At 56.3% G+C, this 57,671-nt stretch carries 38 protein-coding genes and 1 tRNA gene (1 of these 39 cut by a window edge); 21 read left to right on the top strand and 18 right to left on the bottom strand.

Annotated elements, in window-relative coordinates:
* Nucleotides 1-2,450, bottom strand: a 2,450-nt coding sequence (locus GSQ80_RS00130) for a hypothetical protein (RefSeq protein ID WP_158785489.1), incomplete at its 3' end; no start/stop codon positions are given.
* A 300-nt stretch (nucleotides 2,451-2,750) separates the two neighbouring features.
* Between GSQ80_RS00130 and GSQ80_RS00135 the strand changes: the two genes are divergently transcribed.
* Entirely contained in the window at nucleotides 2,751-5,489 is a 2,739-nt protein-coding gene (locus GSQ80_RS00135; RefSeq protein WP_158785490.1) for a GH116 family glycosyl-hydrolase, read from the top strand.
* A 118-nt stretch (nucleotides 5,490-5,607) separates the two neighbouring features.
* Here the strand turns inward: GSQ80_RS00135 and GSQ80_RS00140 are convergent, their stop codons facing one another.
* Nucleotides 5,608-5,973: a hypothetical protein gene (locus GSQ80_RS00140; RefSeq protein ID WP_158785491.1), complete on the bottom strand. Its 366-nt coding sequence runs from the start codon at nucleotides 5,971-5,973 to the stop codon at nucleotides 5,608-5,610.
* Between the two features lie 805 nt (nucleotides 5,974-6,778).
* Between GSQ80_RS00140 and GSQ80_RS00145 the strand changes: the two genes are divergently transcribed.
* A complete protein-coding gene (locus GSQ80_RS00145) occupies nucleotides 6,779-7,192 on the top strand; it encodes a hypothetical protein (RefSeq protein WP_158785492.1) in 414 nt (137 codons plus the stop codon).
* A gap of 122 nt (nucleotides 7,193-7,314) precedes the next feature.
* Here the strand turns inward: GSQ80_RS00145 and GSQ80_RS00150 are convergent, their stop codons facing one another.
* On the bottom strand, nucleotides 7,315-7,635 hold the full coding sequence (locus GSQ80_RS00150) for a hypothetical protein (RefSeq protein WP_158785493.1): 321 nt from the start codon (nucleotides 7,633-7,635) through the stop codon (nucleotides 7,315-7,317).
* Nucleotides 7,636-7,759: 124 nt separating this feature from the next.
* On the opposite strand from GSQ80_RS00150, the gene GSQ80_RS00155 reads away from it, so the two are divergent.
* Complete coding sequence (locus tag GSQ80_RS00155) at nucleotides 7,760-8,590, top strand: hypothetical protein (protein WP_158785494.1); 831 nt, start codon at nucleotides 7,760-7,762, stop codon at nucleotides 8,588-8,590.
* A gap of 344 nt (nucleotides 8,591-8,934) precedes the next feature.
* Here the strand turns inward: GSQ80_RS00155 and GSQ80_RS00160 are convergent, their stop codons facing one another.
* Nucleotides 8,935-11,586 (bottom strand): DNA methyltransferase, encoded by a 2,652-nt coding sequence (locus GSQ80_RS00160; RefSeq protein WP_158785495.1) that lies wholly within the window; start codon nucleotides 11,584-11,586, stop codon nucleotides 8,935-8,937.
* A gap of 500 nt (nucleotides 11,587-12,086) precedes the next feature.
* Nucleotides 12,087-13,196 (bottom strand): hypothetical protein, encoded by a 1,110-nt coding sequence (locus tag GSQ80_RS00165; protein WP_158785496.1) that lies wholly within the window; start codon nucleotides 13,194-13,196, stop codon nucleotides 12,087-12,089.
* Between the two features lie 216 nt (nucleotides 13,197-13,412).
* Here GSQ80_RS00165 and GSQ80_RS00170 point away from each other — a divergent pair, with 216 nt between their 5' ends.
* Nucleotides 13,413-13,643 (top strand): amidohydrolase family protein, encoded by a 231-nt coding sequence (locus GSQ80_RS00170; RefSeq protein WP_158785497.1) that lies wholly within the window; start codon nucleotides 13,413-13,415, stop codon nucleotides 13,641-13,643.
* Here the strand turns inward: GSQ80_RS00170 and GSQ80_RS00175 are convergent.
* Nucleotides 13,635-15,716 (bottom strand): tetratricopeptide repeat protein, encoded by a 2,082-nt coding sequence (locus GSQ80_RS00175; RefSeq protein WP_158785498.1) that lies wholly within the window; start codon nucleotides 15,714-15,716, stop codon nucleotides 13,635-13,637. The genes GSQ80_RS00170 and GSQ80_RS00175 overlap by 9 nt on opposite strands.
* A 226-nt stretch (nucleotides 15,717-15,942) precedes the next feature.
* On the opposite strand from GSQ80_RS00175, the gene GSQ80_RS00180 reads away from it, so the two are divergent.
* Nucleotides 15,943-17,592, top strand: coding sequence for a CRTAC1 family protein (locus GSQ80_RS00180; protein ID WP_158785499.1), 1,650 nt, complete (start codon nucleotides 15,943-15,945; stop codon nucleotides 17,590-17,592).
* 19 nt (nucleotides 17,593-17,611) lie between these two features.
* Here GSQ80_RS00180 and GSQ80_RS00185 read toward each other — a convergent pair whose 3' ends face one another.
* The gene (locus GSQ80_RS00185; RefSeq protein WP_254059363.1) at nucleotides 17,612-18,799 is read right to left on the bottom strand and encodes a multiheme c-type cytochrome; all 1,188 of its coding nucleotides are present in this window, start codon (nucleotides 18,797-18,799) and stop codon (nucleotides 17,612-17,614) included.
* A 186-nt stretch (nucleotides 18,800-18,985) separates the two neighbouring features.
* On the opposite strand from GSQ80_RS00185, the gene GSQ80_RS00190 reads away from it, so the two are divergent.
* The 3 genes from GSQ80_RS00190 (at nucleotide 18,986) to GSQ80_RS00200 (ending at nucleotide 24,376) form a co-directional block, all read left to right on the top strand.
* A complete protein-coding gene (locus GSQ80_RS00190; RefSeq protein ID WP_158785500.1) occupies nucleotides 18,986-21,391 on the top strand; it encodes a tetratricopeptide repeat protein in 2,406 nt (801 codons plus the stop codon).
* A complete protein-coding gene (locus tag GSQ80_RS00195) occupies nucleotides 21,388-23,211 on the top strand; it encodes a CRTAC1 family protein (RefSeq protein WP_158785501.1) in 1,824 nt (607 codons plus the stop codon). The genes GSQ80_RS00190 and GSQ80_RS00195 overlap by 4 nt, the downstream gene beginning before the upstream one ends.
* 106 nt (nucleotides 23,212-23,317) lie before the next feature.
* Complete coding sequence (locus GSQ80_RS00200; RefSeq protein ID WP_158785502.1) at nucleotides 23,318-24,376, top strand: hypothetical protein; 1,059 nt, start codon at nucleotides 23,318-23,320, stop codon at nucleotides 24,374-24,376.
* Nucleotides 24,377-24,473: 97 nt separating this feature from the next.
* Here GSQ80_RS00200 and GSQ80_RS00205 read toward each other — a convergent pair whose 3' ends face one another.
* Nucleotides 24,474-25,607, bottom strand: a complete 1,134-nt coding sequence (locus tag GSQ80_RS00205; RefSeq protein WP_158785503.1) for a multiheme c-type cytochrome — start codon at nucleotides 25,605-25,607, stop codon at nucleotides 24,474-24,476.
* A gap of 59 nt (nucleotides 25,608-25,666) precedes the next feature.
* The gene (locus GSQ80_RS00210) at nucleotides 25,667-26,749 is read right to left on the bottom strand and encodes a LacI family DNA-binding transcriptional regulator (RefSeq protein ID WP_158785504.1); all 1,083 of its coding nucleotides are present in this window, start codon (nucleotides 26,747-26,749) and stop codon (nucleotides 25,667-25,669) included.
* Nucleotides 26,750-27,288: 539 nt separating this feature from the next.
* Here GSQ80_RS00210 and GSQ80_RS23185 point away from each other — a divergent pair.
* The 4 genes from GSQ80_RS23185 to GSQ80_RS00225 all read left to right on the top strand — a co-directional run bounded on the left by GSQ80_RS23185 (nucleotide 27,289) and on the right by GSQ80_RS00225 (nucleotide 34,773).
* Nucleotides 27,289-28,251: a carboxypeptidase regulatory-like domain-containing protein gene (locus GSQ80_RS23185; RefSeq protein ID WP_254059364.1), complete on the top strand. Its 963-nt coding sequence runs from the start codon at nucleotides 27,289-27,291 to the stop codon at nucleotides 28,249-28,251.
* A gap of 294 nt (nucleotides 28,252-28,545) precedes the next feature.
* Entirely contained in the window at nucleotides 28,546-30,972 is a 2,427-nt protein-coding gene (locus tag GSQ80_RS00215; RefSeq protein WP_254059365.1) for a hypothetical protein, read from the top strand.
* A gap of 248 nt (nucleotides 30,973-31,220) precedes the next feature.
* Nucleotides 31,221-32,231, top strand: coding sequence for a Gfo/Idh/MocA family protein (locus tag GSQ80_RS00220; protein WP_254059366.1), 1,011 nt, complete (start codon nucleotides 31,221-31,223; stop codon nucleotides 32,229-32,231).
* Nucleotides 32,232-32,289: 58 nt separating this feature from the next.
* Nucleotides 32,290-34,773: a glycoside hydrolase gene (locus GSQ80_RS00225; protein ID WP_158785506.1), complete on the top strand. Its 2,484-nt coding sequence runs from the start codon at nucleotides 32,290-32,292 to the stop codon at nucleotides 34,771-34,773.
* A 72-nt stretch (nucleotides 34,774-34,845) separates the two neighbouring features.
* On the opposite strand, the gene fucP is transcribed toward GSQ80_RS00225, so the two are convergent.
* The 7 genes from fucP to GSQ80_RS00260 all read right to left on the bottom strand — a co-directional run bounded on the left by fucP (nucleotide 34,846) and on the right by GSQ80_RS00260 (nucleotide 41,804).
* A complete protein-coding gene (gene fucP, locus GSQ80_RS00230; protein ID WP_158785507.1) occupies nucleotides 34,846-36,144 on the bottom strand; it encodes an L-fucose:H+ symporter permease in 1,299 nt (432 codons plus the stop codon).
* Nucleotides 36,145-36,288: 144 nt separating this feature from the next.
* Nucleotides 36,289-37,509, bottom strand: coding sequence for a UxaA family hydrolase (locus GSQ80_RS00235; protein WP_158785508.1), 1,221 nt, complete (start codon nucleotides 37,507-37,509; stop codon nucleotides 36,289-36,291).
* Nucleotides 37,502-37,828, bottom strand: a complete 327-nt coding sequence (locus GSQ80_RS00240; protein WP_158785509.1) for a UxaA family hydrolase — start codon at nucleotides 37,826-37,828, stop codon at nucleotides 37,502-37,504. The genes GSQ80_RS00235 and GSQ80_RS00240 overlap by 8 nt, the downstream gene beginning before the upstream one ends.
* A 26-nt stretch (nucleotides 37,829-37,854) precedes the next feature.
* Complete coding sequence (locus tag GSQ80_RS00245) at nucleotides 37,855-38,481, bottom strand: RraA family protein (protein WP_216850064.1); 627 nt, start codon at nucleotides 38,479-38,481, stop codon at nucleotides 37,855-37,857.
* Between the two features lie 191 nt (nucleotides 38,482-38,672).
* The gene (locus tag GSQ80_RS00250) at nucleotides 38,673-39,701 is read right to left on the bottom strand and encodes a zinc-binding alcohol dehydrogenase family protein (protein ID WP_158785511.1); all 1,029 of its coding nucleotides are present in this window, start codon (nucleotides 39,699-39,701) and stop codon (nucleotides 38,673-38,675) included.
* A 50-nt stretch (nucleotides 39,702-39,751) separates the two neighbouring features.
* Nucleotides 39,752-40,528 (bottom strand): SDR family NAD(P)-dependent oxidoreductase, encoded by a 777-nt coding sequence (locus GSQ80_RS00255; RefSeq protein WP_158785512.1) that lies wholly within the window; start codon nucleotides 40,526-40,528, stop codon nucleotides 39,752-39,754.
* Nucleotides 40,529-40,859: 331 nt separating this feature from the next.
* Nucleotides 40,860-41,804 (bottom strand): AraC family transcriptional regulator, encoded by a 945-nt coding sequence (locus GSQ80_RS00260; RefSeq protein WP_254059367.1) that lies wholly within the window; start codon nucleotides 41,802-41,804, stop codon nucleotides 40,860-40,862.
* 93 nt (nucleotides 41,805-41,897) lie between these two features.
* Here GSQ80_RS00260 and GSQ80_RS00265 point away from each other — a divergent pair, with 93 nt between their 5' ends.
* From GSQ80_RS00265 to nrfD, 6 genes are all read left to right on the top strand, one after another.
* Nucleotides 41,898-42,674, top strand: coding sequence for a zinc-binding dehydrogenase (locus GSQ80_RS00265; protein WP_158785514.1), 777 nt, complete (start codon nucleotides 41,898-41,900; stop codon nucleotides 42,672-42,674).
* The gene (gene fucU, locus GSQ80_RS00270) at nucleotides 42,675-43,100 is read left to right on the top strand and encodes an L-fucose mutarotase (protein ID WP_158785515.1); all 426 of its coding nucleotides are present in this window, start codon (nucleotides 42,675-42,677) and stop codon (nucleotides 43,098-43,100) included.
* A 95-nt stretch (nucleotides 43,101-43,195) separates the two neighbouring features.
* Nucleotides 43,196-45,037: an alpha-L-fucosidase gene (locus GSQ80_RS00275; protein ID WP_158785516.1), complete on the top strand. Its 1,842-nt coding sequence runs from the start codon at nucleotides 43,196-43,198 to the stop codon at nucleotides 45,035-45,037.
* 1,042 nt (nucleotides 45,038-46,079) lie between these two features.
* On the top strand, nucleotides 46,080-49,385 hold the full coding sequence (gene fdh / locus GSQ80_RS00285; RefSeq protein WP_305794636.1) for a formate dehydrogenase: 3,306 nt from the start codon (nucleotides 46,080-46,082) through the stop codon (nucleotides 49,383-49,385).
* A complete protein-coding gene (locus tag GSQ80_RS00290; protein WP_158785519.1) occupies nucleotides 49,375-50,364 on the top strand; it encodes a 4Fe-4S dicluster domain-containing protein in 990 nt (329 codons plus the stop codon). Before fdh ends, GSQ80_RS00290 begins: the two co-directional genes overlap by 11 nt.
* Before the next feature lie 87 nt (nucleotides 50,365-50,451).
* The gene (gene nrfD, locus GSQ80_RS00295) at nucleotides 50,452-51,297 is read left to right on the top strand and encodes an NrfD/PsrC family molybdoenzyme membrane anchor subunit (protein ID WP_158785520.1); all 846 of its coding nucleotides are present in this window, start codon (nucleotides 50,452-50,454) and stop codon (nucleotides 51,295-51,297) included.
* Between the two features lie 59 nt (nucleotides 51,298-51,356).
* On the opposite strand, the gene GSQ80_RS00300 is transcribed toward nrfD, so the two are convergent.
* Nucleotides 51,357-51,451 (bottom strand) — tRNA-Sec (locus tag GSQ80_RS00300).
* 42 nt (nucleotides 51,452-51,493) lie between these two features.
* Between GSQ80_RS00300 and selD the strand changes: the two genes are divergently transcribed.
* The 3 genes from selD to selB are packed head-to-tail and all read left to right on the top strand — an operon-like array spanning nucleotide 51,494 to nucleotide 55,930.
* Nucleotides 51,494-52,567 (top strand): selenide, water dikinase SelD, encoded by a 1,074-nt coding sequence (gene selD / locus GSQ80_RS00305; RefSeq protein WP_158785521.1) that lies wholly within the window; start codon nucleotides 51,494-51,496, stop codon nucleotides 52,565-52,567.
* A 31-nt stretch (nucleotides 52,568-52,598) separates the two neighbouring features.
* Entirely contained in the window at nucleotides 52,599-54,038 is a 1,440-nt protein-coding gene (selA, locus tag GSQ80_RS00310; RefSeq protein ID WP_158785522.1) for an L-seryl-tRNA(Sec) selenium transferase, read from the top strand.
* Nucleotides 54,035-55,930: a selenocysteine-specific translation elongation factor gene (gene selB, locus GSQ80_RS00315; protein ID WP_158785523.1), complete on the top strand. Its 1,896-nt coding sequence runs from the start codon at nucleotides 54,035-54,037 to the stop codon at nucleotides 55,928-55,930. The genes selA and selB overlap by 4 nt, the downstream gene beginning before the upstream one ends.
* A 191-nt stretch (nucleotides 55,931-56,121) precedes the next feature.
* Here the strand turns inward: selB and GSQ80_RS00320 are convergent, their stop codons facing one another.
* Nucleotides 56,122-57,671, bottom strand: partial view of an FUSC family protein gene (locus tag GSQ80_RS00320; protein ID WP_158785524.1) — the 3' portion only. 661 nt of this gene lie beyond the right edge of the window; only the last 1,550 of its 2,211 coding nucleotides appear in the window; its start codon lies off the right edge, out of view; it ends in the stop codon at nucleotides 56,122-56,124.

Genomic DNA, 57,671 nt, shown 5'->3' on the forward strand with positions numbered 1-57,671 from the left:
TCGCTGTAAGCGTTGTCCACGTCTTGCAAGATGGACGTTCCGTCTGATGTGCTTCCGTTTGTGTCCAGCACATAGCTATGCCCACTGGGCACGCTGACAATCTTGTAGAGTGTGCCAGCGGTGGACGCAAACATCGCCGCGCTGACCTCGGATGATGCTGCGGACTCTGTACCGGATAAACCCACGGCTGTGACCTTGTAGTAGTAGGTAGTACCGGCGGTAACCGACGTATCGATGAAGGTGCTCGATGCAATGCCGGAAACATAAGGAATCGATCCTTCCCCATTGCTGGCCGCGCCCCGATAAACATTGAAGCTTGTTACAGGGCCGGTCGATTGCCAGCTTAAGGAGACTTGACTATTGGCAATCGTTGCGTTGAGGCCTGAGACAGTTGCCGAGTTCAGGAGATATTGATAGGAAGAGGTGAGACCGGCGGCATTCATGATGCTGACTGCGCTCGAGTTTGAGGTAAGTGGCGAAGCAAAAGTTGTGCCGGTGACGATATCGTTATTGGCCGTGCCTCCGGCGTTTAGAAAATTAGAATTATCGGTATAGGAGTCGCTGACGGTTATATCCGGCATCGCTGTAGCGCTCCAGATATACAGCCAGTCTCCAGTCGTGCCCTGAAGGACGTTATCCGTAAAGGTGATGTGGGACGAGCCTTGATCTGGATAGATCCCGTCTAGGCTATTGTCGATATAGTTTGATGAGACTGCTGTGTTCGGCATCTGGCCGAGGGTGTAGAGGGCACCACCGTCTCCGTTCAATACTTGGTTCATATTGACAAGATGGTTGTAGCTGACTGTGTTGTTCTGTGAGGTGGTCGAGTCTGGCGTGTTTACCCATCCCCAGCCCAGTGAGATTCCCGTGTAGCCCATCTGCGAAGCATCGTTATGAAGCAACTGCAGCCCGTTCACATACGCCGCCGATAAGCCTTCGAACTGGTAGTACTCGCGGTTTGGAAGACGGATCAAATTGTCCTGGATGGTGTCGTCGGTACATACGCCCCAGACGCCCGAAGGGAAGAGTCTGCTGGACACTGAGTAATTGTTGGTCGCATTCGCATAGGCGTTTTGCGCATTGCCGACGTTAACGGCGTTGCCAGACAGATCCATAAATGCGTTACCGGTGGCGCTGGAATTGACCACATCATCGGTGAGACTAAGGGCTATGCCGCTGGAAAGGTGCTCGAACTGGTCGCCCTGGAAGACGACGCCGCTGGCATTACGGACATCGACACTGGCCTGCGCAGTCTGCGTATCGTTGTACACGTCGTTATGCCAGCCCCAACCCGTATAGTTAGTGTTTTGCACGCCGCCGGAGATTCCATACGTTCCTGAGAACAGTACCTGACCGGCAACGCTCTGCAACGCTGCCATGCCATTCGACCCGGCGACGTTGTACATCTGCCAATGATCGTACGCAAACGTGATTCCAATAAACTCGAGATTAGTGACACGGCCGCTAGTGGATGTGCCATAAACCTGTAGAAGGCCTTCGCTGAGTGGAGCTATGACGGTAGCAGTCGACATGTTTTCGCCACGAGCATAGTAGTAGAGCGTCTGCGTCGAACGGTTAAAGTAGAACTGCCCGGGAGTATTCAAGAGCTCATAAGCGTTGCGGATATAGAACTGACCTGTCGTGAGCATGTTGGTTCCATATCGCAAAGATGTCGCGAGCGCGCCGTAGGGCTGCTGGAACTGGAAGTCGGTGTAACTACCAGTTTCGTTGCAGCCTGTCTGTCCGTGCGTGCAGATACCCCGAACCGAGACGATGATCGAGTTGAAGCCGAGATTCTGCATCAGCTCGACATCACTCGGATTGTTATAGATTCCTACAGCAGATGAATCAAACTGTACGTCGTCAGGCGTAGATCCACTGACGCCCGTTTGTCCTGGAGGGGTGGGCGCAACCCATGATTCTGTTCCAGCCACGGTGAAGGTTCCGGCGAAGCCCTGGCCCGTAATCGGAGCGGGACTCTGCGTTATCGAAGCGCGCACACCATTAACGAACAGATTGCGCAGCTTGGTGCTGCGGCTCAGAGAGGCTTTGTATACATTGCCATGATCCAACGTCCATCCACTTACCTGGACGCCGCCGCTAATCACTGGGAGTTCGTTATTGTAGGCCTCGTAGATCACATGAAATCCGTTGGTGCCGGAGTCCGCTGCCGTGAAGACAATCGGCGACGAAATCGTATAGGTACCTCCAAGTAAATAAACTACAATGTCGCCGGTCATGCTCGAGTTGATTGCGCGCACCCTGGCCTGCGCGCCTGTGATCGTCAGTAGAGGAGACGCCAGAGTCCCCGCGTTAGAGTCATCACCCGATGGCGACACATAGAAAGTAGCTTGCACCGCTGCGAAAGCAGGTTTCCCAACAAAGACCAAGAGTGTCGCAAAGACGCTGAAGAGACATAGGAAGTTGGGGGGCTTCGAGATATTGTTCATAAAATTCTCATTTCGCTTGTGAAATATACGCCCAAACGTATAACCTCCTTTATCGAATGTTGTCAAGCGGAAGCGCGTGAGTCTACAAACTATCCACGCAGCAAGCCACCGCAACCATGAAGTTGAGAGAGCGCTGCGTCAAGTAACGGAAGCCGTACTTCACGTCATCTTGCCTAACTGACCAGATGGTATGGATCCGGCAGGTGGTTTTGCCGTCGTAGAGCGATGCGTGATCGTCGTCCCCTTAGATCGGGAAGATGAGTTTGTTGCCTAGATGCTGCGCAGAATGATGGGAGGAATATGAGTGCAAATAGCAAATTAGCACGGCGAGATTTTCTAAAGCAGGCTGCTATTGTCGTCGGCACAGCTGCCCAGGGAGTCTCCTGGTCTGGAAATGCTGAGATCCAGGAAGGGGCGAAGACCAAATCCGAGCACGAAGGGGCATCCCACTACCGCCCAGAGATCTCATATCCGAGGATATTCCGCGGACAGCATTTGAAGATGATCGCCTTTCCGCTCGGCGGCGTAGGCGCCGGCAGCTTAAGATTAGGCGGGCGAGGGCAGCTTCGCGATTGGGAGATATTCAATCGGCCGGATAAGGGAGCCTCTCCTGACTATGCCTTTCCAGCCATCTGGGTACAGTCAGGCAACGCGAAACCCATAACTCGCATACTCGAAGGGCGCATCCTTCCTCCGTACGAAGGTTCCTCCGGACTAGGCTCCAATAATTCACCTGGATACAGTCGACTACAAACCACAGAGTTTACTGGCGAGTACCCTTTCGCGAAAGTTAAGTTCGAGGATCCAACATTTCCAGTACAGGTTGAACTCGAAGCCTTTTCTCCCTTCATACCGCATGATCCGGAGAACTCAGGTTTGCCTGTCGCTATCCTGCGTTATCGCGTAACCAATCCAGGTCCCTCCTCTGCAAAGGTAAGCATCGCATTTTCTATTGATAATCCCATCATTGATGATGGGCCGAGCAACGCAACACCTGCTGAGGACAAGCGGCGCAACGAATATAAGCAGAAGGGGAAATTGACGGGGCTGATCATGAGCAACCCGGGTCTATCTGCCCACGATCCCATGCACGGCACGTTCGCCCTCGCTGCAATGCCAGACGCGGATACCCGAGTTACACACTGGCGTGGCTGGCCGCAAAGTCCGTGGTGGAATCCACCCCTGTTGTTCTGGGACACATTCGCAACGGACGGCCAACTCGCAGTCGAGCCGGAAGTCTATAACACCGTCGGTGCTTTGAGTCAGCAGCAAACAATCGGCGCAGGTAGGTCGGCGACCTTAACCTTCCTATTGGCATGGCATTTTCCCAACCGCACTCCAGATTGGTGCGGATGGGCAGCCCCTGCAGGAAAGGGACACACCATCATCGGCAATTTCTACGCCACACGGTTCAAGGAAGCATGGGATGCCGCTGAGTACACTGCAAACAATTTGGAACTACTTGAGAGCCGAACGCGACTCTTTACCACAGCTTTCCGGTGCAGCACGCTGCCATCCGCCATCAAGGACGCCGCTAGCTCTAACCTCTCCACCCTCGCATCCACCACCTGTTTCCGAACCGCAGACGGCGAGTTTCACGGATTCGAGGGAAGTTACGACAAGATAGGCAGCTGCTATGGCAACTGCACTCATGTCTGGAGCTACGAGACCGCAACAGCTTTTCTATTTCCTTCTTTCGCGCGTTCTTTACGCAAGGCTTCCTTCGGCTATTCTCTCGATGATCAAGGAGCGATCCACGCCCGGCAACAACTTCCCGATGGCGAATCGAGGGACGGAATTGTCGCTGCCGACGGTCACATGGGACAGATCATGCATGCCTATCTGGACTGGAAACAGACCGGAGACAAAGAGTGGTTGATTATGATGTGGCCTCGCATTAAAAAAGCGATGGAGTTTTGCTGGGTAGAAGGCGGATGGGATCCAAACAGGACAGGCATCCTCGAAGGTGTACAGAACAACACCTACGATGTGGCATTTTACGGACCAAACCCGATGTGTGGCATCTACTATCTTGGTGCATTGCGAGCTGGAGAGGAGATGGCTCTCACGCTCGGCGAGGATGTCACAGCAAAGCAGTACAGAGACCTTTTTGATCTCGGCAGCCGCTGGATCGACGCCAACCTCTTCAATGGCGAGTTCTATATCCAGCAAATCAAGGATGTTCGCCCCGATAAAGTCACTCCCGTTCTTCGCCCGGGTACCGAGATCAACAGCACAGGATTTCCCGGGTACCAAATGGGAAAAGGATGTCTCATCGACCAGCTGATCGGCCAGTATCTAGCCGATGTAATGGGGCTCGGTCCGCTGGTTTCGGAAGATCACGTTCGCACGACCCTTCAATCGATATACAAATACAACTACAAGCGAACGCTCATCGACCATAATAATACGGAGCGCACATTCGCCCTGAACGATGAAGCAGCAATGGTCATCTGCGACTATGGCACCACGACACGTCCTCGCATCCCATTTCCCTACTTCGCCGAGGTCATGACCGGCTTCGAATATTCGACCGCAGCACTGATGCTCTACTCGGGAATGACAGACGAAGGCACCGAATGCATTCACAACATTCGTGCCAGATACGACGGCGAAAAACGGAACCCATGGGACGAGGCCGAATGTGGTCATCATTATGCGCGCGCAATGGCTTCATGGACGAGTGTAGTCGCCCTAAGTGGCTTTTACTACGACGGCGCAACCGCGCACGTCACCGCCGTACCTCGAATTCCACATCGGACGTTTCAATGCTTCTGGGCGACCGGCACAGGCTGGGGAACATTTATCTATGGACCAACTGCCGGTCGCGGCAACCGCTTCAGCATTGAGGTGCTGGCCGGCACACTTCCTTGCCGTTCATTCCAGATCACGGGTGCCGGATTGTCGGCAACGGTCGCCGGCCAGAAAAAAACCTATGTGCACACCACGGAACAGCACGGAGAACAGACAATCTTCCATCTGAACTCACCAATAGTGTTGGCGGAAGGGAACTCCTTGAGGATAGACATGCTTGCATGAGCAGCTGATTGTCCTATGCGAACCGCCCATAAGCCCAAGCCTACAAAAGACCGCGCGCCGATTGTTGAGCGTGGGATTCGATAAAGGATGGCGCCGCTTGAACTGTCAAGGACTTCCATCAGCCGGGTACGAGCAGATGCGATTGCGGGCGGGAATAATAGTTCTGCTCAAGTTGGAGCTGGCCGCGGGCATCGAAGTACAGAAGGCCCTTTACGGTGATGACGTCCTGCACTTCATCGTGAAGCATGTGGCCGGTGAGAGATTCATACTGCAGCGCGAAGACCACGCATGCGTACACCAGGAGCAGCACCACGAGCACCGCAACGTAATACACCGTGAGCCGCACACGCAGGGTCGTGGTGCGGGAGAAGTTCACGTACGGGTCTCTCGCATCCATATCGTCACTGTAAAGCAGGGTTCCAGTGCTGCGGTAGTTCGCAAACATATCCAGACTGAAGGAGTCACGTGTTGGGATGAAAAACAAGCCCGGGCTATCGTTGGGACAATGTTGGACTATGAGGCCGACGGGTTCCGTTGGAATGGTAAATACATGAGAAATCTCGGCACCAAAGTTCACGAGATTAACGCGAATGACATTGCGTTATACAACCGAGTAACCCTAAGTCAATTAGGAATTCCTTCTCCTATGGTAAAGGAGATTGAAATTCAGCATCCTGATGCTCAAGTGTTCGACAAAACATCTGATTGCTGCAGCGCAGTACCAGGCGAAGCAGTGATTATGAAAAGCTCTAGTGTCTTGATTTTCTCGCTATATGGCGTTTTCTACGAAGCGTCTAGATGAGCCGTCATCGTCTTTGGTCAGGCAAAACATGGAGCACTCGGTCATGAGAAATTGCGTACCCAAGTGAAGGGTTCCTTTAGTCATCGAAAGAAAATTTGAACACCCGCCTGTCGCTAGCAATCAGCTCGGCGTCTTTTTTTCACGCCACTGAAATCGACGAGGAAGAGAGGCGCCCTTTAATTTGTGATTTAGTCGTTGATTCCGTCGAGTGCATAATTGGAAGCGAAACCGAGATCCCAACCACGTTTCTGCAGGCGACAGTGAATGTATGAGACCGCCCGCATAGGGCAGGGAGCTTGACGGACAGCCGCTGTGGCCCTGGAAGTCTTGGAATCTGGCTTTATGGAGGTGGTCTAGCCAAAGTCGTAGAAGAGCAAGCTAGTAGGAATGCGCTGCAATCCGGGGGATTGGGGTCGTCCAGCGTGCGGTCAAGTCGGACGACTCCTTGATGTCAAGTGCGACGTTTGTTAGTAAAAAGGGAGGTATCGTGGCTGCAAGAGTTCTGATGGTTCTTAGCGCGAGCATTGTACTGATGCTCGGAGCTTTTCATCTCGCCTATACGTTTCAGGGACCCGAGCTTACGCCCCGTGACCCGTCGCTGCAGGTTAGCATGACGCAGATTTCACCCGTAATTTCTACGGAAACGACTATGTGGCGCTGTTGGGTGGGCTTCAATGCCAGCCACAGCATGGGACTAATTCTGTTCGGATTGGTTTTTGGCTATCTTGCAATCGCTCACAGCACAATTCTCTTCCGATCACCGTTCCTGCTGATCGTGGGGCTAGCCATGCTCGGCGGTATGGCTGCTCTGTGCAAGTTCTATTTTTTCAGCTCGCCTCTCACCGGCATCAGCATCTCATTGGGATGCTATGTTGCCAGTATCGCGATATCGCGGGCCTGACACTGCGCAGGAGAAGTATCCAAACCCTCCCCCCTTTGACCAGACGCAAACAGCCTACCGTCAGACGGCTTGTTGATCTTGCGCTCGTAGTTTCCGATAACGCCGTTTCGCGGGCGGCTGCCTCAATTGACCGCAATCGTGCGACCCTCGTTGGTCGATGCAGCAGTGATAACTCGAGCGATCGTCCGATCCGTGCTACTCGTGATCTTTATTTTCTCCCCCTGAGGAATCTGCAGCGCTATTCGCTCTGCCACGGGCAACGGGACGACTGTATCGCGGACATGAGCTTCTCGTGATTTGCCGGACATGTTGATCATCACAATATGCACGAGCTGTTGTTGGATCGCCTTCGGCTTTGCATTGATATCTTGCGCATGGCTTGCACTGTTCATCCACACCAAACTGGAGATCAACATACTCAAAACTTTCTTCGTCTTCGACATGGCCATTCCTCCTGCGATTCCTGAAGGTAAGCGGTGAGGTGCTCGCGGTGCGCCTTAAACATGTCGAGTCGAAATTTGTTGGGATGAAACTAAGGTTGCGGACTGGCGCAACGATGAGGGTAGCTTGAAATACAGCAAGCTAAACAAGCGGACAAATTGCATTCCAACATTGGTTCAAACCTATTTTGATGGTTCTAATAAGGCTGATAGTACGCAATACGATGTGATTACCCTGGCCTCCATTTCAGGTACGAGGCATGAATGGCGTCGATTCAACAGAGAATGGTGGCGCGTACTCAATAAGCATCGCGCTGCTTACTTGCATGTCACAGACGCAATCGCGCAAAAGAACGATTTCCGAGACGGCTGGAATACGACACGCCGAAACGCCCTAATCATGGACTGTGCCAAGGTGATCGGGCATCACATCGCCCTCCCCATTCGAGATGATGGCCCGGGCCGACTCGGACTTTACTCGCATTCGATAACGATCAAGTTAGCAGAGTTCATCAAGGCTCGGCAGGATAATCCGGACGTTCCCAGAAGCGCGGACGAAGTCTGCGCTACACAGGCAGTCGACGATTGTATGAAGTGGGGATTCGATGGCCTGGGTGCGCAGAACATCCATCTTTACTTTGACCAAGGAGAGCCTTTCCGAGGTCACATTTGTGATCGCTTAAACCATCCAAAAGTGTTGAAGCAAATCCCGGCCCTCACCCGGATCACGAAGATCATGGACCTCGATATGAGGCTGGTGCCCGCGCTGCAGTTGGCAGACCTGCTCGCATGGAGCGTCAGCCACAAACAAGATGTGCGCACAAAGTGGCACGAACGACTACTCAAGAACCCTCACGACGAATATCTAGTCGGCTACGAACAATTGGCTAATCCGCTTCCAAAGGCCGTCGAGTTTGCGAAGAAGTGGAAGTTACCAAAACGAAGACTTCATCCCTAGGTTTCTACCAGAGCAAGGCGAAACCGACTCTAAAGACTTGCTGGATTGTTGATTTCAGGTATGGGTTGACGTGAGGGGTTTGGTGATGTGGGGCACCTGAAACAGTGTGTCTACAGTTCCGGTTGCACAATACAATCGTTCGACACAAACTCCTTGCGCTCTTTCACGCAAGGTGGGAGACCGGGTGAAGTCGCGAGACGCATCGTGTGCTCCCGTTCAGCAACTTCTTGGTTCAGTTTAAAAATAAACTCAAGTGGGTTGTCTCTACCTTTCATCCCGTAAGCCGCCCTAACCGCAAGATCGAGCTTCAGATGTGCTCTTTTGAGAGGGTTGTCTCCGGGCAGCTATAGTGTTCTGTAAAGGTCTCGAAGGCTGTAATCGTATTCGCGCATCACTTGTTTGCGCAGTTCTCGCAACTCGACGGCGGCTTTTGCGACGGCGCGGACCTGTGTCAAGGTTGGGGACTGCGGCCACGGAAAGGAGTTGTAGACCGTAGTATTTGTGTATCGCGGGCGTTCGGTGAGGGTTGAGCATCTTTCGACAAACCAAAGCCAGTGGATGCCGGACTGAAGTATTCCGAAAGAGTAGTCGTCCTCAAATGTGAAAACGGTCACAGCAGCGCTAGGATTGATCTTGTTCGATACAAGAACAAACACGGGACGTTTGGTGACGCTACTACAACAGATGTATCTAGGAAGTTTTGACAGCTTGACCATCAGGTCGTTCCTGGGCCACGAGAGTTGCCACCAACGATCAAGGAAAACCTGATGATGTCTTTTGAGTTTTGCTTTGGGATCATCCGCGAGGGCTTCCTGATTACGCGCCGTTTCCTTTGCAAGCTTTTCCTCCCTATCGGCTAATACCAGCTGCTCGATCCGTCTAAAAGGCTTCGAATAGGTGCCGGATTTCAACAGATCCCGCGGGGCAAAGTCGATTACGTATCGCGAGGCCTGTGGGGGCTTTTCGGATAGGAAGTCGTCGCCGATGATATATGGCTTAATTACGTCGGCGTTGCGGGGGTCAGCATCGATCATTTCGCGTGCTTCTTCAGGAGAGAGTAGGAAGCCCTTGTGGCCGTGCGTTTGCCCTTGGTCGCACGTGTCGGAATCTTTATTTACTTGTAGGTCGGAAGCCTTGGTGACATCGAATTTACCAGAGAGAGCAGCCCCGATCCGTGGCACCTCTTGTACCTGCCATGGTGCTTCAGTGCTATTTCCCTCTTGCCGAAATAGCTTCTTGATGCCACCTTCGTGGCCCTTAACCCAGTTTACGATTGACACGTGCACCGCAGCATCGCCTGACCAAGCCTGGCTGGAAACAGCCTCGGTGATTGTTCCGCCGTTATCCACGATGTGATCGAGGCCACCCTCACGCGAGTAGTTTTGTCGGATGGTGTTGGTACCAACTAACCCTGCGCGCCCGCCAGCTGGAAGTAAATCGTGAGCACGTCTAAACCAATACACGCAGAAATCTGCCAGGCCCGGCACTTCGGGATAGTGAGCGCGTACGCGGTTCACATAGGCAGGTCCGAGTTCCTCTTGAATCTTGTCTTTTGATTGATATGGTGGGTTGCCGATGATGGCGTCCGCATCTGGCCATTTTTCAAAGAGAGCGTCTTCGCAGCGAATATTTGAGTCCAGATTGTCTAAGGGCAGGGGGCTCTCGAATTCGAAGGGCAGTTCTCCGTCTGCAGCAAACCAGCTGTCTTGGAGTTCCATCAATGCGACGCGTTTTGAAATCATTAGAGTGACTTTTGCTAACTCCACTGCGAATGGGTCTAAGTCGATCCCAAAAAATTGCTTAGTGCTTACAAGCGAAGCGGTCCCTGTTGCTCTTCGGGCGCGAGCCCCATAGTTATCGTGGATCTTGGCGAGTATTTCCATTTCAATCGCGACAAGCTCTCTGTACGCCACATAAAGAAAATTTCCACTACCGCATGCCGGGTCGAGCACTCTGAAATGTAGGAGGGATTCTGTCAAGTCCCTGAGGTCTTTTAAACTCGTGGCCTTCGCTATTTTTTCTCTCCAGGGACGGGCGAGTGTTGGGCGCACGACTGACTGGATGTCCACCTCATTTGTGAAGTGCGCGCCGAAGGCATGTCGCTTCGCCTTGTCCATGCTGCTTTGAAAGATAGTGCCGAATATCGGGGGTGCGACCTTGCCCCAATTCTCAATAGCTGCGGACTTTAGGTCGGCCAACTCGCCTTCGTTAAGCTCGATTGGAGTCGCTTTCTCGAATAATCCTCCATTGAAATAGCGAATCCCCTGATAGCGACCTCCGCGTGCCTGCGTTTCTGAATTCATCTGGCGGAAAAGACCGCCGAGCAGATCATAGCTGCTAGCTCCTTGAATGCACTCGTCAAGAAGCTCCGAGAAAAACGCTTTCGGGAGCAGGTCGAAGTCTTCCGAAAACATCGCGACGACACACTGCAATATGAGCCTTTGCGCATGTTCTCGATCTTCGCCGCGCTTAACAAGCGAGTTGAAAACCTGGGCTACTTTGTCGGCTGCGGCCCGGGTCACCGCCACTCGGTCGTTGTCGAATACTGGTTTCTTCTCGCCTGAAAAGAGAAAATTGAGGGCCTCGTAACGTTCCGCGAGTTGGTCGACGCGAACTCGATCCATGGGGTCGTGAAGTTGCACGTTGAAGTCGTAGATCCAGAACTCGTCGAAGTTGCAAAGCACGACGTAACGCGGACGGTCAGGGACTGCATTGAGCCAGTAATCGAAAGCTTGTTGATAGTGACGTTGAAGTTTTTCGCCGCGGCTTTTCATTTCCAGCAATAGCCAAGGACGCCACAATAGATCGGGAAAGCCTATAGGCTTTCCCGATCGCTTCAATTTATATTCTAAAGTTGCCCCAGCTTCCTTGTAACCACCGTGGCCAAAGGCGCGGAAAAGCCGATCGCAGAAAACTTGCGCTTCGCCTCGCTCATACCCTGACAGTGTCGCGGCATATGAAACAAACGCTGAGATTCTATCTCTTTCTACGGACAACTTGATCCTCAGTAGCGACCTGAATTCGAAAAGGTTGTGCTTGTGGACAATATTACAAGGTGCTCACACTTCAGTTCCGAAATCGGCCAAACAATAACTCCTTAATACGGAGATCCTTGCGCGGAGTGCGGTGGTGCTTTCGCGCCACTGCGGTCGGATCAAGATCCCTTCTTGAATTTGGCTCGCTCCAATCTCAGCACGGCCTTCAGCATGCGTTCACGAGTCTGGGGAAATACCCTATCCGAGACGTGCTCTAGAGCATTTCTCATCCGATAGCTTCCAGAATCCCACTTACGTAAAGTCAAATACTCCGGGTGTAGCTTAATTTGTCCCGTAGAATACTACCCCGGCAAACTCCATCGGGGGTAGCATTCTACGGGACAAATTAAGCTACACCCTAGATCTTTCACTTCACTGTGTGTGGAATTCCAGAAACGTTTGGGATGTTGATGGATTTCGGGCACGTCGCCGATGGACCACTGCGCTGATAAGGCCGCTTATTAAGGAGTGGATGGAGGCGGGTTCATCAGTGGAGTATTTGCAGGGGGCGCTTGTGGTGGCGTGTTGGGGGCTTGAGGAGGTTGTGAGGTCGAGGAATAGGTCACTTCCTTAACATCTTTTCGTGGGACATAAATGGCAGTGTGGTCACCATTCGCATCTACGAGGTAGAAGCCGTCATCAGTCTCCTCAAGCATGTGAACGTGAGACGTTAGGCCCAAGGGAGGGACGTTCCGTTCGAACTGCACAAGCACCAGCGCACCATGTCCCCCGCCCCACTGCTCTGACACGTTGCCGTAGATTGTGTGTGCGTAGAGAATCGGAACAGCGAGCGCAAGAAGAAAGAGAGCGGCCTTCTTCTTGATTGATATAGCCGGTCGATTCTTTTGGAAGAGCACCAATGCAAGGCGAATCAACGCAACGAAGACAACGTAGCCAAGAACTATTGGATGGACGTTAGTTGCCCCTACATCGGATCTACTTAAGATAAGAATGAAGGCGACTCCTCCGATCGCCGTGATTAGCCCGGCGAGCAACATAGGAATTCGGCTAAATCTGACGAGCGTTCCACCGGTCGCCATCAGCAGGAAGGAGATCGCCAACGAAAACACATCCTTCATGCTTGCGGGGCCTTCGCGTGCCGGGCTCTGGATGGCGGGTATTATTGCTGCTGCGTGATGTGCGTTAAGCAACGCGGCGACGGCGTGCCCAAAATCAGACAGGCTACCCTGGACGTTTGTCGCGAAGATAAAGGTTAGGGCAAAAGCGATGAGGCAGCACTCTACAAGCCAAGTGGCGATATATGGAATCTTTAGCAAGTATGACTGGACGCCGGAGACACTGCCGCTTGCGTCGGCCCATATTGAGCTATTGTTTACTATCTCTTCTACTTTGAACAAGACGATCGCAGTTAGGACCTGGAGCCCGAAGGCTATTCCCGTGAACCCAACCTTTGACCGCAGTGGGTTTATGTATCCAAGGCCATAACGAGAATCGTAGTAGCTCTCAACAAAATATCCGATGCCGTACAGGATCAGGAACGCCTTACTGCCCGCGTCGAGCCAAGATCTTGTGCTTTCGAATTCGGCCGATTTCGACTCTGCTTCGGGCATTTTTCTCCGTACGCGGCGAGACTATTGCCGAATTCTATCTTGAATCGGGTTCGGGATGAACTCGGCCGAACAACGCGGGCACCGCATTCGGTCGAAGTCCAGGCGCATGGTCTCGCTCGGTGGGATGGAATAGTGGCACTGCGTGCAGGTGGCTTCTAGGACTTTGGGTTAAATAGCTTGACAGAGACCGACCTTCGACCTTCGCCCTTATCTCGAATGGCCCTCGAAGTGTTTCGCCCCTCTAGACTCATGTTCGGTTCGGATTGGCCCGTCCTTCTCCTGGCAAGCAATTACGACATATGGAAAGGGATCGTCGAACGGCTCATCACAGAGTTGAGTTTCGACGAGCAACAGCACATCGCAGCGGGAACGGCGGTACAGGTGTATCGGCTAGCAGGTATCGATTCCAAGCCTAAGCCGTCTGACTCACCTCACCTATTAGTCTGACGGCCCGTGCGACGTTGTCGTAATCCCCGTCGTCTCGCGCGGCCCGGCGTAAATTTGTCTCCCTCGCTGGCTTCGTTGCTTTTCCGCGATCTCATTTAATTCGGAAAACGTTGCCCGCTCATGTTCAGCCTTCTCCTCCATCTTTGCCTGCATATACGCCTTGGCAAGGATGAAGTGCACCTCAGGACTTCCCGGACTCAGGTTGCTCGCCATCTCGAGTTCCCGTAGCGCCGTCGCATTGTCTCCGCTCTCGAGCGAGCCGCGCCCTAATAGATAGTGAGCCTCCGCCGAGCGCGGGGCCAGTTCAAGCGCACGCTTCGCCTCGGTGACCGCGTCCGCTGGGTTGTGCTCGCGCAGTGCAATCGACGCGAGCCGAAGATGGGGCAACGGGCTCGAAGGCGATAGCCTTGCCTCGGCCCGCATCTGGGCTGCCGCCTCGCCAAACTCCGACAACGCCAATTCAGCGTTCCCGTAGGAATAATGGAGAAAAGGCATCGAAGGATATTGCTTGATCAACGGCTCCAGCTCAGCAAACGCATCGTCGTATTTGCTCTCCTGCAACAGCGTTGCGACCTTTCCAGCGGCGCATGTCAGCGACGACTCGGCCGTTTCCGCCGCGACCGGGATCTCTGCCCTGCGCAGCAACGCAAGCCCAAGCGCGCATTCAACGCTCTGATCCAGAGGCCCCGTCTTCCAGGCAGAGAAGAGCACGTCGGTAGCCCGCTCAAACTCGCCTTTATGGATTAGCAGGATCCCCAAGGTATAGGTCGCTTGCTGTATCGACGCAGCGCTGCCCCGGACGCTCAACTCTTCGCCCCGGTTGAGATGGATGAGCGCGCTGTCAAAGTCCTGGAGCCCAAACTCGACCAACCCCAACATCGCCCATCCGGTCCCGTCTCGCGGATTCTTCGCCAGCCATGCTCTGAGGTGAACGGCCGCGGCCGAGTAGTCTCCAGAAGAAAACTCCCGAGTTGCCTGGCTCCATAAGTCTGCATCTTGCTGCGGAGTGACTGCCTCAGCCTCCGGTGCGGAGTTGGTCTCGTACCGGGCAACGATGCGCTGCTCCGGGGTCTCTCGTACTCTGGTAGATTGTTCGGCTAAGCCGAGTTGCTTCGCCGCACCTTGTTTGTCTCCCGCTGCATTCAACGCTGCTGCGAGCACCTCGTGTGCAGCCTTGCTTGCTGGATTTAGCGCAACCGCCCTTTCTCCAGCCATGCGCGCTTCGGTGATGTGAGACCGCATGCGTTCTAAACGACTGATCTCGATCCATGGCAACGCGTTGTCAGGAGAAAGCAGTGTTTCTGCGCGCATCGCAACCATCGCATCGTCGTACTCACCCGCATTCGCCAACGCAAGCCCATAAGCGTATTGCGAATACGGCACATTGGGATACGCCTGCAGAAATGGAGGGAACCGTTTCAGCGCGTCCGGACCCGCCGCGACGACTTCGCCAGCGCCAAGTACTAAAGCCTCTCGGGACGGATCTACCTGCTCAGGGAGCAGCGGCACCCTCAATAACGCCAGGCCGAGAGCGAACTTCACCTGCTCCGAAACTACACCCCTGCCAAATGTTTTTAGCAGCAGTTCCGTTGCGCGCTCATGCTGACCATCGCGATTGAACAGCAAGCCCAAGTGATAGGCCGAGACCCGCTCGATCTCCGCATCGTCCTGGATGCCGAGGGTCTGCGCCTTTTCGATAGAAGTGAGAGCCTCATCGAATTTCTTCGTCTCGAACTCCGACAACCCAAGCATCGCCCAGACCACACCGAGCCTCGGCGCGAACGCTACGACCCTGCGAAAAGCAGCTTCAGCTTCTACAAACCGGCTCGCACCATAGTCAAGCGTTCCAAGATTCCACCAACCTTCTTCCCACTCAGGCCGCAATGTGAGCACACGTTGATAATCACGGATCGCATCGTCCGCGTCTCCGGACTCACCCTCGTGCAACGCCTGTTTCTGTAAGTCATCGACGTTCACGCGCGCGTTTGGGTCGGGCGCGTTTTGCTGAGCGACAACAAGACCGCCGCCGGCGGGAATCGCAAGCGCAAACGCCAACGACAGAATCACGCTCATCAACCGAGGCTTCATCGGGTTGTAGTTTAGATCACCCTCATGATAGAGTCACCGTGTTCAACGGCATTTCAGCAGGGGTTTCTTGAGAAGATGGCCTCACAGGATCGGTAGCCCTCGTCACGGCAGCTCTAAATCTGATCGAAGCCTTCCCGTCGCCGACCCAACCAGCGAACACTCGACTCATGCATACCTCTCTCGTCGTGCGCTTTTGCGTAACCTCGGCATCATGGCCTTTGCGTCTCGCCTGCATCCGGGTCTGCGTGGACAGACTACCGCCCATACCTCGCAGGATGCATTCGAAGAGATTTCTGCCTCCGCCAGCGGAATCACGTGGGTCCACACGGCAGGCAAGTCACCAGATAAGCATCTCCCTGAGACCAGCGGCGCCGGATGCGCTTTCATCGATTATGACAATGACGGCTGGATGGATATCTACCTCGTCAATAGTGCCAAATCCGACTTTTACACCCCACTGAAGCCCCTGCGCAACGCCCTCTATCACAACAATCGCGATGGCACCTTTACCGATGTCACGGAAAAGGCCGGCGTCACCGGAGGCGGATATGGCATGGGCGTAGCCGTTGGAGACTATAACGGCGACGGCTTCCCGGATCTCTATGTGACCCAGTACGGGCGCAACATCCTCTATCGCAACAACGGCGATGGCACCTTCACCGACGTCACAGACAAAGCCGGTGTCGCCGCGGGCGGCTGGAGTTCCAGCGCTGTCTGGTTTGACTACGACAACGACGGCAAACTTGACCTCTTCGTCTGCCAGTTCGCCGAGTTCGATCCTTCCCTCGGTTGCGGCACCGACGAGGCCGGAGTTCATCACTATTGCATTCCACGCATCTTCAAACCGCGCCCCAGTTGGCTATTCCACAACAACGGGGATGGAACCTTCACCGATGTCAGCAAGGCCTCCGGCATCGCCGACCATCTCGGCAAAGCCTGGGGCGTGGTTGCCACCGACCTAAACAACGACGGCAAGATGGACCTCTTCGTCGCCAACGATACGGTCGGTAACTTCCTCTATCTGAACCACGGAGACAAGTTCGAAGAAGTCGGCCTCACTGCCAACGTAGCGTACAGCGACGAGGGCAGGGCGCGCTCGGGAATGGGCGTCGATTCGGCAGATTTCAATCAGGATGGGTGGATGGACCTCTTCGTCGCCAACATCGACCAGGAGATCTTTTCTCTCTACCGCAACAATGGCGACGCAACATTCGATGACAAGGCCATGGCTCTCGGCGTTGGAATGGCGACCCGGTGGATGAGTGGTTGGGGCCTCAAATTCCTCGACTATGACAACGATGGCGAGCTCGATCTTATCCTCGCCAACGGATTTCCCGACGACCTGGTCGACAAGACTTCCTCCACCGTAAAGTGGAAAGAACCATTGTTGCTGTTCCACAACGATGGGAAGACCTTCCGCAACGTGAGTGCCGAGAGCGGCCCGGTCTTTACTAAAAGTTTCCCAGCTCGCGGCCTCGCCATCGGAGACTTCAACAACGATGGTGCCATCGACGTACTCGTCAGCAACAACGACGCCGCGCCATTGCTACTCAAGAATAATGCTGGAAGGCAAAATCACTGGCTCGGCATCCATCTGGTCGGCCGCAAAAGCAATCCAGATGCCATCGGTGCACGCGTTAGCTATCAAGCTGGGGACATGAAGCACTCGCGCATGAAAGTGGGCGGAGGCAGTTTCCTCTCCGCGCACGATCCCCGCATCCTCTTCGGGCTGGGGCAACACAAGTCTATCGACTGGGTCGAAGTCACCTGGCCACAGCCCAGTCGTGCGATCGAGCGTTTCACAAACCTGCCGATCGACCGCTACATCACCCTCGTCGAGGGGGCAGGCAAATGGACGTAGCAGCGTCGCAACGGCCCGATCATTCTGGGAAAGGTTCACCTGACCGCACAATGCGTATGCGGTGGTCGGTGAAGTTGGAATGCATTTCCGGGACATACGTCTTCGGCATGTGACAGCTCGTGCACCGTTCTCTCGCCGTGGGGCACGCTGGGCCCGGATGGCTCGCCGTCGGCTTGGCTCCCGACGAATTCACATGGCATTGCAAACACGCCTCGTCGTACTCAACCGACTCGGTCTTCAACTGCTGATGCGGATCATGGCAAGCGGTGCAGGTAAGTCGGGCCTCCCCTTTGCCCCAACATTTACTCGTCACCAGCCGCGCTGGAGCAGATCGCGTTGACGACACGCCCTTCACCCCCGAAAGTTTCACATCCCACCAGTCACCGTGGCACGCGCCGCAAAACTCGACCGCCTCCGTGGGAGCTAGATGCGCCGGATTGAAGATCTCGGTCTTCTTAGTCCCTGGCTTGCCCGACAGCATGCCGTCCATCGCAAGAACGTGCTTTCGACCAGGACTATGGCATGCCTCGCAACTCACACCAGGGATCAGGTGGCTTTCATCCAGGTGACCACCGATGGTGGAAGCTGTAGCGTGGCAGCTGAAACACCGTATCGCCTCAGCCTGCCCCACGGGCCGATACATGGCCTCGTCAATACCTGAGGGAGAAGAAAGCTCGCGCGACGGAGTAAATCCGAGATTTTTCAAGTTCGCGAAGTAGGTCACCCGCGCCTCGTAAAATTGCCCATCGTCCTTCTTGAAGAGATACGACTGCCCCACCCGCCCCGCGCCAAACGCCCACGCCAGTGGAAATGACAGACTCTTCGTCCCGTCGCTCACGGAATAGTTACTTTGGTCCGCGGCGTTCTCAATCTTGTATTTGTATTTGTTGACAGCGAACGTAAGGTCAGAATGCCCGCGGAGGATCTCCGACGCTGAGGCAGGCATCATATTCAGTGCCATCTGCGTCGATTCCTGCTGACTGCTTTTGACTGCATGGCATTTCGCGCACGCCGCAGCGCCCACAAATCCTTCGCGCGACTCGCAGCCTTGCGTAGGCCAAAACGTTGATTCAGCCAGATGGTCCTCAGTGGAGAGCTGCCCGAAGAGTGAATGCGACGGCAGCAGGACCGTGGCGAGCAGAACGAGTCGCCCACCCCGCCGCAACGTCATCAGCGCATTTCGCAGCGCTTGCGGGGCAAGCAGCATCGCCCAGCCGCAGGTGACAACCTTCGTTCTGAATGACCTTGCGTCCGTATCGCCATCTCCAATCTCGCCCCAAACCGGTTTGCCATTGAGCGGCGAGTTGCCTTTGCCGCAATTTGCTCGAGATGCCGCTACGGTAGCGCTTTAGGCCCTCTTCTGAATTGAAGTATAATTCGTCGACATATCTCGATGATGCGCAAACCCCGCAAACCCGCGTTTCCTGTCCAGCATCGTCCCGTTCGCCTTGCCTCGAGCATCTCGGCGGCCATCCCATTCCTCTGTATATTTGCGATTGGGAGCGCGCCGGCGCAGCAAAAATCGACCAAGAAGCCAGCCATCGCGAAATCGTCCCCGGCCGCTACCGAACTTCAGACTCGCATCGCTGCCGCATCAACCGCCCGCAATTCCGGGGATCCGTTCGCAGTCGCTCAAGCGAACCAACGCCTGATCGCGACCGCACTGCGTGAACTCGCGAACCTTCGGCAAGTCGAGTCAGCCTATCCCCAGGCGATCGAACTTTATCGCGACTCCCTTAGCCTTGAGGATTCGAAAGACGCTCGCCTGGAACTGGCCATGGCTCAAGCCCAGTCCGGTCATTACGACGAGGCCATTCAACTCGCGCAGGCCACTCTCGCCGCCGACCCTGACAACCTTCAGGCCGACCGCATCCTCGCTAGTTCGCTCGTCCAAAAAAGCGACTTCGCCCAGGCCATCGAGCCTTTCTCGAAAGTCGCCAACGCCGACCCCAGTGTCGAGAATCTCTATGCACTCGCCAACTGTCTCCTACAAACGCGCAAAGCCGAGGACAAGCTCCGCGCTCAATCAGTTTTCGACCGAATGATGAAAATAAGTGGCAATAGTGGTTCGCTTCATGTCCTCTTCGGACGTGCCTATCGCGATGCGGACGATATGCCCTCAGCGATTCGCGAGTTTCAACTAGCCGTCGCTGTCGACCCGCGTACTCCTCACGCGCATTATTTTCTTGGTCTTGCCAGGCTGTCGCTGAACGAGTGGAAACCCACACCGGAAGTCGAAGCCGAAATGCGCAAGGAAATCGAGTACTTCCCACACGATTACCTCGCCAACTACATGCTCGGCTTTCTACTATCCAGCGAGCGCCGTTATGACGAGTCAAACAAGTACCTGGATGCCGCAGCCAAAATTCAGCCCAGCGAGCCCGAACCCTTTCTCTATATGGGACTCAACGCCTACTCGCAGGACAATCTGAAGGAGGCCGAGCCATTATTGCGCAAGGCGGTCGAGCTTACCGGCGCGGATGAATCTCGATCCAACTACCAGATCCGCCGCGCCTACGTTGATCTCGGTCGAATACTCTCGAAATCTGATCGGCAGCAGGAGGCCGACGTGTTCCTCGCGAAGGCACGCGATCTACAAGTCAAAACAATGGAGCAAAGCCAGCAAAGCATCGCATCCATCGCGCTCGCCAACGGAGAAGGCTCGGCCGCCGCTGTGATGCCGCTGATCCCCCAGCCGGAGGACGCGTATGCGCTGGCTCCGCTCGGAAAGACGCAGCAGCGCATCGACGACCCCCTCAATCCCGCCACGCTGGCGCAAAGCAAGCTCACCGCGACACAACGCTCCGAGGCGGACACCCAGCAAAAGCTGCTTCGTGCCACCCTTGGCCTTGCCTACAACGACCTCGGTACGTCCGAGGCCGTGCGCGGCGACTACGCCCATGCGTTGAGCGACTACCAGCAAGCAGAGCGATGGGACAATTCTTTGCCCGGCCTTGCAAAGAATCTCGGCCAGAGCGCCTTCCGCGTCGGTGATTACGCAGAGGCCATTCGCGGCCTCACCTTGGCGCTCCAGCAACAGCCTGACAGCATTCCGCTGCGTGCCATGCTCGGCAGCTCGTACTATGCCAGCAACCAATATTCCGATGCTGTGCGAACATTTCAGCCGCTGGGCGCACGCGGTATGGTCGACGGTGAAATCGGCTACGCCTGGGCGGACTCTCTAGCCCACACCGGCGACATGAAACGCGCGTCGGAAGTGTTGACGGCTTTTCAAACACAGCCTCGCCCTCCGGAAGTCATGTTACTCGTCGGCCGTCTCTGGACAGAGATCGGCGATTACGCTCGCGCGATCAATACTTTACAGCAAGCGCTCAACGTCAACCCGTCCTTACCGGCAGCGCATCTTAATGCCGGTCTCGCATACATTCATTGGGAACATTGGCCGGAGGCTGTCAAAGAATTTCAGGAAGAACTGGCCATTCAACCGGACAACCCCGACGCGGAATATCATCTCGGATTCGCGTACATGCAGCAATCAAAGCTTGATGACGCCGTCGCGGCCTTTCGCCAGGTCGTGTCCGAGTATCCCGACTACGGCAACGCGCAATACGAGTTGGGGAAGATCTTGCTAGACCGCGGACAAGTGACCGATGCAGTCGGATACCTTGAGGCGGCAGCCCGCCTCAGCCCTGGCACCGACTACGTCCACTACCAGCTCCAGGCCGCCTATAGGAAAGAGGACCGCGTAGCTGAGGCGGACCACGAACTCGACATTTACAAGGAGCTGAAGGCAAAGTCGCGTCAACGTGCCGCGAGTGCGATGGTATCTCATCCATGAAATTCCTTTCGCGCACGGAAGCGACGCGTCGTTCGGACCATCACAACTTCTCCCGCGCCATCCTCGGCTCCATTGCACTCACACTTTATTCTGTCGGTTGCTCAATCGCGCAGAGCGGTCATCCGATTCCGCCTCCGCCGCCTCCCGGCGCAAAGTCTACTCACTGCACGGGTCGCCCTGTCCCACAATTGGAGGACGTAACTGCCGCCTCGAACATCGCGTTCAAACATACTTCTGATCCATCGAAGCGATACATCGTCGAGTCCATGAGCGGAGGCGTGGTGCTAATCGACTACGACCGAGACGGTTGGCCGGACATCTACTTCACCAACGCTCCTACCGTCGAGATGGCCGTCAAAGGTGAAAAGAGTCTCGGCGTGCTTTACCACAACAACCACGACGGAACCTTCACCGATGTGACTGCGAAGGCTGCGCTGAACACGCGCTGCTTCGCCATGGGCGGCGCCGTCGGCGATTACAACAACGACGGATGGCCCGACCTCTACGTTACCTGTCTCGGTGGCAACATTCTCTATCGCAACAATGGAGATGGAACCTTCACCGACGTCACTGCGAAGGCAGGCGTGTCCGACGGTCGCTGGTCGACTGGCGCCGCGTTTGGCGACTACGACGGCGACGGGTTTGTCGATCTCATGGTCACCAATTACGTGGACTTTCACCTCGATGACATGCCTGGGTTCGGAAGCGCCGCGTTCTGCAAATATCGCGGCATCGATGTCCAGTGCGGCCCGCGCGGCCTTCGCGGTGCAGGTGACGCTCTGTTCCACAACAACGGAGATGGAACGTTCACCGACATTTCCAAAACCGCAGGGGTTGACGACCCAAATGGCTACTATGGTCTCGCAGTAGTCTGGGTCGACTTCAACAACACCGGCCGCCCTGACATTTACGTTGCCAACGACTCGACTCCAAAGTTTCTCTATCAGAACTTAGGCGGCGGCAAATTCAAAGAGATTGGTCTGGAGTCCGGCACCGCCGTCAGCGAGGATGGCTCCGAGCAGGCATCGATGGGCTTGGCCATAGGCGACTACAACCACACCGGCCGTCCATCCATTTACGTCACTAATTTCTCTGATGAAAACGATCTGCTCTACCGTAACGACGGCAAATGGAACTTCACCGAGGTCTCTTACCCGTCCGGAGTAGCGGTGCCCTCTCTCCCCTACGTGAAGTGGGGTACGGCGTTCGTTGATCTGGACAACGATGGCTGGCTGGACCTGATCGCCGTGGACGGTCACGTCTATCCTCAGGTCGACACGCTGCCATCCGGCGCAAGATATCGCGAGCCAAAGTTGCTTCAGCTCAACCAACAGGACGGCACGTTCTGCGATGCCAGTGTTCAAGCAGGCAAGGCGTTGACCGAATCTCGCGTCTCCCGGGGGCTTGCCGTGGGCGACCTGTTCAACGATGGAAACATGGACGTGGTCGTCGGTGATATCGACGGCGCGCCAATGCTGCTACGCAATCGCGGCATTCCGGGCCGTCATTGGGTCAGCTTCGAACTGCAGGGAACCAGAAGCAATCGCCTGGCCCTCAATGCTCGGATTGCGATCGTGGCAGGAGGCATGACGCAGACCAGCGAAATCCTCAGCGGCGGGAGCTACCTGTCACAGAATGACCTCCGCGTCCATTTCGGTCTTGGCAGCGCAACCAACGTAGATTCGGTCCAGATCCATTGGCCTTCGGGTAAATCAGAAACACTGCCCCCTCTCGCCGCCGACCATTTTTATTCCGTCGTCGAGGGTCGGGGCGTCGTCACTGTCGAGCAGGCGCGGCCAACATCCCCAGCACACCACTGAGCATTAGAAGCCGGCTCGCGCGATCCATGATACGAGTCTCAATCTCTCAACTGAAGCGCTTCTTATAGGATAAATGAAAGCTCAGAGTTCATATCCGGAGGTACGCATGCGGAACGTTCTTATTGTTTGTTTGATTCTGTTTACAAAAATTGCCTGCGCTCAGACGCCCATGATCTTTGACGATGACGGTCCGGTCATGGACGTTGGAGCTGTGACTAATTATGGCGTCTTCTACAAGATGATCGACAAGGGGTGGATCAAGCCTCTTGCAACGATCGCTGATTCCAGTAACGTTCTCTCCGCCCCGGGAATCTATGCACTGGCCAGCTATTACCGTCACACGGAAATTATGATTGGAGCAAACCAACAAAACACCCCGGACAGTCCGCTCTGCACCAAGCTGGGCTGCAATGACAGCACATGGAATAAGGTCTGGCTGACGAAATTCAATCCCAAAGCTTCCGACACGCGCGCCGGTTATCCTGACTGTGCAAGCCTCTATCGCAAAGCGCTCTCTGCCCAACCCGACCACACCACCGTGATCGTGGAAACTGGATTTGCTACCTGCCTGGTGCAGGTACTGAATTCGCCTGCGGATTCCATCAGCTCTCTAACGGGCGCCCAACTATTCAAGACAAAGGTAAAAGAGCTTGTCGTCATGGGCGGAGACTATCCAAAGGGAGCGGAATGGAATTTCCAGTCGGACGCGGTCGATTATGCGTCACTCTTCACGCGCTGGACCCGCCAAAATGGATATCCGCCGATCTACATCGTCGGCTGGTCGCTTGGGAATATTGCCTGTTCAGGTGCTCCTGCGGATGCTTCTATCGAGACGAACCCGGTGCGCAACGCTGTAAATGCCGCGCACCAATCCGACATGGACTGCGTGACCGGAGCCCAGCGGCCGGTTTGGGACCAGCTCGCGCTGATGTACGGAGCCTGGGGAACCAAGCTAGGCAAAACAACGTTTTTTACCGTCTCCGCAGGTGGAACAAATACCGTAAATCCCTCGGACGGTACAAACTCCTGGAGCGCTGCAACAAACTCCGGGCACTACTACTTGATAGCGGACACCGAAGCTTCAACGTTCGCGAATTATCTGGACGGCTACGCACACAAAGGGCTACTCGCAGAGTCTCCCAGGAACGCGAACTTAGCCCCTTGAATTCGCTTTGACAACAGTGTTGAGCGATGTCGCACCACCTGCCAAGCCATAGAATCAACGGCCCGTAAGGCTGGGGTCTAAAAAGCCGCGCGTGGCCCTAGTCGGGAAAGGCTTCGCCCTCTTTCGCGATGCGAATGCGATGGTCCGGGAAACTGCGATAAGCCGCTGGCACGTACACCTTCGGCATATGGCAAGTGGTGCAGTTTTCCTTCGCAACCAGGCAAATCGTTTTCGCATGAAGACTTCGTGTTGGACTATCTGCCGTCGCCGTCGTGAAGTGACAACTGAGGCAGACGTGATCGTAATCGGATGCGTTCTTATCCAGCGGTTTATGTGGATCATGGCAGGCGATGCACGTCAGGCGTCCATCGTTTTTATTCCAGCATTTGCTTTGCTCTAACCTGTAAGGCTCAAAGCGGACTTTGCTCACGCCGTCCGAAACCGAGTTCAGATTAATGTCCCAATAGGAGCCGTGGCACGCCCCACAAAAATCAACGGATTGTTCAGGCGTTAGTTTCTTGGGGTTGAAGATGCCGCTCGACGTATTCACCTGCACGGCGCTCGTGCCCTTCTGGCCGGCGTTTCCCTCCATCCGGTCTCTATGAGCTTGTCCCGGTCCGTGGCACGCTTCGCATTTCACGCCGGGAACGAGTTGTGACTCGTCAAAACTCTCGCCGGTCCCAGATTCCGTAGTATGGCACGCAAAACATTTGTACACTTCGGCTCGACCGACTTCCCGATCCATCGCTTCATCTACGCCGTGCAAGGTTTGAAGTGCACGATTAGGCGTGAAATCCAGTCGATCAAAATCCTGAAAATAGGTGACGCGAGCTTCATGAAACTCTCCGTCTTTCTTGTAGAGCCACGATTGCGCTCCGTGTGATCCAAAAGCCCACTCGATCGTAGCGGTTCCACGCGAAGCACCGTTCGTCACCGTGTACGTACTTTTCCCCAACCCCGTTCGAATTTCATAGCGGTAGTCATCGTGAGTGAACCCAAAATTCGGGTGTGAGCGTAGGACATCAGATTGGGCGGCTTTCATAGCGGCGTGCGCCATTGGCGTCGACTCGGCGGTGCCAACGATGTCCCGATGGCATTTCGCGCACATCGCTTCCCCCACATACAAGCTTCGCGGATAACGTGTTTGGGTAGGCCAAAACTGTCGCTCGCTAACCCAATCAGAGGTCGCAAACTGTGCGATCAATGCTGCTGGTATCGTGGCGATCAGCAAAGACGACCATCGAGACATTTTGATTTTGAAAGACAAAGTTACATAAGCCTTTGGAGGAATCAGGTGGACGAAAGACGCTGGGACGACTTCGTTTTCGTTTTCTTGCCCGTTCTTGCCCCGGCGTTCTCAACAGCGTCACCGGCCGAGGACTGCCGCACAACCAGCTTCGGAGGAACGAGGATTTGGCGAGGCATGACGGACTTGCCCCCTTTGACCAACTGCAGCGCTAACTTCCCAGCCGTTTCTCCCAGCATGCTACTCGAAACATCCACCGACGTAAGTGGCACTCTGAGGGACTCTGAGTATCGAATGTTGCCGCAGCCAACCACTGCAATATCTTCTGGAATGCGCAGCCCGGCGTCAAGGATTGCGCTCATAGCACCGATGGCCGCGGGGTCGTTGTAACAGAAAACTGCGTCGGGTCGAGCGTCCAGCTTCAGCAGCCGTTCCATCGCCTGCCCGCCCGTGATATCGCCAGATTCATCACCTCTGCTGCGGGATACCACATAGTCTGCATCGACACGTATCTTGTGACGTGCAAGCGCGTTTTTGTAGCCTTTACGACGGTCAATCGAAGGGCTTACCAATTGGCCGCCGATATGCGCGATCCTCCGTCTGCCGAGCCCGATGAGATGTTCAGTTGCCATCTCGCCCACGAGGACATCGTCCGTGCCCACGAAGTTGTCTTTCGCACGCTGAAACGTGCGGTCAATCAAAATGTAGGGGATGTTCTGATCGGATAAACGACTCAAACTGTCAGGATTCGATTGGCAGGACGCTAGCAACAGGACGTCAACGCGTCGCCGAATCATTTGATCAATTTCTACCTGCTCGCTTGTCGGGTCCTCGTCGGACGAAGAGATAATCAGCCCGTATCCCTTGGTCTTTAAAACACTCGATAGATTCTTCGCCACTTCTGAAAAGAAGGCATGAACGAGGTCCGGAACGATAAACCCCATCATGAAACTGCGACCGGAAGCCAACCCTTGGGCATGAAGACTGGGTTGGTAGTTCAGTTCTCTCATGCGACGGAGAACACGTTCTTTTGTCGCCGCACTGATGTCCGAGTGATTGTTGAACGCTTTCGACACCGTTACGAGAGATATGCCGAGATCCTCAGCGATATCTTTCATTCGAGTCATCTTTCGCTCCCTTACTATCCAACCATCCGCTGATTAGACTTGCGCCTCGTTATCACGTCACCAGCCGCCCGGCCATATGAATGCTGAGATTCGGGAGGGATTCAAACTCTAACGCGAAAATATCCAACAATCTCTCCCATGTCAATACTTTAGCGATTTAGGGGCATTCGCCAAAGTTCCATTTGAGTCACAAGTCGAACCCGTAGCAACGCGCCTGTCGGCCTTATAGATCGCGATACGGATTGGGCGTGTAGATCGCGATATGGATAGGGCGTGCTTCATAAGAACTGCACAGTAAGCGCTACAGATAAGAATAGTAACCGCTACAGTTTGATTTATTTCCTTGACAAGTTGTTACGCCCAAACGTAGATTTGCGGGAACACTGACGAGCCCTTCTCCTACTGTGGGAAGCGCGAAGAAATAAGCGGCGTTACTCGGCCTGCTGTTCCGGTGCCTGGAACGAGTCCTGAAGATGCTGCACTAAGTAAGCCTTGTTGATCTTCGTAATCCTTGTAAGGCATTGATTTTAGGAGGAATGATGAACGGACAAACGCTGCGGATCGGCCGCGTGCCCGCGTGGGCTCGCCTTCACCTGAACGCATCCATCCGGGTCGCTTTTGTGGCAATCGGGGTGCTTTTTGCCAATCTGCACGCCCATTCCCAGATTTACAACGGAGAAATTACCGGAAACGTAACGGATACAAGCGGCGCGGCTATCCCGAATGCCCTGATCACAGCGATCGATGTCGGCACGAACACCAAGTATTCGGCAAAGAGTAGCGCGGCCGGTGAGTACACGATCCCGCAACTCCCAATCGGCACCTATGCGGTTCATGCACAGGCCGCCGGCTTCAAGGAAGAGGTTGTAGACAAGGTGCAGGTCCATGTGTCGACTAATACAAACGTCCTCATCTCACTTCAAGTGGGTGCCGTAAACGAAAAGGTTCTTGTCAAGGCGGATGCCGTCCAGGTTCAGACGACTTCGGCAGCTGTCGGTGAAGTCATCAGTGGTACCCAGGTGCGAGAACTCCCGCTCAATGGTGAAAATTTCGTGGGTCTTACCCAACTCTCACCTGGAGTTTCTCCAGCATCTTCCTACGATGGCACTTCAAAAGGTCTTGCGGGCGGTGTCAACTTTTCCGTGAACGGAAATCCGTATACCAACAATCTGTTTCTCGTGGACGGCGTGAACAACAACGATCTGGGCTCGAATCGCGGAATCCTCGTATACCCTTCTGTCGATACGATTGCAGAATTCAAGATGATTCGAAACTCGTATGGACCGGAATACGGTCAGGCATCCGGCGCCATTATCAGCATCACTACAAAATCCGGAACCAATATGTGGCATGGAGGAGTTTTCTATGCCGGTCGGAACGATTTTCTGGACACGAACGACTGGGTCCACAATCATCTGAACCAAGGAAAGGCCAAACTGCGGCGCAATGACTTTGGCTACAACGTAAGCGGTCCCGTGCTGAAGAATAAGTTATTTTTGTGATGGAACCAGGAATGGAACCGCGAAATTCGCGGCGCGGCTTATGGCACCTGCGTACCCACTGATGCGGAATCGGCTGGCGACTTCAGCGCTTATGGCGCTGCGACTTCTGATCAATGCGGAGCGGCGATACCGACGATTCCAGAATTTGCCCAGGGGTCCAACCCCAAAACGATAGCCAATCCTGACGCGGGTGGTCTACTCATCGCGCAGTTTTATCCCACACCGAATTACAACGCGAATCAGGCTCTCACCAACAGCAGTGGATTCAATTGGAATACGTCAATCAATAATTTTGTGAAATGGAATGAATGGAACGTACGTGGAGACTGGGATGTGACGAAATCCAATCGCGCGACGATGCGCTGGACGCGGGACAGTTGGGACAACCCCGCGCCGGTCAATCCGGCGGGGTTCTGGGGTGAATCGGCATTCCCAACCGTGCAGTCTGCTTGGAGCCAGCCCTCTAAGAGCGTCATGGCAAAGTTGAGCTCCACTATTTCGAACAGCATGGTAAACGATGTTGAGTTTGGGTACGGGCACAACCAACTCATTTCAACCCTAGCGGGCACCCGTGCAGATATTGTCCCAGAACTTCAAACAGCTTACCCGCCGTCCTTCCCATCCTCGATCAAAACGAAGGATGAATTTTTTGGAGGCTGGGGTGGCCTCAATCCATATGGCTCATATAACGGGAGCTTCTCGATGTGGAACATCGCTCCGTATGGTGGCCATGAAGACCTATATTCCGTGCAGGACAACTTATCGAAGGTGAAAGGAGATCACCTGCTAAGAGCTGGAATCTTGTTAAGCACTAACACCAAGATCGAAAATGTTGGCAACGGTCAAGATAGACCGTCGCTCCCTTCGACTGTGTACTGCGAGGCCGACTCGTCAGGAAATACTTATATCGGGGTTCCGGGCCACCCTGCTTGCGCCCAGACAAACAATGGTCTTGCCAATATCCTTATTCCGGGGACGGGCAACATGCCGCAGGAGTTCAACGTTACAGAAAATAGCATCGACGCCGTCGCCGATATAAGGTGGCACGATATCGAGTGGTATCTCGGTGATAGTTGGAAGGTTAGACGGAACGTGTCGTTGGATTACGGTTTCCGCTGGTCTTTCTACCGTGAGCCGTACTCCGCACAAAATCAATACGCAAATTGGAGTCTCGCCACTTGGGACGCGGGGAGGGCGCTAGCAAATCCATCGGACGCATGTAATGGTGTGATCACAGTTCCGGGCACCGATCCCTGCACTGACGCGGCTAAATTCCTGGCCGGGCTTGGCGTCAACCTTCCTTTGTCCAAGGGCGTCGCAGGACCGAACCGAGCGCTCGCCTTTCAAAGCAACCACGACATCGCTGCGCGTGTAGGCATTGCCTGGGATGTTTTCGGTAACGGAAAGACTGCGGTGCGCTTAGGCGGAGGGCAATTTTATCAACGTGAACTGATCGGTCTAGACGAGGGACTTAGTCGAACAGCCCCATACGTAATCTCAGTCAATACAAATCGTTCGATTGACACACCTGCGCCGTTAGCCAATCCGTCTGTGTCTCCGAATGCAGCGAAGAGCCCTCGGGCAGTCACTCCTAATTCTTGGCAATGGAATGTGACGGTAGAGCAGGAATTAGCCGCAAACACAACCCTGCAAGTGGGCTACGTTGGAAATACGGGTATCCATCTAACATCCATCAGTGATCTGAATGCTGTGCAGCCAAGTAACTACTTGCAGTCGGCGTTCACCAGTGGAAGTACTCAGAACGAATTGCGACCGGCTTTCAACTTTGGCACCATCGGTGGATATGCAAGGAACGGCCATGCGAGCTATAACTCGCTTCAAGTCTTGTTCCGCAATCAAACAGGGCCTTCTACTTTCCAAGCATCGTACACATGGTCTCACTCTATCGGGAACGTCGACCTGGACAGTGCTGCGGGTTCGTACACCACCGATCAAAGCGATCCGCGGCTCGACAAGGGCGACACCGACGTCAATCGTCCAAACATCTTTGTGGCCAACGAAGTCTATTATCTTCCCAAACTTGAGACCCATGGGCTATTTGTGCGGCAAACGTTGGGCGGCTGGGAGGCAAGCAGCATCATCTCCCTGGTTGAAGGCTCTTCACTCAGCGTATTTAGCGGCGGAATAAGTGGAGCGTGCACCAATCTCGATATCAACGGCAACTGCATCAGTGGTTATTCGAGTAATCTGACCTCGCTAATCGGCAATGGCTATTCGGCAAACAATCGGCCCCTTGCTACAGGTGTTAGTTGCAGCTCTGGTCGCAATGGATTCACATTCTTAAATCCGGCAGCGTTCACCTTGGTGGGCTACCCCATTGGTACTATCCCTCACAATATGGTTGGACGAGGCATTTGTTCAGGCGCTCCGACCACAAACGTTGACTTCCAATTAGCGAAAAACTGGCAACTCAAAGGACGTCTGCGAGTTAAGTTCAGTATGGATTTCTTTGATCTGTTCAATCATCCAAACTTCAACAGCACCAGCCTTGAAGGGACTGGGTATACCTCGTCGAGCCCGGTTTATTGTGGTGGCGCTACGCCGCCGACTCCAGGAGGTGGACCAACCGGCCTTCCGTGTAGCCCCACTAATAACGTCATTTCGGCGGCTGGCGCACCATCTGGCTTTGGCCAGAGCCAGGTAATGCAAAATGGAAGATCAAATCGTGAATTGCAATATACGTTGCGCTTCTCTTTTTGAGCGACGGCTCTGACCCGGGGGATGAAATGGGCTGTGAACGGGCAATCGAGTTTTCGATTGTCCGTTCACAACTCGAAGCTGGCCAGGTTCGTTTTCCGTTTACACTCCATAACACTCAAAAAGATTTCCTAAATGCCGCATCCGAAGAAATGGCTTTGGATTGATTGCAATCACTCAAAATCGAAACCTGGACCGTAGACATGGATCTTGCGCAAGAAGCCTCACAATACACGCATGCAAAGCCTCCTATGCCCAGGGTTCGGCTCCCCATCGTTATCGTTGGTGCCGGAGGCATTGTTCGCGATGCGCATCTGCCCGCCTATAAGAAGGCGAAGTTCCCGGTTGCCGTCGTTGTAGACTCTGAAGTCGGCAAAGCAGAGGCGCTGGCCCGCCAGTTCTCAGTCCCATACGCGACGGCGTCGCTCGCCGAGGCTCTCACGGTTGCGCCGAGAGATTGCGTCTTCGACGTTGCCGTTCCCGCGCGCTACACCGCCGATGTCGTACGACAGCTCCCCGACGGTTCAGCAGTCCTCCTTCAGAAACCCATGGGCAACACCATCCTCGAAGCCGGGGAAATCCTGAAGCTATGCCAAGAAAAGAGACTTACTGCGGCCGTCAACTTCCAGTTGCGATACGCGCCCGCGATCTTGGCAGCCAAAGAAATTATGGATAACGGCCTGCTCGGCGAGATCCACGACATGCAGGTAATTGTGAATGTTCATCTGCCATGGAATCTCTGGACCTACCTGTTCGCCGCGCCGCGCGTGGAGATTCTCTACCACAGCATTCATTACATCGATCTCGTCCGCAGCTGCTTCGGCAATCCAGATCGCATCCTTGCGAAAACGGTAAAAGATCCCCTGGCTCCAGAAGTTGCAACTAGCAAGAGCGTTGTCATCCTGGATTTCGGACAGTCGAAGCGTGCCTACATCTCTACGAATCATAACCATCTATATCCGGATACCCAGGCTAGCTATGTGCAGTGGGAAGGAACCAAGGGCATGCTGCGTGTAACCCTTGGAATGAATTTGGATTATCCCGGTGGCCGTCCCGATCGATTGGAGATCGCGGCGCGAGGCGAATCCCTGCGATCGCTTCCTATTGAAGGGAACTGGATACCCGATGGCTTTGCGGGTTCGATGGGATCGCTCCAGGCATATGTCAATTGCGATTCAACAGAATTACCGACCCGCGTCGAAGACGCATTCGAGACAATGCGTGCAGTCGAAGCGGCATACATCTCAAGCGGCAATCTCTAGTTCGCCCTCACCCGACGCGCCGTGGAACGGAATCTGGAAAACGAGGTCACAACGCTCTATGGCTGAAAATCATCATCATCCGTTTGTCGCATCCCGAGGTGCAGGAACTTCCAACAAGCTTAGTCAAGCTATTCAATTGCTGAATAAGTTCGTCTACCTCTCGATCGTCGCTACATCACTGGGTGCGCCGCAAATCATCCACAGCCAACAGTCCTCGACGCCAACGACCTCCGCTTGGTATGACCACCGCCTTCATGTAGAAACAGCAGGTGTGGTCGGGCGGTCGCGCATTATCCTCGAGCGTCCAAACGTACGACTCTCCGAGGCCATGCCATTGGGCAATGGCACGCTCGGCGTCGCTGTTTGGTCGGAAGGTGGCTTCCATGCTCAGCTCAATCGTATCGACACCATGCCGCATCGCCTGTCTCCTGGCCAAATCTTTGTACCCGGTATTGAGGCCCTGACGCAGGCCAAAGACTATCGAGGCTGGCTCGATCTCTATCGAGGCGAGTTTGTCGAAAGTGGCGGAGGCATGAAGTTGACCGCCTACGTTCAACCGGATCGGGACGTCCTCGAAATCAATATCTCCGGAGCCAACCCTGCACGCGTGCAAACAGCAGATCTGCTGCTTTGGCCGCCCCGCATACCCACCGCCTCTGTGCAGTCTTCCATCGGCATTCTTTCCGAATCTTGGGTTGACGAGAAGGAAGCCGGAGCATCCGGAAAAAGGTTCGGATCAGTCGCCGCCATCACCGCGAAAGGCAGGAACGTCCGTGTCACCCAACCCGATTCCCGCACCATACGGGTTTCGTTTTTACCCTACCCGGACGGCAGTTTTCACTTGCTGATCGCTTCGCCCGGCTGGCGTCCGGATCGCGATGTGAATGCAACCGTAAGGCAAACCTTAACAAGTCCGCAGCAACGGAAGCATGAACTGTGGTGGCAGGATTTTTGGCAACGAGCTGGCCTGATCCGTATCACCTCCGCAGATGGCGTCGGTGATTACATGGAGAACCTACGAATGATTTACTTGTTCGCCGCAGCAGCCGAGCGTGGCACAGTGATGCCGGGATCTCAAGCTGGCATCGCCGATATGTTTTCATCGGTGCGCGATGCACGTCGCTGGGACCCCGCAGCCTATTGGCATTGGAATCTGCGCATGCAGGTTGCGGCAGACATCGACGCAGGACTGCCAGAGCTAAACTCCTCCTACTTTGCGCTCTACCGAGACAATTACGATTCGTTGCAAAAGTGGACTACGGACAACATGAAAGGTCGGCCAGGGATTTGTGTGCCAGAGACGATGCGATTCAACGGCGTAGGCATAGAGTACGAGGCCGTCGGAGACCATCCCGGAGTGGTTTCGCGAGACTGCGACGCGAACACTCCACCGTTTTACAATTCCCGCACAATCTCGACCGGGGCCGAGATTGCCTTATGGGTTTGGCGCCAATATCAAAGCACCGAGGATCTATCCTTCCTGCGACAAAACTACCCCATCATGCGCGCCGTATCCGAATTTCTCCTCGCGTATGAAACACCGGGACCGGATGGTCTCACTCATACATCGCCCTCGAACGCGCATGAGCAGCAATGGGACGTGACCGACCCGGTAACGGATCTGTCCGCCAGGCGCGCGCTGTATCAGGCCACACTTAGCGCCGCAGCGTTAGTCAAGTCGGATCCACAGCTGGTTCAAAAATTGCAAAACGCTTCTAGAACCATACCGCCCTTCCCGCGGGTAGCCATCGACAATTCAAAGCAACTGCTCAGAGACGGATCAGGCCGCGGTTCCGACATGATTTCTCCGTCAACCAACCCAGTGGCGGCACAGCACAACTTTGAGAACATTGGCCTCGAGCCTGTCTGGCCTTATGGACTGATAGGTGACGACAGCCCGCTGACACCATTAGGGCGCCGCACCTTCGAGCACCGGCCCTATCCGACCGTCCAGGACTGGAGTTTTGATCCAATACAAGCTGCACGCCTGGGGCTCAGCGACACAGTCGCCGATACATTGCAAAAGCTTACGCAGGCTTACCAGACCTATCCAAACGGTCTTTCGAACTGGGGCGGAGATTCAGGCGAATTCTACATCGAACAGAGTGCGATGGTCGCATTATCGTTGCCCGAGGCACTCGCTCAGGATTACGACGGTGTCTTACGCATCGCTCCTGCAGTTCCACGCGCGTGGAACATGGCGGGGACGGTTTACCTACAGGGCCACTCCCGAATCTACATTGAAATCGCTCAAGGAAACATCAACAAATGCGTCTTTCAGGCTGGCGTCAATCGGGAGATGACTGTTCGCTCGCCGTGGGCGGGAAGTGCACTCGATATCATGGACGACACTACAGGCGTCGCGGTCCCGATATCTATAAAGGGCAATCTCGTGCGCTTCCATGCTCGAGCCGATCATGCCTACATCATTCGACGAGCCGGCGACAGCAAGCCAAGGGGGCGCTCCGCCCCGTTGGCGGGCGAGGTGGCCACCAAGCCCAAACGCCTCGGAACTCGCGTCATCGGCCTCGGCCCATCCTAGACATCGCACCGCAATCCGATCCTCGGTCCGGCCCATCCAGTGTCTCGCCTTCGTGGACCACAGGAATGCGCCCTATATCTCGCTTTGCGCGCTGACAAACAACGAATAGGCGGCGATCACAACGTAGCCGAAAAGCGGAACGCAATACGCTACCGCCAGATGCTTTGAAGCGTCCGCGATAACTCCCATCAGCGGCGTGAGCACGGCCCCGCCTACAATCGCCATCACAATCAGCGAGCCGCCTACCTTGCTGTTCGTCCCCAAGCCCTGCAGCCCTAGAGCAAAAACGGTCGGATACATCAGCGACATGAAGAAGCTTGTGAGAAAAATTGTCCAGACGCCAATCCATCCTGGATGGAAGACTGCGACGGCGACAAGGATAAAGTTGACGAAGCTGTAGGCCGCCATCAGCCGCGGCGGCGAGATGAACTTCATAAGGTAAGCCGATGTGAACCGTCCGATACCAAACATGCAAAGCGTGCCGGTCAGGAAATATCCTGCAGTCTTTTCAGGCTGGTGGGCGTAGTCCTGAATATATTGAATGAAGTAACTCCACGTTCCTACCTGCGCGCCCACATAGAAAAACTGCGTGATGATAGAAAATAAAAGATTCCGATTCTTTAGCAGCCGTAAAATCGGAACGGATGGATGTTCTGCTGGGCCGTCATCGCGAAGCTTTGGAAATCGAGTGGCCAGCAGCAAGCATGCGAACCCGATGGCCACCACGCCGAGGATAAGGTACGGCTGAACCACCCTCAAGGTTTCAAAGTGCAAATACGCATCATACTGCCCCGAAGCCTGAAGGCTTGACAGTCGCTGCGGACTCAATTCAATTCCGGACAAAATGAAGACGGTTCCGATAAACGATCCGGTGATCGAGCCGAGAGGATTGAAAGCCTGGGAAAAGTTCAGCCGCCGCTCCGACGTTTCCGCGGGTCCGGACATCGCAATGAAGGTATTGGAAGCGGTTTCGAGAAAGGCCAATCCGCTCGCCATTACAAACAATGCAATCAAAAAACACCAATAGCGCTCGATGAGCGCAGCGGGCCAAAACAGGAACGTTCCCGCGCCGAACAAGCAAAGACCCGTCACAAATCCAGCCTTGTACCCAAATCTCCTCATGTATAGTGCGGAAGGTAACGCCAACAAAAAATAGCCCATGTAGAAGGCCGATTGCACCAGGCCGCCCTGCATGCGGGTAATCGCGAACGACTTCATGAACTGTCGAATCAGGATGTCATTGAGGTTGTTTGGTATCCCCCAGAGAAAGAAAAGTGCTGTCACGATCATGCACGGCAGCAACGCGCCTGGAGAAAAGAGCGGAAACGATTCCGCCAGACCGTGTTCTCGCGAGGGACTATTGGGGCCCATGGATGCTACCCTGCCGAGATCTTTGGAGTTCACTGTAGGTTCAGAGTCCGTCAACATCTGCGTTGGCCTTTTCTTGGATGCCGGACGCATGACGACCTGCAAGCCCGCTGCTGCTGCATTCCGAGAACACGCCGTCGTCGGCTATCATGCCCGGCATCCTGCCTCCAGAGAAGGAACGTTCTGGTGTTTGTACATCACAAAATACTCTCGATGCCCCAGCGCTTCAGGTTTGGTTAACTCCCCTGAGGCGACGTCACCGACGAGCGTCATAAGTTCACGCCCCGCTGTGTCCAGGCTGATCTGCCCGCTCAACACCCTGCCCGCGTCAAAGTCCATGTCGCCCCGCATGCGTGCAAATGTATTCGAGTTTCCCGTCACCTTCAGAAGAGGAGCCACCGCACTGCCGATCACACTGCCGCGTCCAGTCACAAACAGAACAATCTGCGCACCTGTCGAGATCAGGTCCATAATGCCTTCGGTATCATTGGGATTCGTATATCCAAATTGCATGAAGTGTTCATCGGGAACAGAGTCCAGCAGCCACAAGCCCGGTCCCGACGGCTGCTGAGAAACTAGTAGCACCCCTTCAATCGGGCAGGTACCGCTCTTGGCAAACGCTCCCATGCTTTTTTCTTCAATCGTCGTCAGTCCGCCCGCGAAGTTGCCTGGCGACACTGAGTACTGCCGTACCGCCTTGCAGTATCGCTCCGCTTTTTTGTAAGCTGCGTCCAGTGCGGCTGCCACTTCGGGCGATCGCGCGCGCGAGAGTAGTATGTCGCGCAATCCAATCATCTCGACCACCTCCTCAAACACGGCACATCCGCCTTGGTCGACCAAGAGGTCATAAAATCGCCCCACTGCAGGATTGCCCGCTAGCCCCGAGGTGCCGTCCGAGCCGCCGCACTCAGCGCCCACCGTCAGATCGCTCCATGTCATGGGGACCCGTCGTGTCTCTCGCTTAAGCTGGTCGCGCAGCCTCGCGATTATTTGTTTGCCATGCTCAATGCTCGCGCGCGTACCCCCTACGTCTTGAATGAAGAACCATTTGCTCGGGCGCCCCGATCGTTCCGCCACTTCCGAGATCCGCGATGGCTGCGTATATTCGCACCCGAGCCCTATCGCAAGACACGCCCCCACATTGGGATGCGTTGCGAGCGCCAGCATCAGCCGAATCGCGTAAGCGTTGTCGTAGCAGCCTGGAAAGCCAATCACATGGACGTTCTCTTCATTGCAAGCGATCTCGTGCGCGACATAGCTCGCGCACTCAACCGTATAAATCACCAGCACATGGTTGCGGATACCCTTCCTGCCATCGCTCCGCAAATATCCTTGCCAGGTCCTACTCTTCAGGGAGTCATCATTCATAAGGCGTGTCCTTGGGAATACCAGTGCGCAGGTCCAGACCCTGCGAGCGGTCATCCAGCAAACTTCTGCAATTATGCAAGTGAACCCATCCACCCCGCTCGATAGGTTTGGTTGCTACGCCGATAATCACTCCGTACTTGATGATGACGGCATCCGGTGCGATCGCCGCGAGTGCTACCTTGTGCCCCAAGGAAATTGCTTCCTCTATCTGCACGGTAGTTCCCCCACCGCTACCAACCACAAGAAGAGGTTCACTGTCGGCGTCTTCCGTGAGGGTCGCGACGTTATCCTTCGGATGAATTGAAAAACACTGCTTCATGTCGATTCCAATCTCGAACCTGACCTTCAAAGAACGCCGTACTTGCGAAACGCGTCCGTGCTGGAAAGTCCGCTTTCAATGTCCTTGCGAACAACTTTCTCGGTGCGAGCCTTCTCCAGCGCGCGCGTCACCACCTCGTTCTCAACCGCCCTCGGCACCACAACAATGCCGTCGAGATCACCGAAAATGAGATCGCCCGGTTGAATGGTGACACTGCCGATCTCGATCGAGCATCGGTAGTCGACCACCTTCGATCGGACCGCAGCGTCCTGCGCATACCGCCCTCGGCTAAACACAGGCCAGCCCTGTTCGATCACGCGTAGCGTATCCCGATGAAAGCCGTCAATGATTGCGCCCGCCCCTTTAAGCGAGCGCGCCGTCGCAGTCATGATTTCGCCCCACGCCGCACAGTTCATCGAACCGCCGGTTGCAACATAAATGTCGTGCGGCTGAATCTGGTCGAGCGCCTCTGTCATGCGCCCGAATGGATGCTCTTGTTTTCCCCACGCGTCGGCGATTTGAATCGTCATCGCGCGACCGGCGATCCGCATGTCAGCACGTAACGGCTGAAGCGTCTGCGGCAGAAATTGATGCCAATACCCGAGCACGTCGAGAATGTCCCCGATGACGGGGCTATAGAGAGTTTCTTTCATAATGCGAAAGAGCTCTTCGTCTGTTGATACCATTAGCGCCCATCCCGTTGCTGAAAGTCGCTGCTTATTCCGAGCCGTGCGTGTTGGAAAGTCGCGACGAAGCAAACAATATCCTGGCCGAGGCTCGAAAGTCAACCATAAACCCAATACTTTATCGCTTACTGTACAAACGTGCGCGCCCGTCGTCAGGTTTAATCGCCGCCCAACGAATCAAGCGTCACGATAACCTTCTTCACGCTCCCGGGATTTGCGCTCCAGGATTGCAGAGATGTTGGTACGTCCTCAAGCGAGATAATGGCGCTAATCGCCTCCTGTACAGGAAACTTCCCACTCTCAAGCAGACGAATCACATCGAGAAAGTCTTCAGGAAGCGCGTTGCGCGAACCAAGGATGTCCAGTTCTTTCTGGACGAACAGCCTTGTCTCATAGGTCACGGGCTCCTTGGCATACCCGATGTACACCACGCGCCCTGTGAAGGCGACTTCCTCCACCGCACTGCGAAAGGTGTGCGGCAGACCAATAGCCTCGATCATCACATCCGGCCCCTTGCCTGCCGTGAGCTCAACCAACCGATCGTGGATCGGTTCCTTCAAGCTGTTAATCGTCTCGTGCGCGCCGGCCGCCCTCGCGATCCGAAGCTTATCGTCGTCCACGTCGATTCCAATCGCCCTGGCACCCCGGGAACTGGATCCGGCGATCGCGCCCAGTCCCACCCCTCCGCAGCCAATAATTGCTACCGTGTCGCTACTCTCAACTCGGCCCCGGGCGACGGCATGGAAGCCAATCGTCAATGGCTCCACCAGGCAGAGCGCCTCCAGTGAAAGCCGAGCTGTGAAAATCCTATCCGGTGGGACAGCCAGGTACTCCGTCAGCGCACCGTCTCGCTGAACTCCTAATGTCTGATTAAACTCGCAGGCATTTGGCCGATCCCGGATACACGCTGCACACTTGCCGCAGCTGGTGTATGGAGAGAGCGTAATATTAGTTCCCCGCTTGAGAATTGGATTTCCTGGAACATCCTCCATCACCGTCGCCGCCACTTCATGTCCAGGGATCCGCGGAAAAGACACCATCGGATTTCTTCCGCGAAATGAATTGAGGTCGGAACCACATAAACCAATCCGCCGAATCTTCAGCAAGACCTCGCCCGCCAAGGGGCTAACATCGGGGACCGACTCGACCGACGCTACACCGGCCTCTCTTATAACCACTGCCTTCATTTCGTCACCTCGAAAAACAGTCCGTAAAAGCGTGTGACCTCTCGGAATCGTTACTGATTCACACCGCTAGCAAGAAATCCACCGTCTACAGCCACGATCTGTCCCGTAATAAAGGAGGAAGCCGGCGCAGCCAGGAAAATCGCGGTGCTAACGAGCTCATCCACATTGCCGAAACGTCCCATCGGTGTGCGCGCAAGAAACTCGCGCCCACGGCCCGTATTGTCGAGAAGCTCGGCGTTGATTTCCGTGCGGAACACCCCCGGCGCAATCGCGTTCACCGTCACACCGTTCTTCGACCACTCAACCGCAAGAGATTTTGTAAGAGATCCTACCGCCGCCTTCGACGCTCCATAGGCCGCCACTTCAAAGAAGCCACGGAAAGTGGTCAACGAGCCAATATTAATGATTCGTCCGTAGCCGCGATCTAACATCGATTTGCCAAAGATTTGGCAGCCGCGCAAAGTCCCCGTTAGATTCGTGTCGATGATCTGATTCCAGGTCGTCTCTGGGAAATCGAGCGTGCGCGCCCGCTTAATCATGCCGGCGCAGTTGATCAGAATGTCCACCTTCCGAAATCGTTCGATCACCGAATCGCACAACGCTTGAATAGACTCCCGGTCCGATACGTCGCACGTCATCCGTAATGTCTGTACACCACGAGCCTCGATCTCCCGCGCAACGTCTTCCACTTGTTCCGCGCGTCGCGCTGAAGCGACGACATCGGCGCCCGCCTCCGCAAGTCCGAGCGCCATCGCTCGGCCGATTCCGGTCGTTCCCCCCAAAACCGCAGCAACATGACCTGTCAGATCAAAAAGCGACCTCGCCACCTGATCGTACCTCCGTTGGTGTGTGTACTTTCGTCTCCGATTACGAGGTCTCCGTCTGCGCCATGCCGCGTTGTTCAACACGGACCATGTCTAGGTGACTGGAATAGAACCTAAAACGGGAAGCTAACCAATGTCAACAACTTTAGCGCTTAAGTTGGCTTCAACGCAATCCTGGCCACGCATCGTAGGAGCCAAACGATACCACGGTACTCAACCGTACTTCACCACACCAATTGTCCGAGCAAGCGCGCGAAGGAAACTGCAGACCGTTCATTCCAATCAACCGAATTCGTCAACGCAAGTTATTGCGAAAAAAACAGCGAGCGCCTTTTTAGTCTGCGCGACGTTTATCAGAAATGGTGCTCCTTGGATGCAAGCGGAAGTGAGCAGGCGCGGTGCCGTAGTAATTCTTGAAAACGCGCGAAAAGTGATAAGGGTCCGCGAATCCAACATGCGCCGCCGCATTCGCTACGGTCGCATCCGTCCCTACCAGCAACGACGCGGCCTCCGCCATCTTCATAGCCGTAAGCGCCTGATGCGGACTCGTATCCGAATACCTCTGAAACAACCTCGCCAGATAGGCCGGAGTAATCTGAAGCCTTTGCGCGAGATCTGCGCTAGACCGTAGCTCCCGAAACTCGGCGCTAAGTTCATAGGACGCCCTGTTGTACGTCTCGAATGCGCGACAGGTCGCCTCCTCGGTCCGCATCGCGTTTTGCTCAATGCGCAGAAGCAACACATCAAACAGGGAAGTACAGAGCCTCCGCGATAGGTAGCTCGGCTGCTGGCCTGCTTCAACAATCTGCTGGAACAAATCGCGGATAACCTGCGGCTGGCGTATCCATGTAGTTCCTCCCTTATTCAGTGGCAGGCGTTGAAAAATGTTCTTCGCTCGTGGGCCAGAAAAGTCCAGAAAAAATTTCACCAAAGACTGCGCCGCGTCGCTGGAGATGACGTGCGCGTTGCCCGGTGCATAGCCAAACAAAATACCCGGCTGAAGTTTCGTCATGTGGCCGTTGCACGTGAATTGGCCACGTCCTTCGACAACATACTCCAATGCGAAATACCGAAAGCTTTTACGCCGAACAACGTAATTCGCCGAACAGCGCTCCGATCCGCCACAGGGTAAAGTCAGCTTTGTCCTTCCACGTTCAGCCCGATCGGTAAAGAAGTAGCGGGACTGCGTCACATGCTCGGCAAGAAAGGCAGGCCGTAAGCCCTCGGCCACAGGTGGTCCCGATTGCACAGCCCTACCCAGCCTGGAGGGACTCTTCATAGTAGGTCAAAATTATCCATCATTCTGCATCTTTTAGCTATTCCCCAGGTTCATCGGATATCACGATAATTGCCTGGAGGTTCTTCAGGCGTCATGGTGCAAACTCAACAGGTGATCGACCCATCGCTCGTGCCCACGCGCAATCTTGCAAGTGGCGCACATATTCCGGCGATCGGCTTAGGAACGTTTGGGTCCGACCATGTAAGCGGCCAGAAGGTTGCCGACGCCGTTCTTGGCGCGGCCAGGATTGGCTATCTGCAGTCCGATTGTGCTGCCGTCTACGGCAACGAGGCCCTTATCGGGGAAGCGCTCCTGAAGGGCGATGATGCAGTCCTCATCACCGGTCTCGGACCGGTTGATCTTGCCGCCGCAGCCTTGAGTCGTAAGCTGGGCGCGCAAAAGATACTCGGAATCGACGTACTTCCGGGTTGCCTGCAACTGGCGATGGATCTTGGCCTCTGCGACGACGTCATCGTCTCAGGTGACGATAACGTTGCCGAAGTACGCGCGTTGACGGGAGGACACGGCGTCGAGTGTTCGGTAGAGTGCTCCGGCAATGCGCAGGCCCGGGCCACCGCAATCTCCGCGACGCGCCGTTGGGGACGCATCGTCTCTTTAGGCGAGGGCGGAACAGTACAGTTCCAGCCGTCCGCCGACATTATGCATGATCAAAAAACACTTTACGGATCATGGGTTACCTCGACGTGGCGGATGGAGGAACTCGTCGAGCGCCTGGTCCGCTGGCAGCTATTCCCATCGTCGCTGGTCACTCACCGTTTTCCGCTCGCCCATGTCGGCGATGCCTTCGCGCTCATGGCTTCCGGTCTTTACGGCAAAGTCGCTGTCTGTTTCGATGAGGAGCTTACCTAAATGCTTAAAGGAATTTCTCCAGTTCTTAGTCCAGACCTGCTCAAGCTGTTATCGGAGATGGGCCATGGCGATGAACTCGTTCTCGCCGACGCAAATTTTCCTGGCGTTAGCGTAGCGGCGCGCCTCTGTCGGGCGGACGGCCTCTCCGTTTCGACCTTGCTCGATGCGATCCTCCCCCTCTTTCCGCTCGACGTCTACGCCGATCCGCTCATCATGATGCAGGCGGCCGGGGCTGACCAGCTCGATCCCGCCGTCGAGTCGGGTTATCTGCACGTCATGCGAAGGCATCAGCCCGACGCACCCAAACCACTATTGCTCGAACGCTCCGCCTTCTACGACCGTTCTCGCGAAGCCTTCGCCGTCGTAATGACCGGAGAATTGCGCATTTACGGCAACATCATTTTGAAAAAAGGCGTAATCGTCTAACTCGGCTCTCTCCGCTAACACCCGCTTTCGAGACGTTATAAACGCGACAGCCCGCAGTCATCGCGGACGATTGCCCCGCCCAAGGAGTGCCACTCATGCATCGAAGGGACTTTTGTAAGCTGATCGCTGCAACGGCTGCGACAGCCGCGGCCCCGGCCGTAGCCGACCCGACGGAGCCCACGCAGCAACCCACACCCACCCACACCCAACCCGCAGCCAAAGTCCCCGCCGCAACCCCGAATCCCTCCGGCACACTCACCGAAGATTACGCAGCCTTCTGCGCAACGCCAGCCGACCAGAGAATCTTTACCGTCCTGCGCGACGGCAAGTTGTCCAGGCAGAAGCTCGATGAAAAAACCTGGCGACCAACAGAATGGGGCGATCCCCCAACTCTCCCGATTTACGACGGCTCCTGGGACGGGGTGCCCATGGTCTCCCCGATCGCGAACCTTGCTGGCGACGGTCCCTATCAACCCACATGGGAGTCAATGCAGCAATACGACGCCCCCGAGTGGTATCGAGACGCCAAGTTCGGTATCTGGGCTCATTGGACTCCACAGTGCGTCCCCGAAGTCGGCGACTGGTACGCACGCAATATGTACATGCAAAGCTCGGAGCAGAATAAGTATCACTGCGACCACTACGGTCCCCCTTCGCGCTTTGGCTATAAAGATCTTTGCCCTCAATGGACGTTACTTAACTGGGATCCCGACGAGCTCATCGCCCGATACAAAAAAGGCGGTGCTAGGTTATTTCTCGCGTTAGCAAATCACCACGATAGCTTCGACACATGGAACTCCAAATATCAGCCATGGAATGCCCGAAACATAGGGCCACATCGTGATGTCATCGGCACGTGGGCCGCAGCAGCGCGCAAACAGGACCTGCGCTTTGGCGTCACCGTCCACCAGGCCCGCAACTGGTGGTGGTTTCAGACCTCCCACAGTGCTGATAAAACAGGCTCGCTGGCCGGCATCTCCTACGACGGCGATCTTACCAGCGAAGGTGGCAAACATGAGTGGTGGGAGAGCTACGACCCACAGCGTTTATACGGAGCGAAGCATCCTTTCGACGCGTTGCCCGACATCTCCTACGTGAAAAACTTTTACGATCGCACGCGTGATCTCATCGACCAGCACGATCCTGACTTGCTCTACTTCGACAACTCGCGCCTTCCGCTCGGCTGGGCAGGCATGAATGTTGGTTCGTACTTTTACAACCACAATTTGAAGACTCGCGCGGGCAAGATGGAAGCCGTCATCAACGTGAAACAAGTGCCCGACAACCTGGCCAAAGCAGTGGTCGCCGACTACGAGCGCGGCCTCACCGACAAGATTATGCCTTACGCCTGGCAATCGGAAACCTGCATCGGAGACTGGCATTACAAGCGCGCCCTCTACGCGCAGCCCGGCGAATATGGCGGTTACCTTTCACCCCGCGACGTCATCCATTGGCTCATTGACACGGTTAGCAAGAACGGCACTTTCATTCTCAACGTCCCCGGCAAACCCGATGGCACCATCGACAGCAAAGAGATCGCGGTGATCGACCGCATCGGCCAATGGCTGCAGGTCAACGGCGAAGCGATTTACGCTACCCGCCCGTGGACCATCTACGGCGAAGGACCAGACACGGTGAAAAGTGGCTCCTTTCAGGGCAATAGCGTCAGCAAACTAGGTGCGCAGGACGTACGGTTCACCCGCAACAAAGCAGGCACGGTTGTCTACGCCCTGGTGCTCGGCTGGCCTCAAGGCGAGACCGTACTTCGCGCGCTTGGAACAAGCAGTCCGCAGTCCCCGCGGAAGGTAGCAAAGGTCGAACTGCTCGGCCACGCAGAGAAACTCAAGTTCCTCCAGGATGCCGCCGGACTCCGCATTCAGCTCCCACCCGAACCCTCGTCCGAAGACGCAATCTCGCTAAAAATTTATCTTTCATAACGGCACCCGGTGAGGGCCTTCGGTCCGGCTTCGAGAGTGAGGTTCCTTAAAAACGGTGTTTTGGAAAATTTCGGCGCCCAACTCCAGGGGATGCCTAAATACCTGCCCGGCGCCAGCAGAGCGAGGAACAGAAACTCAGATCAACGCCGTCTTGGGCAAGGAATTGGCCAGCAGAGTATTGGTGCCACCACGAGCGGTCGCACCCGACATGCACGGCGTAGCAATTTTAATTCCGTGTTCAGGGAATCAAGGCTCCCTGATGTCAAGAGTTAATTCCCTGTTCTTTTTCACATCTGGAGGCATCCTCAGATGCCTAAATTCCACATAGTGAGGGTGTTTAGTGCTTTCGTGCTTCGATACGGATGTTAGATTCTCCTAAAATCGCTGTTCTTTTCCCTGTTCGCAGGGAAATGCAGCCGGAGACGAGTTTGTCCCAGACTGCAAGCACCGCCATTTAGTCACTAAACGCCGATTCAGGAAGACCAGAACATTGATGCGATCAGAGCGACCGTGATGGTGGTATCCGCGAGACAAATTGGCGGGGTCCAGGAAAAGACGCCGTGATGCCTCGCCCAACCGCACGGACTGGGAATCGATTTCGATGATGCTGGCTCCGGGAAGCCCCAGATACTCCTCTGCGTCATACGCGGCATACACCACGTTGCGGCTTGGATGAAGAGCGATTGCGCCGAATGGTTCAGGGCTGCGGAGTGTGGCGATGAGGTGCTTCTCTCGGCCATGGATGACAAATGCTTCAAGCTGATGCGACGAAGCATCACGTGTGGAGTTGGAGCGATGCAGGCGATCAAGGCATCGTTACGGCGGCGCAGAAGTCCTGACAGACGACGAGGATAGCGGGTGGCGACGTGACCGCAGTCTGAGGAGCAGCGCGATGACCGCCGACCGCAACCGTGCGACAGCACAGGATGGCCAGCGGCACATTCACCCCATTGCGTAGGTGGTCTCAATCAATAGGCTTGCGGAACCTATTTGAGGCCTTTTTGCTAGAATGCGGAATTGAGGGCACTGTTCTGGAGGTGCTATGTTCCGCTTCTCACTAGGCAAGCATCCAAAAACCTCTCGGGAGCCGTTCAGCGTCGAGACGCTGGCCAAGTCTTCGCGGCTGCGCGGCGCCAATGTCACCCAGGGCATTTGTCCTTACTGCGCTGTCGGCTGCGGGCAGCTCATCTTCAGCAAGGGCGGCGAACTCATCGACATTGAGGGTGATCCTGATAGTCCCATCAGCACGGGCCACCTATGCCCCAAAGGGGCCAACGCCTACCAACTCTCCGTCAATTCGCATCGCGTCCTTGAGGTCCTCTATCGCGCTCCTTACTCCGATCAATGGGAGACGAAGACAATGGAGTGGGCGCTGGAGCAGATTGCCCAGCGCGTCAAGGCGACCCGCGACGCCGACTTCACGACTCGCGACGAGCAAGGCCGTTTGCTCAACTCGGTGCGCAGCATCGGCTCGTTGGGCGGGGCAACGATCGACAACGAGGAGAACTACCTCATCAAGAAGCTGCTTGGCGGCGGGTTGGGAGTGGTATCGATCGAAAACCAGGCGCGAATATGACACAGCGCCTCGGTGCCCGGTCTGGGCGCCTCGTTCGGCCGCGGCGCGGCCACAAATTATCAGCAGGACATGGCCAATAGCGATTGCATCCTGTTTATGGGATCGAACATGGCGGAGGCTCAGCCTGTCGGTTTCCGCTGGCCCATGGAAGCTAAGCTGAAAGGAGCGACGCTGATCCATGTCGATCCGCGCTTTACCCGCATGTCGGCCGTATGCGATCTTTACGTGGGCATCCGCTCCGGGAGCGACATAGCCTTCCTCGGCGGCCTGGTCAATTACGTCTTAACGAACGACCGTTGGTTTCATGAATACGTCCTGTCCTACACCAATGCTTCGACCATCATCGACGAAGGTTTCCGGGATACCGAAGATCTGGCAGGGATGTTTAGCGGCTTCGACCAGCAGCACGAATCCTATGATCCCAAGCAGGGCCACTGGGGCTTCGAGAAGTCCGGGGGCGGCGGGGCGGAGCAGGACGGTTCGAAGAATACGGCTCAGGCGGAGTCCGCGAAAGACGAGCACAACCCCCAAGGCCACGCCCTGGATGGCAGCGACGACCCACATACCTCGCCGTCAAAGAGCACGACCAAACCACAGCGCGACCCGACCCTGCAGCATCCGCGTTGCGTCATGCAGATTCTGCGCCGGCACTTCGCCCGCTACACCCCAGAGGTCGTCTCCCAGGTGTGCGGTTGTAAGCCAGAAGAGTTTATGCGCGTCGCGGAATTGCTCTGCACCAACTCTGGACGCGAGCGGACCACTTGCATTGCCTACGCGCTGGGCTGGACGCAACACACCACCGGCGTGCAGATCATACGCACTGCCGGCATCTTGCAATTGCTGCTCGGCAACATGGGGCGTCCCGGCGGCGGCATTATGGCTCTGCGCGGCCACTCTACTATCCAGGGTGCGACCGACATCGCGACGTTGTACGACTCACTGCCCGGTTACCTCCCGCAACCCCCTGCACGCGACCCTGCGCACGAGGGTTTGAGCTCTTATATCGAGTCTGGAGGTATGCCTACCGGCTACTGGGCGAACTTTAGCAAATTCATTGTGAGCCTGCTCAAGGCGTGGTACGGCGAGGCAGCAAGGCCGGACAACGACTTCGGGTTCTCCTGGGTGCCGCGCGTGGACGGCGACTACTCGCAACTGGCCTACTTCGATCGGATGTCGAAGGGCGGCGTGAAGGGCTACTTCCTGGCTGGTCAAAACCCCGGCGGCGGCGGACCCAACGCCGGTCTGCACCGTGCCGGCCTGCGCAACCTCGAGTGGCTGGTGGTTCTCGACTGGTTCGAGACGGAAAGCGCTACCTTCTGGAAGAACGACCGGAATGGGCCACTACCCTCCGAGATCGGGACCGAAGTCTTCTTCATCCCCGCAGCAGCCGCTCAGGAGAAGGAGGGCAGCTTAACCCAGACGCAGCGGCTCATCCAATGGCATAAGAAAGCCATCGATCCGTCCGGCGATAGCCGTTCCGACGCCTGGTTTATCTACAACCTGGGTAAGCACCTGAAGCAGCTCTACGCCGGTTCCACCGATCCCAGGGATCAGGGACTGCTGAACCTCACCTGGGACTACGACTTCGACGAGCAGCCGCGTCTGCCCGATGGAACGCTCAGCCGTATCGAAGGGGAACCGGACCTGGAGAAGGTTCTCATGGAGATAAACGGTCACCGGTTGGATGAAATCGACCCGCGTACCGGGGGGCCTCGTCTTGTCAGCGGCTACTCGGAGTTGAAGGACGACGGCACGACAGCATGCGGCTGCTGGATTTACAGCGGCGTCTTCCCTGAGCCGGGCCGTAACCGCGCGGATGAACGCAAGATCACGGATAACCCCATCCAGCCGGAATGGGGTTACGCCTGGCCAAACAATGTCCGCGTCCTGTACAACCGCGCCTCGGCAGACCCCGAAGGGCGGCCCTGGTCGGAGCGTAAGAAATTGGTCTGGTGGGACTCCGAGAAGCGGAGCTGGGTCGGGCAGGACACACCGGACTTCGAGCGGAACAAGCCTCCCGATTACCAACCGCCTCCAGGCGCGACGGGCATGGCGGCCATCGCCGGCACAAACCCCTTCATCACCAAGCCCGACGGACTGGGCTGGCTGTACTCCCCCGCCATTAAAGACGGGCCTCTTCCGACGCATTACGAGCCGGTCGAGTCGCCATTTGGCAACCTGCTCTATCCCAAACGCAATAGCAACCCAACGGTACGCTTTTTCCCAGGGCCGCTGAACCCCATCGCCCACATGCCGACAGCCGAGTATCCGGTGGTGGCCACGACGTTCCGTCTCACCGAGCATTACCTGAGTGGGCCGATGAGCCGCTTCAACAGCTGGCTTAACGAATTGCAACCGGAGATGTTTGCCGAGCTCAGCTATGAGCTGGCCGCCGAGCGCGGCATTGTTCACGGCGGCTGGATGACGATTGAAACCCCGCGCGGCCGAATCGAAGCTCGTGCGATGGTGACCCGGCGGCTGCGGCCTTTTGTCGTCGAGGGACGCATGGTCCACCAGATCGGGCTCCCGTTCCACTGGGCCTTCGCCGGGGAGGTCGTCGGCGGCAACGCCAACGACCTGACCGCGCTCGTGGCCGACCCGAATGTGAGCATGCACGAAAGCAAGGCGTTCACCTGCCAAGTCCAAGCCGGTCGGCTCGAAGGACAGGCTTTGCACCCGACGGTGCCCACAGCGCACTGGCCGACTCTCGATCCCATCCCGGATACGCCGGCCAGCGCCCAACCAGAAGGGAGGCTCGGACATGGCAAGTAGAGAACAGGAACTGTCCGCTTTGCCGCAGGCCAGCGATCCGCCGCGCGGCCGGCTGTCCGTGCTGCTGGGACGCCTGATTCGTCCATACCTGCATGATGAACCGCACGGCCCACTGCCGGAGCTGCTGGGACGCCTGATCTATCCGTTCCTACATGGTGAACCGCCCAAGCCTCAGCAGCCTACCGGTTTTTACACGGACACCACCGTATGCATCGGCTGCAAGGCTTGCGAGGTGGCGTGCAAGCAGTGGAACCAACTACCTTCGGACGGTTTCAACTGGTCCGGCAATAGCTATGACAATACGAATGAGTTGTCGGCGACAACCTGGCGCCATGTGAAATTCATCGAGCAATTTTCCCACGAATCGCCAAGCGTGCCTGCTTCCCCGGACACGGAGGAGAGCGAGTCGCTGCTTAACCGCTGGCTCATGATGAGCGACAATTGCAAGCATTGCGTGGCGGCCCCTTGCCATCAGGCTTGCCCAACCGGCGCCATTATTCAAAATGAGTTCCAGAACATCTATATCCAGGCTGACATCTGCAATGGCTGCTCATGCTGCATCGCGGCCTGCCCGTTCGGCGTCATCACTCGCAGCGAATTGGGCGGTCATTCGCACAAATGCACGCTCTGCTATGACCGCCAGCGCGACGGTCTGGAGCCGGCCTGCGCCAAGGCATGTCCAACCCAGTCCATCCACTTCGGTCCGATCGACGAGCTTCGCGAGCAGGCCCGCAAACGTGTAGAGCAACTTCACGAGCGCGGTGTCCCGCAGGCATACCTCTATGGCGACGTCCCCGGTGAGACCTATTCCGAGATGCATTCGTTCTATCTGCTCGTCGATCGCCCTTCCGTTTATGGCCTGCCAGATGCTCCATTCAATCCCTGGCTGCACATGATGGGAGATTACGTTCGTTCCGTCGCCGGCGGCCTGGCCGCTATCGCCGTACTGCTCGTGGTTGTGTTTCTTTTGAAGCCCTGAATGCACACAGACTCCAGACCGCAGCAAGCTTCTGCCGAACCTCTCTTACCAGAAAGAGGACACGAGGTCGGCTATGAGAATGGGCCGGTGACCAAGGTGCCGGGGTGGCACGGCCTCATCGCCTGGGACGCTTTGCTCAACGGCATGGCGACGGGACTGTTCCTCGCCGCAGCGGTCAGCGAGTTGGCTGCGCCTGCGGTCTTCATGCGCGTGGCGAAAGTGGCTTATCCAGTCGCTCTCGTGCTTTTGCTCGTTGACCTCGGATTGCTCGTGTTGGATCTGGGCGATCCGTCGCGTTTTCATCACATGCTCAGGGTTTTCAAGCCCGGCTCGCCCATGTCGCTGGGGACGTGGTGTCTGACAATCTTTTCGTTGCCGCTGACCGCGGCGGCGGCGCTCAGTCTGCTGGCCGAACTGGGATGGGACTTTGAGTGGGCTCGGTTACTCGCGGTGGTCGTGGGACTGCTGCCTGGCTTCGCCTCTGCGGCCTACAAGGGCGTACTGCTCAGCACGAACGCGCAACCAGGTTGGAAAGACGCGCGCTGGCTGGGAGGTTATCTCACCAATTCGGCTCTCGTGATGGGCTGCGGCGAGTTCCTTGTCCTGTCCGCCCTGATGGGGCAAACGCAGGCGATCGCCATCCTCCGCACCGCCTTTATCGTGCTGCTCGTGCTCAATGTGATTCCCTTAGGGTTGTTGTTTGCGAACCTCAGGCCGATCCATGCGCAACTCTATACCCGCGAGCAACAATGGCGGGTTGGCGCGCTCATCGCTGCCGGGGCGCTGATCCCTTTGGGTCTGATGCTCCTCAAAGGCAGTGTGCTGTCCATATCGGTCGCCATGATTTTTCTTTTATTCGAGAGTTGGCTTGTCCGTGCTGTGTACGTCAAGATACCTCACACTTCGCCATTGGAAGTCAGAAGCGGCGAATAGTCCAGCGACGTAAGAACACGACGCAGTTGCAGACCTTCTCTTTCCCGAAGAAATAGATTTGGCGGAAGCGCGTGTGAGTCGAACACACCGTTGCCCGAAACGGACGACCGCCGGTTTTGAAGACCGGGGGGATCACCGGATCCCAGGCGCTTCCCTGCTGCGTCGATCAGGCCGGCCTTGGCATCTATTATGAGGCATGGGCTCTGCTTCCAATCCCACCGCCGCAGTCGCGGCCATTCGGCTGACCCAGCAGGTAAAAGCAGGCGGCTGCGCGAGCAAGCTCGCGCCGGGTACGCTCAACCAAGTGCTTTCCCGCCTCCCCCTGCAGCACGATCCGAACCTGCTTGTAGGCTTCGAGAGCTCCGACGACGCCGGTATCTACCGTATCAGCCCCGAACAAGCCCTGGTACAGACCGTCGACTTCTTTACTCCTATGGTCGATGATCCCTTTACCTACGGCCGCATCGCTGCGACTAATGCCCTCAGCGACGTGTACGCCATGGGCGGCCGCGCCCTCACCGCCCTTACCCTGGTCTGCTTCCCCCAGGAAGGCGACATGTCTGTGCTCGAGCAGATCCTCCGCGGCGGCCTCTGCGTCATGGAGGAGGCAGGCTGCACCGTACTCGGCGGCCACAGCGTCCGCGATGCGGAGATCAAATTCGGGTATGCCGTCACAGGGCTCATCCACCCGGACCGTATCCTCAGAAACACTACTGCCCGACCCGGCGACGCGCTCATCTTCACCAAGGCCATTGGCACCGGCGTGATCACTACGGCCCTCAAGCAGGGCAAAGCGCAACCGGCATGGGTCGAAGCCGCCATCGCATCGATGACCACCCTCAATAAGGTCGCTGGCGAAATCATTAGCCGCCCCGAGTTCCAAGTTCATGCCGCTACGGATGTCACTGGCTTCGGCCTTATGGGCCACGCTCGCGAGCTGGCCTTCGGCAGCAACGTACGGCTCCGCATTGACACTGCGTCCATTGCCCTGCTTGATGGCGCGATGGACGCCGTCCGCCTCGGCTGTATCCCAGGTGGCCTCCTCGCCAACCGTGACTTCGCCGATTGCGTCATCGAAGAAACCGTCGCAATCGAACCCAACCTGCGAACCATCCTCTTCGATCCCCAGACCGCCGGCGGCCTTCTCCTCTCGGTCCCGACGGAACGAGCGCAGCCGCTGATCGCCGAGCTACAGGCCGCGGGCTATCTTTACACGCGCCAGATCGGCGCAGTCCTGGAAGGGCCGCCCAAAATCCTCTTAGCACCCTGAATCACCACCCGAAGCGCAACGGAGGAACCTAGTGCAGACCCACCCGGCCCATCTCTATCGCAAGCTGCCCCAGGTGGGCGAGCTCCTCCATCGCTCGGATTTTCTCCAACTCCAGCAAACCTACTCTCGCGAGCTCATCGCTGAGGCCCTCCGTTCGACATTGCAAGATCTCCGCGGCGAAATAAGAGATAGCCGCCATACGGAAGATTCCCTCGACCTTCAGCTGGATGGCCTCAGCGCCAAAGTCGCCCATAGCCTCCGCCACTCCACCCGTCCCTCGCTGCGCCCTGTACTCAACGCCACCGGAGTCATCCTGCAAACCAACCTGGGTCGCGCCCCGCTTTCTGAAGCGGCTATTCAGCGTATTGTCGAGGTTGCGCGCGGCTATTCGAACCTCGAATTCGATTTGGAAACCGGTGAGCGCAACTACCGCGACCGCCATGTCGAGCGGCTCATTCTTAACGTAATCGCCCTCAAAAGCGGCCAAAGCCCATCAGACTTAGCTCACAAATCTGCAGCTGTGGTCAACAACTGTGCCGCCGCCAACTTCCTGGCCCTCAACACTCTGGCGGAAGGCGGCGAAGTCCTCGTCTCCCGCGGCGAACTGGTCGAGATTGGCGGCGGCTTCCGCGTCCCTGACATTCTGCGCAAGTCCGGAGCCATCCTCCGCGAGGTGGGCACCACCAACCGCACCCGTCTCTCCGATTACGCCGCCGCCATCACTCCACAAACACGCCTCATCCTCCGCGTGCATCGCTCGAACTTCCGCATGGAAGGCTTCACCGAGCGCCCTTCTCTCGAGGAACTCCTTGAGCTCGGCAACCGCGCTTCGATTCCTGTCTTCGAGGACCAAGGCACCGGCTGCATCGTTGACCTCGCGGAGGCCGGCATAGACGACGAGTCTTCCTGGATCCAAAGCGCTTCGAGCGAACTCGCCCTGGTCGCCTGCAGTGGAGACAAGTTGCTCGCTGGCCCGCAGTGCGGCATCCTCGTTGGCGCCAAGCCCCACCTTGATCGCATTCGCGCCAACCCGCTCTTTCGCGCTCTGCGTGTGGACAAGCTGACCTACGCCGCGTTGGAAGCTACGCTGCTCGCCTACCTCACCGCGACCGAGGAGACCCTGCCGGCGATTGCAATGCTGCGCATGCCGGCCGATGCCATCCGCGCCCGCTGCGTGGCCCTGGCCGAAAGCCTCCGCTCCACCAGTGCTGCCGTGGAGGTAGTCGAGACGCGCAGCGTGGTCGGCGGCGGCACCACCCCCGGAGCCTCTCTGGCCAGCTTCGCCCTGGCCTTGCGGCCTTCGCTCATGTCGGAAACAGTGTTCGCGGCGAATATGCGCCACCTCGATCCTCCGGTCATCGTGCGCATCCACGAGGGCCGCGTCCTGCTCGACCTGCGGACCATCCCGCCCGCGGAAGACGCCCTTCTTGCTCAGCTGCTGAAACAAGCGCTCGAGCCGGAGCGGCCATGAAGTCCGCAGCCACGCGCTCTATGGTCCTCGGCACCGCCGGCCACATCGACCACGGAAAAACCGCACTCGTCTATGCCCTCACCGGCACCGACACAGACCGCCTGCCAGAAGAAAAATCCCGCGGCATCACCATTGACCTCGGCTTTGCGTCTCTCGATCTTCAAGATCCCGCCGGACACTCGATCCAGCTCAGCCTGATCGATGTCCCCGGCCACCACGCCTTCATCCGCAACATGCTCACCGGCGCCGGCGGCATCGATTGCGTCATGCTGGTCATCGCCGCCGATGAGGGCATCAGGCCGCAGACCACCGAACACCTCGCCATCTGCGCTCTGCTTGGCATCCGCCACGGCATCGTGGCCATCACCAAGCAGGACGCTGTCTCCCCAGAGCGGCTCGAAGCCGCGCGTGACGAGGTCCGGCGCTTCACCGAGCACACCTTTCTCGAAGATGCTCCCGTCGTCGTCGTCTCCGCCCGCACCGGCGCTGGAATCCCTACCCTCAAGCGGGCCCTCGCGCAGCTCGCGTTGAGCGTGCCCGCTCGCAATGCAGACACCATCCTCCGTCTTCCCCTGGATCGTGCGTTCTCCGTGCGCGGCTTTGGCACAGTTGTCACCGGCACGCTCCAGGCCGGCAGCCTGCATGTGGGGGACGCCGTTCATCTGCAGCCTGAGGGCCGTAGCGTCCGGGTCCGCGGCATCCAGGTCCACGGCGCATCAGTAAGCGAGACCCACGCACCCGGCCGCGTAGCGCTTAACCTCGTCGGCGTCGAGGTAGCTGAAGTGCACCGCGGCCATACCATTGTGCCGCCCGAAACTCTTTCGCCGGTAAACACCGTCGATGTAGAGCTAACCATCCTACCCGGCATGCCCGCGCTGCGACACCGCGCCAGCCTGCGTCTGCATGCCTTCACAGCCGAAACCACGGCCCGCGTCCTTCTCTACCGGCCCGGTGAAAACTCCGCTGCTCCTCTTGCTCGCCTGCGCCTCAGCAAACCCCTGCTGCTCGCTCCCGGCGATCGCTTCGTACTCAGGCAACCTTCGCCCGCAACCACAGTGGGTGGCGGCCGAGTACTTGATGCGCATCCGCTACCCCGCCTCAGAAAAGCAGCCTCGAACGCATGGCTGGAACAGCTTCGCGAAGCCGCGCCCGAGCAGCAAATTCTCCTGCGCGTGCGACGCCGCGGCCTTCACGGAATCTCTATCAAAACCCTCAGCAGCGAAACCTGCCTTCACACCGACGCCATTCGCCCGATCATCGCGTCACTGATCGCAAGCAAGCAACTGATCGGTGCCACTGCGGAGCACGCCGCCGTGAGCCACGTTCTTTGTCCAGAGGCGTTAGCCGAGGCCGTCGAGCTGCTCTCCAAAGAGTTGGAACGGACCGAAGCTCGCTCCCTGTCCCGCGCCGAGCTGCGCTCTCGAACCAAATTAGAAGATTGGGTCTTCGCCCTGGCCGCCGTGCGCTTGCCCCAAGTCAGACCCGTCCAGTCAGTGGGCAATCAATTCACCCTGCGAGGAGCTGGCGCCAAAGAACCCATAGAAGCCCTGGCCAAAGTCGAGGCACTCTATCGCACTGTCGGCCTCGCCTCCCCGATCGTCAGTGAAGTAGCCGCGACCCTGCAGCTTCCCGATAAAGAAGTGGCCCCGTTAATCACCATCCTCATCCGTGCCGGCAAGTTGGTCCGCATGGGCGCCGACAACCTCCTGGTCCACGCCGAAGCGCTCGTCCGGCTACGAACCGAGCTCCAGCAGCAGCGCGGCCAGACCTTCGACGTAGGTCGCTTCAAAGCCTTGACTGGCCTGACACGTAAACACGCCATCCCGCTGCTTGAGTATCTCGATGGCGCCCGCATCACCCGCAACCAAAACGGCATCCGCACTGTGCTCTAGCCCGATAATCTGCCGTCGCCAGCTCGTAGCAACAGCATCGGGTTGCGGTCTAAATGCAGAATTTTTCTCCCTTTTCAGACGTAGAGTGATGTCCTGTTCGCGACGGGATTCCGGTTTGAGACTTCCGGAAGCTTGAATTGTGAGCCCGCGCTTACAGACGCGTTGCGGGCTAACCTGCACAGTTTCGCATGCTATGACTTGGCTGGATCGTGCAGAAGCTCGCGCTGCACTTCAACGGTCTTCGAAGGGGCCGCGAACGTTGCATGGATGTCTTCGTAGAGCGGAGAAAGGACCGAAGCAAGACTCTCCGCGAGGCCAGCCAGATCGGATGCCTGGGGGGCTACGGGCATGCCGAGATCCTGATAGTGCTTGCGTATTTCGCGTTGGAAGTTCTCAGCGGAAAGCCGGATGTTGGGAACCGCCTGTACGGGCTTTTCACTTACTTCGCTTGCCATGGCACGCATCACTTGAGCAAAATCCCTTTCGAACTCGAGGCCGGCTTCAGCGATGGGTAAGGGCAGGTTAGAGAGCGGAGTGCGGGAGAGATATTGCACCGCGGCAATTTGTACCTGGAGCAGGGTGCGGATGGCGGGCTGCCATCGCTGGATGTTTTTGCGGACTTGCAACATTTGCTGGCGGGAAGGTCCAACCTCTAAGAGAACCGCATCGGACTGGGCTGTGACGGCCTGAAAGCCGGCGTTGATTTGATCGCGCAACTGGCGTATCCGCCGGATGGCTTTGATCTGGTCCTGCTGCAACAATTGCTCGGCGAGTTCGGCAAACATCTCTAGATTGGCGGCGAACACAGCTTGCATCTCGCCCGCGGCGTTCCTTACCCAAAGCAGGTCAAAGAAGACACCCATGGACAGCAGGCCGAGCAGCACACCGAACACACGATCGCGCGCGATCGACAGCGACGTCTGAATGGTAAATTCCTGCAGATTGATCAGATAAAAGGTCAGCGCGAGCTGCACGCCAAGATACGAGAGTCGCGCCGATGCCGTGGAAATCCACGCAGAGATGGCAGTCACCCCTGCAAACAGAAGGGTGAATCCGGTAATGGTGTCGAGGTAAGGAAGCACAAATATTTGGGAGCCGATACCAAAGACAAAGCCGCCAAGGAAGGCGCCGCTCAGCCGCAACACTTGCTTCTGTCGTGAGGAGCCGATGGTGGACAGCGCTGTGATGAAGCAAGTGAGGAGCGACGTGCTGAGTTGCGGCCAGTCGAGTGCCGTGTACGTGATGTAACAGACCATCGCCGCGAGTGTGCCGCGCATGGCGAACTGCAGATGGGCCGGGTTGGAGAATGCATCGGTGACAAATATGGGGAGCGATTCTTCTTCGTCAAGCGGGGCTGGAACGAAGGCGTTGATGGACTCTGTTCCCGAAAATACCTTGGGAATGAGCGCTGCCGTATCCTCCATCGTTTTAAGGAAGGGTATCTGTGCCGGGGCGTCCGGCGATGGCCGCTCGAACTGCTGGGGAAGTTGATGCTGTGTGAGTGCGATGCAGAGGGAGTGCACCTCGTCGGCGAGCCTCAAACATCTTTGCCGATCGCCTGGGTCGATGGTCTCGGCTTGCTGAGACAAGGCGAACTGGAAGTTGGCCGCGATATCAATCAAGCGCCCCACCAGGGCAACTGCTGCGCCTATCTGTGCTTTGTAGTGAGTGCTGTAACCGGATCGAAGGATGAGCCTACGAAGCCGCGATGTGCCAACGGTGGCATAGATCCCAAGATTCT

This window comes from Granulicella sp. L46 (genome assembly GCF_009765785.1).
GTDB lineage: Bacteria > Acidobacteriota > Terriglobia > Terriglobales > Acidobacteriaceae > Granulicella.

Coding starts and splice junctions, on each gene's coding strand:
- GSQ80_RS00135 (WP_158785490.1), top strand. CDS start 2,751: ATGAGTGCAAATAGCAAATTAGCACGGCGAGATTTTCTAAAGCAGGCT.
- GSQ80_RS00150 (WP_158785493.1), bottom strand. CDS start 7,635: ATGTCGAAGACGAAGAAAGTTTTGAGTATGTTGATCTCCAGTTTGGTG.
- GSQ80_RS00165 (WP_158785496.1), bottom strand. CDS start 13,196: ATGCCCGAAGCAGAGTCGAAATCGGCCGAATTCGAAAGCACAAGATCT.
- GSQ80_RS00170 (WP_158785497.1), top strand. CDS start 13,413: ATGGCCCTCGAAGTGTTTCGCCCCTCTAGACTCATGTTCGGTTCGGAT.
- GSQ80_RS00175 (WP_158785498.1), bottom strand. CDS start 15,716: ATGAGCGTGATTCTGTCGTTGGCGTTTGCGCTTGCGATTCCCGCCGGC.
- GSQ80_RS00180 (WP_158785499.1), top strand. CDS start 15,943: ATGGCCTTTGCGTCTCGCCTGCATCCGGGTCTGCGTGGACAGACTACC.
- GSQ80_RS00185 (WP_254059363.1), bottom strand. CDS start 18,799: ATGCTGCTTGCCCCGCAAGCGCTGCGAAATGCGCTGATGACGTTGCGG.
- GSQ80_RS00190 (WP_158785500.1), top strand. CDS start 18,986: ATGATGCGCAAACCCCGCAAACCCGCGTTTCCTGTCCAGCATCGTCCC.
- GSQ80_RS00195 (WP_158785501.1), top strand. CDS start 21,388: ATGAAATTCCTTTCGCGCACGGAAGCGACGCGTCGTTCGGACCATCAC.
- GSQ80_RS00200 (WP_158785502.1), top strand. CDS start 23,318: ATGCGGAACGTTCTTATTGTTTGTTTGATTCTGTTTACAAAAATTGCC.
- GSQ80_RS00210 (WP_158785504.1), bottom strand. CDS start 26,749: ATGACTCGAATGAAAGATATCGCTGAGGATCTCGGCATATCTCTCGTA.
- GSQ80_RS23185 (WP_254059364.1), top strand. CDS start 27,289: ATGAACGGACAAACGCTGCGGATCGGCCGCGTGCCCGCGTGGGCTCGC.
- GSQ80_RS00220 (WP_254059366.1), top strand. CDS start 31,221: ATGCCCAGGGTTCGGCTCCCCATCGTTATCGTTGGTGCCGGAGGCATT.
- GSQ80_RS00225 (WP_158785506.1), top strand. CDS start 32,290: ATGGCTGAAAATCATCATCATCCGTTTGTCGCATCCCGAGGTGCAGGA.
- fucP (WP_158785507.1), bottom strand. CDS start 36,144: ATGGGCCCCAATAGTCCCTCGCGAGAACACGGTCTGGCGGAATCGTTT.
- GSQ80_RS00235 (WP_158785508.1), bottom strand. CDS start 37,509: ATGAATGATGACTCCCTGAAGAGTAGGACCTGGCAAGGATATTTGCGG.
- GSQ80_RS00240 (WP_158785509.1), bottom strand. CDS start 37,828: ATGAAGCAGTGTTTTTCAATTCATCCGAAGGATAACGTCGCGACCCTC.
- GSQ80_RS00245 (WP_216850064.1), bottom strand. CDS start 38,481: ATGAAAGAAACTCTCTATAGCCCCGTCATCGGGGACATTCTCGACGTG.
- GSQ80_RS00250 (WP_158785511.1), bottom strand. CDS start 39,701: ATGAAGGCAGTGGTTATAAGAGAGGCCGGTGTAGCGTCGGTCGAGTCG.
- GSQ80_RS00260 (WP_254059367.1), bottom strand. CDS start 41,804: ATGAAGAGTCCCTCCAGGCTGGGTAGGGCTGTGCAATCGGGACCACCT.
- GSQ80_RS00265 (WP_158785514.1), top strand. CDS start 41,898: ATGGTGCAAACTCAACAGGTGATCGACCCATCGCTCGTGCCCACGCGC.
- fucU (WP_158785515.1), top strand. CDS start 42,675: ATGCTTAAAGGAATTTCTCCAGTTCTTAGTCCAGACCTGCTCAAGCTG.
- GSQ80_RS00275 (WP_158785516.1), top strand. CDS start 43,196: ATGCATCGAAGGGACTTTTGTAAGCTGATCGCTGCAACGGCTGCGACA.
- GSQ80_RS00290 (WP_158785519.1), top strand. CDS start 49,375: ATGGCAAGTAGAGAACAGGAACTGTCCGCTTTGCCGCAGGCCAGCGAT.
- selD (WP_158785521.1), top strand. CDS start 51,494: ATGGGCTCTGCTTCCAATCCCACCGCCGCAGTCGCGGCCATTCGGCTG.
- selB (WP_158785523.1), top strand. CDS start 54,035: ATGAAGTCCGCAGCCACGCGCTCTATGGTCCTCGGCACCGCCGGCCAC.